This window comes from Bacillus cereus group sp. N31 (assembly GCF_016483245.1).
GTDB classification, from domain to species: Bacteria; Bacillota; Bacilli; order Bacillales; family Bacillaceae_G; genus Bacillus_A; species Bacillus_A toyonensis.
Map to the genome: position 1 here is coordinate 57,672 of NZ_JAEHCH010000021.1, position 50,633 is coordinate 108,304.

The window sequence follows — 50,633 nt, forward strand, 5'->3', positions numbered from 1 at the left end:
TTCCCACCTCAAAATTCGGCTGGAGCAAAGAAGTTAGGGGGGAGATCCACTGCTCGTAAACGCACGATTGGTGAGTGCTAATAATCAGTGGGGGATGAACCCCCCCACTGATTAAAGTTTCACTTTATCAATCATTATTATGTTTTGCGTTTTTATATAAATTAAACAAAAAATGTCGAAGAAAAGTATATGTTAAATAGAGAAACCGCTATTTAATTGGTATTTGTAAAAAAAGAAGATGAAAAAAATGTCTATTATTGCGAATGTATTTACAAAGATAGAATAATTTGTAATAATTCTCAAAGTGAGGGTAAAGATTTGTAAATTACAGGGAGAAAATGTTTAATTTTCTGATTCTTCAAATTTGAATATGATTAAGCAGGTAAAAGGTCAATAATGAAGTTGAGAGCATGGAAGAATAATAAGGGGGATATGGATGTTTACTGTAAAAAGGAAGTACACATTAGAAAAGCTTTCACGTGATATTCATATGAAGCGTGAAGAAATGATTCAACTAGGATTAACAAGCGGGTTAACTAGTAGGGAAACAATTCAAGTTAGTCAAGAATTGGACAAGCTTATTTTACAATACCAGCGCTATAAAGAAAAACAAACAACAAAATGGTTTTCCATTATAAAGGTACCTATTTTCCAAATCGGATATGAAGGAAAATCGAATAATTTTTGGCGAATGCTTGTGGCGGGTTTTATGAAATAAGTATAATTACCCTTTTGTGATAAGGATAATTATACTGTATGTAACGGTATCTCGATATGAACTGTCGTTCCTTCGTTTTCTTTACTGTCAATAAAAATATGCCCATCGTACATCTCTACAATTCGTTTACATATGACAAGTCCAAGACCTGTTCCAGTATCTTTATTAGTAAAGAACGGATGAAAGAGGTGTTTTTGAATATGTTTTGGAATACCTTTTCCAGTATCAATAATTTGCAATTGTGCGTGTGTTTCATTGTCTGTTACGACAATGGTTAGTGTGTCACTAGAAGTCATGGCTTCAATTGCATTTTTTGTAATGTTTAAAACCACTTGTTTCATATGGTCTTTTGAGCAACGGATATGAACAGGATGGTCTGGCAAATGTAGATGGAATACAATGTTATGTAGATTCGCCTCAGATTGAATAATCAATGCTACCTCATTTAGAATAGTTCTCACATCATATGTTTGTTCAATGATAGCAGTTGGCTTTCCAAGAATAAGGAATTCACTTACAATTTCATTAATTCTCTCTATTTCTTGTTCGATGATGGAAAAGTAAAACTGATCCTGTTCATCTTTATATTTTTCTTTTAATAGCGCAACGAGTCCTTTAATTCCCGTAAGAGGATTGCGGATTTCGTGGGCTGTACTCGCTGCAAAAGTTCCAACCAATTCAATTTTTTGCAGTTCATTTTGTTGTCTTTCCAGTTTTGTTTGCCGTTTTAATAACATATATTGAGCGAGTAAAAATAAGATAGACATTAAAAATAAAGTAGCTATACATTCTATTGCAACCCATTGGTATAAAGTTTGCTTGTGGATAGGTAATGGAGAAACAGAGACCTTCCAATTTAACCTTTGGAGTGGGGTAGTGAGCATATTAGAATGCGCATCGCTTGTTTCATTATTGTCATCAGTTAGAAAAACTACATCATGTTTATCAGTTACTTCGAAATGGTATTGTGGTTTAATAGCATTTAAAGAAGATGAAATGTAGTCAAAGCGTAAACTTGCTAACAATAAGCCTGAGAGTTCCTTCTGTTTGTTAAATATTGGGGAAGCGATTATAATAGCTTGATGTCCAAGGACGCGATCTGTAATGACGGATGATACAGTTGTTTTCTTAGTTTGTAATGCGTCTTGAATATACTTGCGGTCTGAGACGTCTACAGGTCTTGATTCGCTTTCTGATGCGATGGTAATGATTCCTTCTGGTGTAACGTAATATAGACCAGAAAAGCGCGCATCGTTTCCATCTGTATCATGCACAATTTGTTTAATCCCATTTATGTTACCAGTTTCGGTACCTACGACTTTTGCAAGCATTTCTAAGGCAGAAATTGCTTCACCAAGGTGATGATCTAAATAGTCTCTATATAAAAAGAGAACCGTATGAGCAGATGTTTTGTTTTCCTGCTTCATTTTATACGTATGATAGGAATAAAATGTAGCACCAATCACTATCGTTGGTAGGATAACAAGCAATATATATAAAACTATGCTTTGGAATTTGACTTTCAAATGTGGTACTCCTTCTTTTTTTATTATCATTATATATAAACTATGTTAAAATTGTCATGTTTTTATTCAAGAATCATTCGTAATATATTAGGGGAGAAGAAATGGATGAGTGAATGCTCATTCGGAACTCACATGAAGTATTAAGCTGTATTTTCTTTTTATTGCTGAGAATTTAAGTGAAGGGTTGAAAGTTGTATGACATCAAATAATGAACGAGAAGATATTTCTCAATCTTTAAAAGTATTTATTGCATTATCTCGTGTACACCGTTCTGTTATGGATACTACAAATAAATCTATACAAAGTAACGGGTTAAATCCAACTGAATTTGCTGTATTAGAACTGCTATATCATAAAGGTGGTCAACCACTTCAGCAAATTGGTGAGCGTATTTTAATAGCTAGTGGCAGCATTACATATGTTGTAGATAAGTTGGAAAAAAAGGGATTAGTAAAGAGAATCCCATGTCCGAATGACAGACGTGTTATTTATGCGCAATTAACGGAGTCTGGGGAGAGCTTCATTGCTTCTATTTTTCCAGGGCATGAGCAAGTTATACATCAGTCTTTTGAAATGTTAACGAAGGATGAAAAGGATGAATTACTTGATCTGTTGAAAAAAATTGGAAAGTATGAAAAGTGATACTATGTTCCAAAGGAGCTTTGGATAAAAAAATCCAAGGCTTTTTTGCATATAAGTAAGATGGCAGCTGCCGAATTTTGTTGAAAACTAAGAGGGAATTTGGGAATAAGTATTGAATTATAGTAAAGGTATACATAATGGAGAGGAGGCTCGTTCATGTCATTTAAAGACTATGAATATAAACGGCCAAATATTGAAGAATTAAAAGAGAAATTTACCGTTGCTTTAGAGAAATTTGATAACACAAAAACTGTAGAAGAACAAAAACAAGTTATCAATTCAATTAATGAAATTCGTAATAATTTTGGTACAATGGGGAATCTTTGTTACATTCGTCATTCTGTTGATACGACAGATGCTTTTTATAAGGAGGAGCAAGATTTCTTTGATGAATACTCTCCAGTTGTACAAGGATATGGAACAAAATATTATAAGGCGTTAATTAGTTCTCCATTTCGTGAAGAATTAGAAGCCTATTACGGAAAGCAATTATTCGCTCTAGCAGAATGTGATTTAAAAACATATTCAGATGAAATCGTGAAAGATTTACAATTAGAGAATAAATTGTCTTCACAATATACACAGTTGTTAGCATCTGCAAAAATTGACTTTGCAGGAGAAGAAAGAACATTGTCGCAACTGATTCCATTTATGCAAGGAAAAGAAAGAAGTGAACGTAAATCAGCAAGTGAAGCATACTACGGATTTTTAGCTGGAAATGAGGAAGAACTAGATCGTATTTATGATGAGCTTGTTAAAGTAAGAACGAAAATTGCGAAATCTTTAGGTTTCAAAAACTTTGTTGAACTAGGATATGCAAGAATGTATCGTACAGATTACAATGCGGAGATGGTTGCGAATTATCGTCAGCAAGTACTTGATTATATCGTTCCAGTTACAACGGAATTAAGAAAGAGACAAAAAGCACGTATCGGTGTAGAAAAGCTAGCATATTACGATGAAAACTTTGAATTTGCTACAGGTAATCCAACTCCAAAAGGAGATGCAGATTGGATTATTAATCATGGGAAAACGATGTATAAAGAGTTATCAGCTGAAACAGATGAATTTTTCAATTTCATGTTAGATAATGATTTATTAGACTTAGTTGCGAAAAAAGGAAAAGCTGGTGGCGGATATTGTACATATATCGAAAATTATAAAGCGCCATTTATTTTCTCAAACTTCAATGGAACATCTGGTGACATTGATGTATTAACACATGAAGCTGGTCATGCTTTCCAAGTATATGAAAGTCGTAAATTTGAAATTCCAGAATATAATTGGCCAACATATGAAGCGTGTGAGATTCATTCTATGAGTATGGAATTCTTTACATGGCCATGGATGAAACTATTCTTTGAAGAAGATGCAGATAAATATTATTTCTCACACTTAAGTTCAGCACTTCTATTTTTACCATATGGTGTATCTGTCGACGAATACCAACATTATGTATATGAAAATCCAGAAGCATCACCAGCAGAGCGTAAGACAGCATGGCGTAACATAGAGAAGAAATATTTACCGCATCGTGATTATGAAGATAATGATTATTTAGAGCGCGGTGGCTTCTGGCAACGTCAGGGACATATTTATAGCTCGCCGTTCTACTATATTGACTACACGTTAGCTCAAATTTGTGCACTGCAATTTTGGAAGCGTGCAAGAGATAATAGACAAGAGGCATGGGAAGATTATGTGAACCTTTGCCAACAAGGTGGAAGTAAATCATTCTTAGAATTAGTAGAAGTGGCAAATTTAACATCACCATTTGCTGAAGGTTGTGTGAAAAGTGTCATTACAGAAATTGAAGCATGGTTACATGCAATTGACGACACAAAATTGTAAAAAACATGCGCTTTTTTTCACATGTTTAACATCGACATAATGGGAAAATGATGAGATAATAAAAGAAAATTCAGAATACTAAAGAGGTGTTTCTAATAAGGAGCACCTCTTTTCACCAACAAAAAGGGGGGAAAGAAGTATGCTTCAATCTAATATGGATGTGAGTTTAGAAAGTTTGGTGAACTCATTGCAGTCTACCCGAAGCACGCTATTATCAGAAATTGAAATGTTAAATGATACAGAAGTGAATGTAAAGCCACGCCGTGATAAATGGAGTATTATTCAAATTTTACATCACTTACATTTAGTTGAACAATCTGTAACATCTGCCCTTGTATATGCTCTACACAAAAATGAAAGAAATGCGACTCCATTTAAAGACCTCCAACTTACGCTTGATCGCACACATAAAAGAGAAGCTCCTCAGCAAATGCAACCAACAGAAACTTTAATGAAAAAACAGCAAGGAATTCAATTGCTAGAACATTCACGACAAGAACTATTACATGCGCTTCATAGTATCATAGATGAAAAAGAATTAGTTGAAAATGGATTAAAGCATCCTGTTTTTAATGATTTGAATTTGTATCAGTGGGTTCAATTTCTTGATTTACATGAACAAAGACATCTTACACAGTTAAAAGAGGCGAAATACGCAATTTTGCAGCGATAAAGTGGAAGAAGTGGGAAACCACTTCTTTTTTGATACATGCATAGTTTTCTTTCTTACTTTGGAATACTACATGGAGAAAGAAAAGAAGGAGTTGAAAAGTATGTCCAAGAAAAAGAGAGAAGAAGAGCGTGCTTGGAAAGCACGTAAAGAGAATCAAAAACCACATGGAAAAGTGAAAGCTTTTGCTGAATTAGTTGAAGGAACAGAAAAAACGTGATGATTATTTCATCACGTTTTTTGTATGAGTGGAAAGGTTAATAAGAAGGTTGTACCGATTCCTTTTTCACTTATAATATCAATTTTTCCATTCATAGCTTGAACAACACTGAATACAACCATCATTCCAAGACCAGTCCCTTTTTCTTTCGTTGAATAGAAAGGAGAACCGAGGCGTTTCACCTGCTCTTGATCCATGCCAACTCCTGTATCTTTTATATATAGCTGGATATGCTTATGATCAGGAACTAATGTGAAATAAAGATCGCCGCCTTTTGGCATAGCTTCAATGCAGTTTTTTAAAATATTTAATAAGCATTGGTTTAGTTTTTGCTTCTCTCCAGCGATAAAGAAAGAAGTACTTTGCTTTATGTAATGAGTACGGACATTTGTTAAATTGGCAAGTGGTGTAATTAAAGATAGTGCATGCAGTAATTCTTCCTCGAGTTGTAGTGTTTGTTCTTTTTCAATACTCGGTTTTGCAAAGGTTAAATAGTCTGTGAGAACATGATTTGCTTGCTCGATACCATTAATGGCTATATCGATATATAATTTCCGTTCTTGCTCGGTACATGTATCAGACTGCAATAGTTGTAAAAATCCTTTCGTTGAAGTTAAAGGATTGCGAATTTCGTGCGAGATGGAAGCTGCCATTTCACCAATTAAATGAAATTTCTCAGCGTTCATAAGTTCATTTTGGAGACGAACTTGAGTTTGTAATATGTGTAGTAAATATAAAATAAGGATCGTACCAAGCATCGTACATAACTCATACACAATAATATGGGGTATATAATCTACCTTATTTGTAACTTCTGAAAGGAAGAAGGGTATCCAGCTAAATCCATATGTGAGACTGTAAATAATTGCAAGTGCTATTTTTATACGATTAGAAGTTCGATTGAAAAATTTGTACGTTAATAGTAGAACAATAAATAGAACAATAGAAGCGATAAGAGATGGGAAAACACCTATTCCTCCTAATAAGAAGCGATATATGTTTAATACAGCTAAAATAGAACCACCAGCAATAGGTCCTCCTGTCAATGTACCGACAATTAATACGATATGACGCATATCAAATTGAAAACCATTATTTGTTTTTGCTGCAAAAGTGATACATAGTATTGTAGCGAGGCAACACAGCACAATAAATATAGCTGAATTTAATTTAGGAGACCGTTTCCCTTTTTGATTCCAAAATAAGTGATAAATAAGCATTGTAACGAGAATAGATAAAATATTTAAAAAGAGGTAAATAATAAAGTGTTTCAGTGGGATGCCTCCTCTCTCCGAATAGTAAACTAATCATACTATAAAATGAAAGAAATGGAATATAAAATAGCGGAAAAATCAGAAATTTTTTCTGGTAGTATACAATATGTTACAATATGTTTTGTCAATGAAAGAAGAAATTCCATGCACCGCATGGGAGAGGTTCGCGAACTCCCTCTATAAAAAACTATGGAAACAACAATATCCTTAGGTATTGTTTTGTTTTTTTATTGTGACAGTTCAAGAACGTTCTTTCTTCTTATTCGTAGTAGAGAAGGAGAATGAGTGAAATGAAAAAAGAAAAAGCAGTTGTTGTTTTTAGTGGTGGACAAGATAGTACAACATGTTTATTTTGGGCAATAGAGCAGTTTGCAGAAGTAGAAGCTGTAACGTTTAATTACAATCAACGTCATAAATTAGAAATTGATTGTGCAGTGGAAATTGCGAAAGAGCTAGGAATTAAACATACGGTACTAGATATGAGTCTATTAAATCAACTTGCTCCAAATGCGTTAACGAGAACGGATATGGAGATTACACATGAAGAAGGTGAATTGCCATCGACATTTGTAGATGGACGAAATTTACTATTCTTATCATTTGCTGCTGTATTAGCAAAACAAGTTGAGGCACGTCATATTGTAACGGGTGTATGTGAAACTGATTTTAGTGGTTACCCAGATTGCCGTGACGTGTTTGTGAAATCGTTAAACGTTACATTAAATTTATCTATGGATTATCCATTTGTCATTCATACACCACTTATGTGGATTGATAAAGCAGACACGTGGAAATTATCTGATGAACTTGGCGCATTCGAGTTTGTTAGAGAAAAAACATTAACATGTTATAACGGAATCATTGGTGATGGTTGCGGTGAATGTCCAGCATGTCAACTTCGTAAAGCAGGATTAGATACGTACTTACAAGAACGCGAAGGAGCGAACAACTAATGGATAATTTCTTTGGATTTCGCATCGTAGAAAATTTGCAAAAAATGGACAAGGATATTCAACGTAAACAACTCAAATATCATAATAAAAGAGTAATGGTCAGCAAGGAATTTACATTTGATGCAGCACACCATTTACACTGTTATGAAGGGAAATGTAAAAACTTACATGGTCACACATATAAAGTTGTATTTGGGATTAGTGGATATGTAAATGAAATAGGCCTTGCAATTGATTTTGGAGATATAAAAGAAATTTGGAAAAACGAAATTGAAATATATTTAGATCATCGTTATTTAAACGAAACATTACCAGCGATGAATACGACTGCTGAGAATATGGTCGTTTGGATTTATGAAAAGATGGCAGAAGCATTAACGAAAGATAATCGTGTGAACGAATATAAAGGAGCTCGTGTTGAATTTGTTCGTCTATTTGAGACGCCAACTAGTTATGCGGAAGTAAGACGGGAGTGGATGCTCGATGAGTAAAATCCCTGTCTTAGAAATATTCGGTCCGACTATTCAAGGAGAAGGCATGGTTGTCGGGCAAAAGACTATGTTTATTCGAACTGCTGGCTGTGACTATAGCTGTTCTTGGTGTGATTCTGCTTTTACATGGGATGGATCGGCAAAAGATCAAATTAGACAAATGCCAGCGGAAGACATTTGGAATGAGCTTGTTGAAATTGGAGGAGAAAATTTCTCTCATGTTACGATTTCGGGTGGGAATCCTGTTTTATTGAAAAATATTGAGTCGCTTCTTTCTATATTAAAAGAGAATGGGATGCGAACGGCGATAGAAACACAAGGGAGTAAATGGCAAGATTGGTTACTTCAAATTGATGAGATAACCATTTCGCCAAAACCACCAAGTTCGGGAATGAAAACAGATTATCAAAAGTTAGATGCTGTAATTCAGAAACTAGCAGGAAAAGATATTAGCTTAAAAGTAGTAGTATTCGATGATCGCGACTTTGAATATGCAGTTAAGATGCACGAACGTTATCCATCTGTACCATTTTTCTTACAAGTAGGGAACGATGATACGAAAACAGTGGATGATGCAATGCTTATTAAAAAATTATTAGATAAGTATGAGTGGCTTATTGAAAAAGCTGTTAATTGTAAAGAAATGAATGATGCGAAAGTATTGCCGCAGCTTCATGCGTTAGTATGGGGAAATAAACGAGGCGTATAAAGAGAAGGGATGTTTAAAATGGCAGGAAGATTAGATGAAGATTTAAAAGATGTAACATTATTAGGAAATCAAAATACAAAATATTTATTTGAATATAGCCCAGAAATTTTAGAGGTATTTGATAATAACCATCCAAACCGTGATTACTTTGTAAAATTCAATTGTCCTGAATTTACAAGCTTATGTCCGAAAACAGGACAACCAGACTTTGCAACAATTTATATTAGCTACATTCCTGAACAAAGAATGGTAGAGAGTAAATCTTTAAAGTTATATTTATTTAGCTTCCGCAATCACGGTGACTTCCACGAAGATTGTATGAATGTAATTATGAATGATTTAATTAAATTAATGGATCCGCGTTACATTGAAGTATGGGGCAAATTCACACCACGTGGTGGTATTTCAATTGATCCATATTGCAACTACGGTCGACCAGGAACGAAGTATGAACAAATGGCAGATTACCGTATGATGAACCACGATCTATATCCGGAAACGATTGATAATCGTTAATAGAAAGAAAAGTCCTGTATAGTATACAGGACTTTTCTTTCTATTATATTATGCATTTTGATTAATGACAGTATAGTTTTTATGACTTACAACTGTAAGAGGTTCCATATCTAGTTCTCTAAAATTCTCCATAATTGTTATATCAACAATAACAGAGTTTTGATTTACCTTTTGAACACGGCCTTGCATTCCACCTTTAAATTCGATGATATCTCCAGTTTCTGCGATCTGCATAAGCAACTCTCCTTGTTACAGTTTTTCCAAAAAAGAATAATTTGGGATTTTTTATTTTCCTTTATTTTGAACTATGTTTCCTGTTTTGTAAATGTTTTCAAAGGAAAAAGTCGAAAAATATTCATATTTTGTAAGATAATATCCATATTTCATATGATGCTGGAGAAAAAGTGTTTATATCTTTATAATGAAAATGGATGTTGGTCTGTTTAATATGGGGAAATAGGAGCGGTAAAATAATGTTTGAAATTATGGGGATCTTTATAGCTTTGTTCTTCTATTTATTTTCTTATACACAGTTGAAGAAAATTCGTCAACATGAAACGAATACATATTTTGATGGAATAGATGCTTCAGTTACTCATAGTAGTGGCGGAGATATGTAACAATATGTAACTTTTATTTTCAGCATGTTATGATGAATGTAAGAAATAGTACATAATATAGTTCGTAAGTGATGAATGGAGAGTGAAAAGAATGTGGATATCTTTTATTCGTCATGGTCGCTTGAATAGTACTATAGAACCGATGACAATTACTTCATTTCATGAATGGCTGAAGAGATATGATGTAGATAGTATGAGTAGGGAATGTAACATACCGATTGAAACAATTGAGGCAGTAGAATCGGCAAATTTAATTGTATCGAGTGATCAAAGACGTGCTGTACAGTCAGCAGCGGAATTAATGAATTCTTTGTCCTTTGTGCAAAATTCTCTTTTTAGGGAAGTAGAAGTACCGTCGAGTTTTTTTGCACCAGAATGGTTTAAATGTAAGCCGGGGACTTGGTTTTTTATTGGACGTGCTTTATGGATGGTTGGGTATCATAAAGATGTTGAGTCGTATAAGGAAGCAAGGGGAAGAGCAAAAGAAGCTGCTAACATGTTACATCACTATGCAATGGTGCACGGGAAAATCGCGATAGTAGGACATAGCTATTTTAATGCCATGATTGGTGCGGAACTGAGGGCGATGGGATGGTCTGGACCTCCTATTTTTCATCGGAAGCCGTGGGGATATACAAAGTATACGTTCCATGAGGCGATGAGTGGAAGTGTATTAAATACAAAATTAACTTAAAAGCACACGATTTTATATAAAATCGTGTGCTTTTTTTTAAGATATAGAAACCAATGTACGTAATGGTTTTATTAGATGAGCATAAGGTTCGCCAACGAGCATTACGGTTTTATCTTTGTTGTAACCTAGTTTTTCATACAGTGAAAAAGCACGCTTGTTTTCTAAATTAACAAGTAAGGCGATTTTTTCATAACCTGTTTCAGCTGCATGAAGTTCAGCTGCATCGATTAACTTAGAGCCAATGCCACGTCCGCCGTACATATTTGAAACTGACAACGTGTCAATATAATACTCATCAAGTTCGGCTTCTTTTTCTAACGTAATGGATTCATCTTCATGTAGTTCTCTTAAGTGGCGTATGATTGGTGCATCAAGTTGTTCAACGTCACTACCGTGATAAGCGACAATAACCCCAACTACCTTTCCATCTTGTTCCGCCACTAAACAGTTTTCATAGCTCAACCGATTATTTTCTTTTACGAACCATTTTTCAAGTCCTAGTAATACATTTGCTTCAACTGTGCTACCAGTGATTTTTTCAGCAATTTCATGCAGAGCATTATACAATAAAGGAGATATTGCCTTTGCATCTGTCTTTGTTGCTTTCCGAATCATAGTATCCCTCCTAGTTCTATTTATATATTGTAACATAGTGGTATGGAACTTTGTATGATTGAATGCCAAAATGTTTGATATAGAGAAGTAGCTATGTTAGTATATGATATTTAGTGGACATATAATAAAGCAATACTGCTTGTAAAATAATGAAAATGAAATGAAGGCATAGCAACAGGAAAAATTTACAGTTGTTGACCGATAAAAGATACGATAAAATAAAATATTGCATAGAGGTGAAATACATGGATGAACAATTAGCAAATACAATTTTGGATCAGCTGAAAAATGGTGAGATAAAGGAGTATGTTGTAACGAAAGATGTATTTTATACGTTTAGGAAAGTTGTAGTAAGTCGAGAAGATTTTAAACATATTATTGGGAACGCACAACGCGGCGGACAGGTAATTTATACATATTCAAAAACGCCACGTTCATAAATAGAAGATAAAGGGGAGGAGAATTATGGGCGATTTTAAACAAGGCATTTTACCGCATTGGGATTATATGTGGAAAGATAGAGCCGGAAATAGATGTATGGGAATGGTTATGTATCCAGAGAAACGAAAATGTTCAACAAAAATGCTTCAGAAAATAAAAAGGGCGCATGAGCAAGCGGCAGAAATTAAAGTAACTGTACAAGTTCAACAGACATATGAGTACGTAGAAGGAATGATCGTATACTTTGATGAAGAAGCTCCTGTATGTACAATGCTTGATAAAGATGAGAATCCGCATCACATATTTGTAAAAGATATTTTGCGTATTGAGCACTCTGAATAAACTTTTCATACATAAATTGAAACGCCATAATAATAATCTTTTTCTATAATAGTTATCTTTTATTATGTAACGAGCAACGAAAGTATATGTATAATATTTAATAAAGTAAAATTGATAAATGTAATCGTTTGTTAGAACAGATTATCGTTTCATGTCTGTTCTTTTTTGCGTGATGCTGGAGAAATATATTCCTCCAGCATTTGCCGTTTTATGACAAAATATATTGTTAACTTTTTTTAAAATGAGGTTAAATTCGTTGACAACTTTTTTGAAAAGCACTTTATTGACATGAGTTTTAGAATGTTGTTTCATAGTCATTGTATTGAAAAAAATCGGCGGTCTTGTCGAAAAGTAAAAGTTAAAAAAAGAAAGAATTTATACATATATCTTGTGTCTTGTTTTGAAACGTAATACAATATATAGAGAAATCAAGAAACGACATACAAAGAGTATAGATTGGAGAGGGAGGGTCGGAAATGTTAGTTGCATATGATTCTATGACAGGAAACGTGAAGCGTTTCATTCACAAATTAAATATGCCGGCCGTTCAAATTGGTGAAGATCTAGTAATAGATGAAGACTTTATTCTTATTACGTATACAACAGGTTTTGGCAATGTACCAGAACGTGTTTTAGAATTTTTAGAGCGCAATAATGACAAATTAAAAGGCGTATCTGCAAGCGGCAATCGTAACTGGGGAGACATGTTCGGTGCAAGTGCTGACAAAATTTCTGCTAAATATGAAGTGCCTATTGTATCAAAATTTGAGTTATCAGGAACAAATAACGATGTAGAATATTTTAAGGAAAGGGTGCGGGAGATTGCGACACATTGAACTGAATAATGAAATCACGCAAATGCAGGACGGTTTTTATCAGCTTCATAAAGATAAAGAGGCATTAGAAGTCTTTATGGAAGAAGCTAGAGAGAATACCGTTCCTTTTAATAGCGTGGCAGAGCGAATGGAGTATATGAAAGAACATGATTACTATTACAACGTTCTGGACGAGTATAGCTTGGAGGAAGTAGAAGAAGTATATAACATCGCTTATGGTGAAAACTTCGAATTCCAATCTTATATGGCAGCATCTAAGTTCTACAAAGATTATGCGTTAAAAACGAATGATCAAAAACAATACTTAGAAAGCTATGAAGATCGTGTAGCAATTGTGTCATTATACTTAGGACGCGGTGATGTTGCGAAGGCAAAACAATTCGCAAGCATGATTGTAAAACAAAACTACCAACCAGCGACACCAACCTTTTTAAATGCGGGAAGAAGCAGAAGAGGAGAAATGGTGTCTTGTTTCTTGTTAGAGATGGACGATAGCTTAAATTCAATCGGCTTTAACATTAATACTGCAATGCAATTATCAAAAATTGGCGGGGGAGTAGCTTTAAACTTATCTAAGCTACGTGCACGTGGTGAGCAAATTAAAGGTATTGATAACGCTGCAAGTGGTGTAGTACCTGTTATGAAATTGCTTGAAGATTCGTTTTCATATGCGAATCAACTTGGCCAACGAAAAGGTGCTGGTGCAGTATACTTAAACATCTTCCATTGGGATATTATCGAATTCCTTGATACAAAGAAAATAAATGCCGACGAGAAGAGCCGTATTCAGTCTCTATCAATCGGAATTATCGTTCCAAGTAAGTTCTTTGAGCTTGCTGAGAAAAACGAACCTTTCCATGTTTTCGCGCCTTATACGGTGTTTAAAGAATATGGCAAGCATTTAGATGATATTGACATTGATGAAATGTACGATGAATTAATGAGCAATCCGAAAGTGAAGAAGAAGCCGCTAGATATTAGTGCACGTGATATGCTTATTAAAATCGCAATGATTCAGCTTGAGTCTGGTTACCCATACTTAATGTTTAAATCAAATGCAAATAACCAGCATCCACTGAAGGATATTGGAACTGTGAAGATGTCGAACTTGTGTTAAATATGTAGCACCTTCTAGTAGAAATGCTAGTCGAAAACTCCGTTAAACGGGGAAAGCCTCAAGTTTGAGGTAACCTACCGTGCTAAATCTTATCTTAGAATGAGCATAGAAAAGTTCAGAATGTATCTTATTATTTTGTATAGCAGAGTGATCAGACAACATAAAGTAATAAGAGACTTTCTGAAAGATTAAGATAAGTAAAAGCCTAACGACTATCCCTTATGGGAGTAGAGCGCAAGTGATTGGCGTTCGAAAAGCGGAGCACCTAATCAGGTAATGCTGTAGGTGATGATATAGTCTGTCCTGTATGGTGACATACAGCAGTTGCATGAGCAACGGACTGAGGAGTAGCGAACTCGGTTGAACATTCGAGACAGAAATCTTCCAGCTACAAGAAACTTCTGAAATAAATGATTACGGTACAGATGACATTATCCGCCGCGATATTAACTGTAACTTAGGATCACTAAATATCGTAAATGTAATGGAAAATAAAGAAATTCGTGAAGCAGTTCATGCAGGAATGGAAGCTTTAACAGCTGTTTCTGATATGACAATCATTCCGAATGCACCAACTGTGAAAAAAGCAAATGATGAGCTTCATTCAGTTGGACTTGGAGCAATGAACTTACATGGATATTTAGCAAAAAATAAAATCGGTTATGAAAGTGCAGAAGCGAAAGAGTTCGCTCGTACATTCTTTATGATGTTAAATTACTACTCTATTGAGAAAAGTATGGAAATCGCTAAAGAAAAAGGCGAAACATTTAAAGACTTCGATAAGTCTGATTATGCGAACGGCACATACTTTGAGAAGTATGAAACGACAGATTACAGCCCAGTAACTGAAAAAGTTCAGCAACTATTTGAAGGAATTCATATTCCAACAAAAGAAGATTGGACAAGTTTAAAAGAGCAAGTGCAGAAGAATGGATTATATAATTCATACCGTCTTGCTATCGCTCCAACACAATCTATCAGTTACGTTCAAAATGCAACTTCAAGCGTAATGCCGATCGTAAGTCAAATCGAATCAAGAACGTATGCGAATGCGACAACATATTATCCAATGCCGTATTTATCAAAAGATACGTTCTGGTACTATAAATCTTCTTACGATATGAATCAGTTTAAATTAATTGATTTAATTGCAGAAATTCAAGAGCATATTGACCAAGGAATTAGTACAATTCTTTACGTTAATAGTGATATTTCAACACGTGAGTTAGCACGTTACTACATCTATGCACATAAAAAAGGCTTAAAGAGTCTGTATTATACGAGAACACGTAAATTAAGCGTGGAAGAGTGCGTAGCTTGTACCGTTTAATATAAAAAAGTGAGACATTATGAGCAGGGTTTTCTGAACCCTGCTCATGCTTAGTTATCAATTTTTCATGTTTATTTAGAGAAGGGGCGATTGAATGCGTGCGGTAAACTGGAACAAAAAGGAAGACGATTTTAGTTTAATGTTTTGGAAGCAAAACATCGCTCAGTTTTGGACAGAAGAAGAAATCGCGGTGTCTTCTGACAAAAATACTTGGGCACAATTATCAAAAGAAGAGCAAATTGCTTATAAGCGTGTATTAGGTGGTTTAACACTTTTAGATACGAAACAAGGTGGCGAAGGGATGCCACTTGTACTTGTTCATCTTGAAAATTTACAAGCAAAAAGTGTATTAGCTTTCATGGGAGCTATGGAAGAAGTACATGCGAAGAGTTACAGTCATATTTTTACAACGTTAGCTACGGAAGAAGAAATTGATGATATTTTTGAATGGGTAGACAATCATCCATTACTTGAGAAAAAGGCTGGTATTATTACTCGTTACTATCGTCGTTTATTAAAGCCTCAAGTAACGAAAAAAGAGTTATACATGGCAATGGTAGCAAGTGTGTTCTTAGAAAGTTACTTATTCTATAGTGGATTCTTCTATCCACTTTACTTAGCAGGTCAAGGTAAATTGACGGCAAGTGGTGAAATTATTAACCTAATCATTCGTGATGAGTCCATTCACGGCGTATTCGTCGGTATTTTAGCACAACAACTTTTCGCAGAGCTTTCTGCAGAAGATCAACAAGAAGTGCAAAAAGAAACGCAAGAGTTATTAATGGAACTATATGAAATTGAAATGGCATACACAGAAGAAATTTACACTTCTATCGGTCTTGTAGATGATGTAAATCGTTTCGTTCGCTACAATGCGAATAAAGGACTTATGAATTTAGGACTTGAGCCGAAGTTTGAAGAAGAAGAAATTAACCCAATCGTTTTAAATGGTCTACGTACAGATACGAAAAACCATGATTTCTTCTCTGTAAAAGGAAATGGTTACGTAAAAGCAACGAACGTTGAAAAGTTATCTGACGATGACTTCGCATTCAATTTTTAATATCGTGTCATAGAAAAAGCTGTCTTTATAGAAAAGACAGCTTTTTTCTATGGATAGTTTACATAATGTTATTATTTCATGGAAATATTCCTATCTCATAAAAGCCAAATTTGTAAGGGAGTGAAAATAAAAAACACGAATTAAAGTTTTATTTTTTATATTTAGCAGTATGAGAGATTGAATAACTTATGTCAAAATGAATAAAAAATGAGAAGAAGTGAGGCCTCATTCCACCTATATGTTTTCTTTCGAATTGAATTTTTTAATTACATACATTTTGGCTCGAAAATTGCATGATATTTAAAAACAAAAGGGAACTGTAATAGTTGGTGTGATGTATACAGCTATTTGAAAGCGTTTCCTTTTCGCTGTCAATTTTCAAATGAAAATGAGATAGAGAAAGTAGGGGGAATGATAGGTGGGAAAAGTAGTTGGTTTAAAACGTTCATTAGGACTTTGGTCAATTGTTATGCTAGGGGTCGGGTATATGACACCGATGGTTGGATTTGATACGTTTGGAATCGTTTCGGAAAAAACGGGTGGACATGTTCCAGGAGCTTATTTGATTGCATTAGCAGGGATGTTGTTTACCGCTGCAAGCTACGGCAAAATGGTAAAGGTTTTTCCTACCGCAGGATCAGCTTATACGTATACACAGAAAACAATTAGTGCAAGACTTGGGTTTCTTGTTGGATGGTCCGCATTATTGGATTATTTGTTTCTGCCGATGGTGAACGCACTATTAACGAGAATTTATTTGTCAGCGTTTTTTCCAAGTGTTCCTAATTGGATATGGGTCATTGGTTTTATTCTACTGATTACACTTATAAATGTTATTAGCGTAAATGTTACTGCTAACTTCAATACGTTTTTAGTAATATTTCAAGTGCTAGTAATGGCCGTGTTTGTTTTTCTAGTTATAAAAGGTTTATTAGCGGGAGAGGGAACAGGAGAAGTTTTTTCCATTCAGCCGTTTTTTCAATCAGATATACAAATATCACCGTTAGTTGCAGGTGCAACAATTCTTTGTTTTTCATTTTTAGGTTTTGATGCAGTAACTACATTTTCGGAAGAGACACCAAACGCGAGGAAGACAATACCTCGGGCTATTTTTCTTACTGCTTTAATCGGTGGAGTTTTATTCATTACAACTACGTATTTTACACAATCTTTCTTTCCAGATACATCTGTATTTAAAGATAAAGAATCAGCGTCTCCAGAAATTGCGCTATATGTTGGTGGAAAACTATTTCAAGCTTTCTTTTTAGTAGGAACGCTTATGGGGACACTCGCGTCTGGTTTAGCTTCTCATACAAGTGTGTCTAGATTATTGTACGTAATGGGGCGAGATAATGTCATTCCGAAAAAAATATTCGGATACATTCATCCTCGTTGGCGAACGCCAGTATATAACATTATTATTGTAGGAGTTATTTCACTCTCTGCGATATTCATTGATTTAGAAACGGCAGCATCACTTATTAATTTTGGAGCGCTTATTGCATTTACATTTGTTAATTTATCTGTAATTTCCTACTATGTAATTAAGAAAAAAAGATATAAAACGATAAAAGACTGTTTAAATTTTTTAGTGATGCCTATTTTAGGTGCTGGTACTGTAGCAGTACTATGGTTTAATCTCAATGTTCATTCACTTATTCTCGGTATTTGCTGGGCTGCTATTGGAATGGGATACCTTTTATATATTACAAATATGTTCCGCTTAGCTCCTCCGCAAATGCATTTTGAAGAAGTGCAGGAAATGTAAAAAGCAAAAGACATCGGATAAATCCCGATGTCTTTTGCTTTTTATATTTAATAATCATGCAGTATTGCATAAGTCATTCAAAGCGTCATAAGTAGGAGGGTGACACAATATGATTATCGTAGCATTTTCACTTGGCACGATTATTGCTTTGTATAATTAGTAAAAATAAAAAGCGGGGTGTTATCGTGCCGATTCAGTCAGAAAAACATACAGGTGAGGTTGAAAATCCTTTAGAGGAATTTCAAGCTATATTAAAAGAGGCGCTTCATTTTTTACATTATCCAGACGAAGTATTTGAATTTCTGAAAAAACCAATGCGTTTTTTAGAAGTAAGTATTCCTGTTCGTATGGATGATGGAACAACAAAGGTATTTCAAGGGTATCGTGCTCAGCATAATGACGCAGCTGGGCCAACGAAAGGTGGTATTAGATTCCATCCAGATGTTACGGCAGAAGAAGTAAAAGCACTTGCTGGCTGGATGAGCTTGAAATGTGGAGTGACAGGACTGCCATATGGAGGCGCAAAGGGCGGGATTATTTGTAATCCACAGGAGATGAGTTTTAGAGAATTAGAGTTATTGAGTCGTGGGTATGTAAGGGCAGTAAGTCAAATTGTGGGACCGACGAAAGATATTCCGGCTCCTGATATGTACACAAATGCGCAAATTATGGCTTGGATGCTAGATGAATATGACCATATTAGGGAGTTTGACTCTCCAGGCTTTATAACCGGGAAGCCATTAATGCTAGGAGGATCACAAGGACGGGAAACAGCAACTTCTAAAGGTGTATTGTATACGCTTCAGTTAGTAAGTGAGTTAAAACAAATTCCACTACAAAATATGAGAGTTATTATTCAAGGATTTGGGAATGTTGGAGGGTATTTGGCGAAATATTTATATGATATTGGTGTGAAAGTAGTTGGGGTATCAGATGCTATAGGAGGAATTTATAATCCAGACGGCTTAGATGTTCCTTATTTATTAGAAAACAGAGATTCTTTCGGTGTAGTATCGAATCTCTTTAGTAAAACAATTTCTAATCAGGAGTTGTTAGAAAAAGAATGTGATGTACTCATTCCAGCGGCAATTGGGGGAGTCATTACGAAACATAATGCAGGAAAGCTTGGATGTAAGATTATCATTGAGGCTGCAAATGGTCCAACAACAAAAGAGGCGATAACGATGTTAGAAGAAAAGGGAGTTTTGGTTGTTCCAGATATTTTAGCAAACTCGGGTGGTGTTATTGTTTCTTATTTTGAATGGTGTCAAAATAATCAAGGATATTATTGGACAGAGCAATATGTTGATCAATGTTTAAAGGAGAAAATTACATCTAGTTTTTCTAACGTACTTGACACTTCAAAACACTTTGGAGTAAATATGAAAATTGCTGCTTATATTGAAGGAGTTCGTAAGATTGTAGAAGCATCGCGCCTAAGAGGTTGGTTGCATTTTTAACCTAAAGGAGGGCTCAAATGAAACTGGATATTTTATTAGAAGAAGTGGAGAGACAACCAATCGGTTATTATTGTGTTTTGTCGAAAAGTCATCGTTACGATATAGCTGTTACGTATTCGCAACAGTTTCTTGGAAAAGCAATGGTTACCTCTATTCAAAATGGGAGAATGATTTTGTTAAGTCAAGAAGATATTGTAGAGGAACAATATTGGGCACCGAGGTTAGGAATTGAGATTGAAGACATAGAAGAGTTTCAAAGCTTTTTTTATATGATTCTTCAGTCACAAAGGTTAGAAGAGCAATATTAATAGAATAAAAGAAGGGGATGATTGATTATGTACTATGATATTATTACGAGTCCATGCTATGGAACAATTGAAAAAGTTTCTATTGTTAAGGATTCTCGAGTTTATGAATGGGAGCCATTATTTTCGATTAAAGATATGAATGGTAAACTGGAAGTAATTAAGATGGGATGTAGCGGAGAAGTTCACTCTTTAGAAGTAGAGGCAGGAGATAAAGTAATTCCAGGTATGGTATTAGCTTATATTCAAGAAGACCTTTTCGTTAGTGGTAGTGATTAATGATAGAACAATGAGGAAGATGGAGGTGCTCATCTTCCTTTTTTTATTAAGTAAAGGAAAGAATGTTTTATTTTCAGATTAATTAAAAAAATCTGTATTTAATGATACAATACAAATTAAGTAGCCCAAAGGAGGAATAGCAGAATGTTTTCCATTGCTCGTAATAAAATTAGACCTATTGTTTCTCTACCTATCGATCAATCCGAAAAGGAATGGAATATAGACGTTGAAAATATAAAAGAACCTTTTCTATTTTTAAAAAGGGGAGAGAAATTATTTGCATACGTTCATGTCAAGGATCTGCTATCAAACAGTAAGGACTTACATTCCAAGGCATTGCTTGCAAATGCAGTTTCGCTAGATACAATATGTTATCTTAGTAAAAATATTTCTTTAACAGCTCTGTTTCAAATTATTGGAGCGCCGATTGCGATAGTGAAAAATGAAATGGATGAGTTAATAGGATATATAAGAAGAGAAGATGTTTTTGCAGAACTATTTAAACAAGAAAATCAGAGTGTTGATATATTAAAAATTATTTTAACGTCTATTCCAATGGGGATTTTTGTAGTGGATCGTGAAAAGAAAATTGTAAATTGCAATGAATCTGGTTTGAAGATGATTAAATCTACACCTGAAAGAGTAATGAATGTACCAGCAGAACAAATTTTTAACGAAGGACATATTAATAACGTATTTGCAACGGGAAAGACAATTTTGAATCAATTACAAATCACAAATGAGATGGGTGTATTAGTTGACTACAGTCCCATTCCAAACTTTGATGGAAATATTGAAGGAATGGTTATTATCGTACAAGATTTGCCGATGGTTGAGGACATGGCAATGGAAATTGAATATATAAAGGATTTAAACAAAGATTTGCATGCAATTTTGTCTAGTATTTATGATGAAATATTAGTTGTTAATCATAAAGGGGAATTAATTCGTTACAGTGAAACCGTTATTAATGATTTTTGGGGGAGTAATTTGAAGGATCTTTTAGGTAAAAACCTTTTAGACTTAGAACAGAAAGGGTTATTTAGTCCATCTGTTACGCGATTAGTATTGGAGCAACAAAAAAAGGTATCAGTTGTACAAGAAACAAAAAGTGGAAGGAAAATATTGGCAGTTGGAAATCCTGTATTTGATGAAAACGGAGAGCTTCATCGTATTATTATTGCTTCAAGAGATATTACAGAAGCTACGAGATTAAAGACGGAATTACATGAAATAAAGAGAATATCAGAGCAATATAAGAAGGAATTAGATGATTTTAAAAATAAAGATCGTTTTCTTAAGAAACTTATTTACTGTAGTCCGAAAATGGAGCAAATTATAAACCAAGCTAAAAAAATAGCAGATTTCTCTTCCAATGTTCTTATTTCCGGAGAATCGGGCGTCGGGAAGGAAGTAATTGCTCAAGCAATTCATCAACTTGGAAAGCGATCTGCAAAGCCATTTTTAAAATTAAATTGTGGTGCAATTCCAGAAACTTTGTTAGAAAGTGAACTATTTGGTTATACAAAAGGTGCTTTTACAGGAGCAGATAAAAATGGAAAAGAAGGATATTTCAAGCGAGCTGATCAAGGTATTTTATTTTTAGATGAAATTGGAGAAATGCCTCTACATTTGCAGGTGAAATTGCTTAGGGTCCTGCAGGAACAAGAAGTAATTCCTATTGGAAGTACAATACCTACGAAAATAAATGTACAAATTATTGCCGCTACAAATAAAAGTCTGGAAAAGATGGTAGAGGCAGGAACGTTCCGTGAAGATTTATTTTATCGCTTAAATGTAATTCCATTGCAAGTGCCTCCTCTACGAGAACGAATGGAAGATGTCCCAGTACTCGCTTTTCATTTTTTACAACAGTTAAATGAAAAATATAATAAAAACTATCATTTAACTCCGGATGCACTTAACTTACTAGAGTTTTATTCATGGCCAGGAAATGTACGTGAATTACAAAATATGATTGAACGTTTAGTAGTATCAGCAGACGATCCAGTAATTGAAGCTGAGTTTGTTAGTAAGTTTTTAACCCCCGGTTATGACTTTAAAAAATCAAAACCAGTTATTACGAGAGTATTACCGTTACAAGAAGCACTACATTCTGTAGAAGAACAATTGATTTTACTTGCAATGAAGCAGTATAAAACAACGACTAAGGCAGCAAAAGCTCTTGGCATTAGCCAATCTTCAGTAAGTCGAAAATATCAAAGGATTGTCAGTGAAAAAGGAATGCCAACTGATATAATCTCGTATTCCTAAAAAAGGAGAAGGTCACATAGACCTCTCCTTTTTTGTAAGTTTAGCGAGTTTTCCACTATTCGTGGGTGGCAAGTACTATCATCTCACATTTCAGCAAAATGAAAGATGGTAATGGTACTGATATACGTTTTATTTTATGCAAAATGGAATAGTGTATGCAACAACGCATACTTCTTTTTTATTACACGTAAGAATATAGTTAGTTTTTATAGGATTCCTTTGTGTTTTAAATGTTGGCATGAAACTTGCTTATAAATATATAAACGATCAATAAAGGAGGATTCAATATAGTGCTAGATTTAAAAATGTATGTAAACGGTGAATGGAGAGAGTCTAGTAATCAAGAAAAAAGAACAATAATTAACCCTGCGAATGGCAAGGGTATAGCATATGCACCTGAGGGAACAATTGAGGATACAAAATACGCAATCGAAGTGGCAAGAGCGACTTTCGATAGTGGAATTTGGTCAGAAACATCCACTGCTGAAAGGGCGTCATATTTATTTAAAATAGCAGATGAAATTGATAAAAATATGGAAGAGTTAGTGTATCTTGAAACAATGGATAATGGAAAAACATACCGTGAGGCAGAAGGAGATATTGGAGATGCAGCGGCTTGTTTTCGCTATTATGCTGGATTGATTACAAAGCCAGATGGGCAAACATATCATGTAGCCGATCCAATGCAAGCAATGGTTGTAAGAGAGCCAGTTGGTGTTTGTGGATTAATTGTTCCATGGAATTATCCGCTATTGATGAGTGTATGGAAAATTGCACCTGCTTTAGCAGCTGGAAATACAATTGTGTTTAAACCTTCTGAAGTGACACCAATTACTGCGACAAAGCTATTTGAAATCCTTCAAAAAGTAGGGCTACCAAAAGGTGTTGCTAATATGGTAATGGGGGCCGGCCCAATAGTAGGGAATGAAATTGCAGCGAGTAGTAAGGTGGATATGATTTCCTTTACAGGTGGAACAAAAACAGGTAAGCACATTATGAGAACGGCAGCAGATAATATGAAAAAGATTTCGCTAGAACTTGGAGGAAAATCACCGAATATTATTTTTGCAGATGCAGATTTTGAAACAGCTATTGATTATGCACTATTTGGTATTTATGCAGGTAGCGGACAAGTATGTTCAGCAGGATCGAGAATCCTTGTTGAAGAAAGCGTTTACGATAAATTTATTAATAGTTTTGTGGAGCGAGCGCAGCAAATTAACGTTGGGCCTGGTGATAATCCTGAATCAGAAATGGGACCACTTGTAAGTCAAGAACATATGGAAAAAGTATTACGCTACATTGAAATTGGGAAAGACGAAGGCGCAGACATCGCTTGTGGAGGTAAGCGAATACTGACTGATGGAAAAGGTGAAGGTTTCTTTATTGAACCAACGGTCTTTGTCAATGTAAAACCCGATATGCGCATTGTACAGGAAGAAATTTTCGGTCCTGTTGTAGTAATTCAAAAGTTTAAAAATGAACAGGAAGCAATTGAGTTAGCAAATGGTACAGATTATGGCTTAGCTGGAGGGGTATTTACAGTTGATGGTGCGAAAGCAATGCGTGTAATTCGCAAGCTTCGCGCAGGAATTACGTGGATTAACAGCTATCATCCAACATACAATGAGGCACCTTGGGGTGGATATAAGCAAAGTGGTATAGGTCGTAGTCTAGGAACGTTTGGTTTAGAGGAATTTCAAGAAATTAAGCAGATTAATATAAATCTAGAAGTAGAACCTATTGGTTGGTTTGCAAATAAAAAGAATATAGGAGTGAAATAAATGGGAACGAACGTGGAAAATAAATTGAATGAACAAGATGTAAAAGGTTCAAATGTAAATGAGTATATTACGAAAGTACTACAGTTAATTGAAAAAGAAAAAGTTTCTGAAGAAGAAGCAAACTGGATTCAAAAAGAAACAGTAGATGGATTTAGAGAGCATGTGAATCCTGGTTTTCTAGCATATAGAAAAACAGTAACAAAGGATGGACAATTTGCGGCAGTAGAATGGTCTGATGAAGGATCTTGTTTTATGGATATTAATGGTAAAAAATACATTGACTGTTTAGGTGGATTCGGAATTTACAATGTTGGTCACCGTAATCCGAAAGTAGTAAAAGCTGTGACAGATCAACTAAAGCGTCAAGCATTACACAGTCAAGATTTACTAGATCCACTTCGAGCGATTCTTGCAAAGATTTTAGCGGATATTACACCTGGTGATTTGAAATATGCCTTCTTCACAAATAGTGGAACTGAAAGTGTAGAGGCAGCATTAAAACTAGCAAAAATGTATAGTGAACGAACAACTTTCATTTCTACAACTCGTGCTTTCCATGGTAAGAGCCTTGGTGCTTTATCTGGGACGGCAAAAGGAATGTTCCGCAAGCCATTTTTACCATTAATTCCGGGTTTCCGTCATGTCCCATTTGGCGATATTGATATGATGAGAAAAACATTTGAGACATGCGCATTAGTGGGAGAAGATGTTGCAGCAGTTATTTTAGAACCAATTCAAGGAGAGGGCGGTATTATTTTACCTCCAGAAAATTATTTGAAACAAGTACGAGAGCTTTGTGATGAGTTTGGATCACTCCTTATTTTCGATGAAGTACAAACTGGAATGGGACGTACAGGGAAAATGTTTGCAGCGGAATTATATGATGTTGTGCCGGATATTATTTGTCTGGCGAAGGCATTTGGTGGAGGCGTCATGCCAGCAGGAGCTATCGTTGCGAAAGAAAAAGTATTCCAAAGTTGGTTTGAAAATCCATTTATGCATACAACAACATTTGGAGGGAATCCGCTGGCATGTGCGGCTGCAATTGCAACAATCCATGTATTATTGGAAGAGAAATTACCAGAACGTGCTGCTGAAGTTGGGGCGTATTTCTTAAATGGATTGAAACAAGCAGCAGAAGGGCACGAGGATAAAATCTTTGAAATTCGTGGTCAAGGTTTAATGATTGGTATTGAATTCCATAAAGACGAGATTGGTTACGAAGTGTCAAAGGCAATGTTTGATCAAGGTATTCTCGTTGCTGGAACGTTAATTAACTCAAAAACAATTCGTATCGAACCATCTCTTACAATTAGTTATGAAGAGGTAGATACAGTTATTAATACGTTTAAATCTGTACTAGCGCAAGTAAAAGGAAAGTAATTTTTGTATAAAATTATATACGGATTCAAACTAGTAAAACTATCATATTGTTTACTGTACTAGTTTTGATTGCAAGGAGGCAGTGTAACGAAAGTTGCACTGCCTTTTTATTACATTTTATTTGTAAGTATTTACATATACTCTGTCTTAGTGTACTATTTAACTAGTACACTAAGACAGAAGGAGGGAAGAAATGAAAATAGAATTTTCTCCAAATACACCCATTTACATTCAGGTAATGGAATACATAAAAAAAGAAATTGTAGTTGGGCATTTATCGCCTGGTGATAAAATTCCCTCTGTACGTGAATTAGCGAGTGAATTACAAGTAAATCCAAATACAATTCAACGAACATTTCAAGAATTGGAACGGGATGGTGTTGTTGTAACGCGTAGAGGAATGGGACGATATGTAACGAATGAAGGGGAGAAAATTATGGAGCTGCGCAAAGATATGGCGAAAGAATTACTTCATTCTTTTATAGATGGAATGGATAACTTAGGGTTTTCAGAAGACGAAATCCTTTCAATTCTTCGTTCTTCCTTACATGAGAAGAGGGAGGAGAGCAAATGACAGAACTATTAAAAATAGAAAACTTATGGAAGAGATACGGGTTAAAAGCAGTGATTCGTGAATTGAACATAGAGATTACGGAAGGGAAAATTATAGGGCTTGTTGGAGATAATGGGAGCGGGAAAACGACGTTATTGAAAATGATTGCAGGTTTGCAGCACCCTTCTGAAGGTAGCATTACAATTAACGGTAAAAAAGTTGGGTTAGAGACGAAAGAAATTGTTTCATTTATGTCCGATAAGCCAGTCTTTGATGATTGGATGACTGTAAAAGATGCTTTATTTTTCTATCGAGATTTTTATAAAGACTTCGATATTCAAAAAGCGGTAGATACGATTGCGGAATTTAAAATACCGTTAGAAGAAAAAATTAAAGCATTTTCAAAAGGGATGATTGAGAAGCTACAAATCATTTTAACATTTTCTCGAAAAGCGAAGTTATACGTACTGGATGAACCGCTTGGCGGGATAGATCTCGTTTCTAGGGAACATGTACTTGAGCTAATCCTTAAATTTTATCGTGAAGATTGTACGTTGCTTATATCGACTCATTTAATAAGAGAAATCGAAAATATATTTGATGAAGTAATCTTTTTGAAAGATGGAGAAATAATATTGCATGAAAATGTGGAAGAACTACGATTTCAAAAAGGGAAAGCAGTACATGAGCTGTTTAAGGAGGCCTATGAGAAATGAATCAGCTTTTTCGTTATTTGTATAATTGTAATAAGAGAAAGATAGCCATTATTTACTTCGGATTTATTACAGTTTCATTAATTCTTTTATTTAATATGAAAGGAGTTTCAGGAGCTAGAATTTCAGGTAGGCAAGATATAATCATTATTATATTTTTTATCGTACTAGGTATAAATGGATTTGCAATTTTTCTAACAGGTATATCGTCTTTTCGAAAAATGCTAAAAAACTCTATGCTACGTTGTACTTCTATTTCAGCACAAAAGTATATATGTGCAAATGTTTTATTTTCTGTACTACTCTTTATGATTTTACTAGGAATAGGAATCATTTTTCTATACTATTTTTCTTTAAATATTTACAATGGAAAAACAAATTTAGGTGTTCAGCAAGCGATCCACAGTTTATATGATTATGGAATATTCCATCATATGTTATCTATTCTCTTATGGGGACTAGATTTTGTTAATATGCTAGTTTCAGTTTATTTAATTATAGTAATTGTGAAGCTATTCAATGTGAAATCATCGATGAGTAAGATTGTTTGCGTAGTCTTATTCTTCATTTTTATCGCATTTAATGGGGGAATAACGTATATCTTTCATCAAATAGAAAAGTATGTGTTTGCCATAAATAATATTGGATTTATAGATCAAAATGGCTTTTTAAATACATCATTCTATTCTGGCACAGATATTACAGTTTTAAATCTATGTTTTAATTGTTTATTAACAATTATATTACTAGTCATTACAGGTCGCATAATCGACAAAAAACTAGAAGTCTAAAGGAGGAATCGGCATTGGGAAATGTAGTAGTAAAATTAGAAAATGTTCGAAAAAAGATTGGTAGAACAGAAATTATTCGAGGTTTATCATTTGAGGTACGAGAAGGGGAAGTGTACGGATTCCTTGGACCGAACGGTAGTGGTAAGACGACGACAATTCGTATGATGACAGGTCTTATTTCTATGACAGAAGGCGATATTACAATTTGTGGTCATAGCATTCGCACGGAACGTGAAAAGGCGTTAGAGCAAATTGGAGCGATTGTAGAAAATCCGGAACTATATGATTATATGACTGGTATGCAAAACTTAAAGCATTTTGCGAACATGGCAATTACACCTATTAATAAAGAGCGCATCGCTGAAATTGTAAAGCTTGTTGAATTAGAGCATGCAATTCATAAAAAGGTAAAAACATACTCACTTGGTATGAAACAACGTTTAGGAATTGCGCAGGCGTTACTTCATCAGCCGAAAATATTAATTTTAGATGAACCGACAAATGGATTAGATCCAGCTGGTATTCGCCAAATTCGTGATTATTTACAACGACTAGCGAAAGAAGAGAATATCGCGGTAATCGTATCGAGTCACTTATTAAGTGAAATTGAATTAATGTGTGATCGCGTCGTAATTATTAAACAAGGTGAGTTTGTACAAGAGTACAACTTACATGAACAGGCGAAACATGATGAGACAGTAGTAGTAGCGTTTGAAGTAGATGAAGTTCAGAAAGCGAATGAAATTATTAAAGGTAAAGCACAGGAGAATGTAATTGTGGCATCTGTAACAAAAGAGAGAATTCCACAGCTTGTAAAAAAACTTGTGCATGCTGATGTGCTTGTATATGGTGTTACCGTTCAAAATAAAACGTTAGAGGATGAATTCTTAGCGATTACTGGGGGAGTGAAAGCGTAATGTTTAAATTAATTCAAAATGAATTTTTAAAGTTACATGCGAAAAAAGGTATGTATATTTTAATCGGTGTCATTGCGGCACTCGAAATTTTAGGAAATTTAGCAATGATGAAGTGGGGAAAAGGTGATGAGTTTAAGGGGTCGTATTTAGATTATGCAAACTCAGAGATTGGTTTAATCGTTTTATTCGCAACAATTTTTGGGATCACACTTGCAGCCCGTACTCTTACTGATGAGTTCCAAAAAGGTACAATTAAACAATTATTAATTCGTCCAAGAAAACGACTTACAGTTTTATTTTCTAAATATATTACTGTGTTATTAGCGATGCTATTTATCATATTTGCTGGTATGTTCATTGCAACGATTATTGGTGGTATTGTAATGGATGGTAGTAAAACAGATTTAACGTTAGGAATTGTTTTAAAAACGATGTTATATCAGCTTGTATCACCATTTTTCTTTGCAACACTTGCCTTTTTCTTAGCAAATGTATTTAGAAAATCCGTATTGCCATTAATTATTACGTTGTTCTTATATTTCTTGCAAGGAGCAATTACTATTGCACTAATGATGTTTGCAAAAGGTGTAGCGAAGTTTGTAGTATTCTTCCATTTAGATTTAAGAGCTTACGACAGTAATAAATTGGTAAGCGGTGGAATGGAGCCACCATTTGCAGAATTTACGTTTACAACTTCATTATTACTTTTAGCTGCATATTTTGCTGTATTACTTGTAGCATCAAGTGCATTATTCCAAAAACGTGACGTATTATAATAATAAAAATCCCCGTTTGTAAAAACGGGGATTTTTATTACATAGTTTTTTACATTTCTAGTATTCTGTATTGTTAATTTGAGATGCTGTTAGCGATAGAATACCGGATCTTCTCCAGCTATTTAAGTACAGCAAATGTAAGTTGTAACGAAGTTGAAGAACTGTGATATGGTATATCCAATAAATTCGTTATTATATATGTTAAGAGATGCGTTGCTCGAAAGTATTTGAGAAAAATAGGAAGATTTTCAACTATATTCATATTATAATATAGTTATCCTGCTATTTGTAGGAGAAGGATTCCCTATAAAGCACGGATTAAAGTTTTACTTTAACAATCTTTGGAGGTGTGCAATATTGCAATATGCATTTTCACGTATAAGACTACGTAGCTTTTTTGGATGGATGATGATAGGGTTGTTTCTTACGATGATTCCATTAGGTTTATCAAATGTTTCTGATAGCACGTTAGAGGTTATTTCACAAATAACTGTATTTTTTGTATTTCCGTTATTTTGGTTGTACGTAAAAGCAAATAAAAATAATGTTGTTTTTAAAAGTTTCTTTGATAAGCCAGGACGTTTACCGTGGGGACTCATTTTATTAGCAACGATAATGGGAATGATTTTTTCAGTCGGTATATCTCATATTCAATTTTACATATTAGCACATACGTTACCGAATTTCTTAGTTACCATGTTAGAAGATGGAACTGCTATTAATACGAGTAACATATATATGACGATATTTACTTTCATTTCAGCATGTGTATTAGCACCTATTATGGAAGAGATTATTTTTAGGGGATTCTTTTTACAGCGAATGGCTTATAAATGGGGAATTAAAAAAGCTGTAATTATATCTTCACTTATTTTTGGTTTAGGGCACTTTGATGTTATTGGTGCTTTCATGTTTGGTGTTGTTATGTGCCTTTTATACATAAAAACGAAAAATATATGGACGAATATTGCTGTGCATGCTCTTAATAATTTAATTGCGACAAGTATGCAATTTGTCGGTGGAGAAGAAGGTACTGCAATCTCAATTCCTGAATTACAAGCACAAAGTAATTTATGGATTGGTATCGGTCTTACAGTTGTTGGGTTACTTTGGTTAATTCCTTATGTTTGGAAACAATGGCGTACAGTAAAAGAAGTGGGTGTGCCACCAGTGCGCTTCATAAATGAAGAAAAGGTAGTGAATGCATCACAAGAAAATGAATTGTATAGTCAGGTGATCATAACAGATAGATTGATGGCTGTAGAACTACCAGATGAAGCGGTAAATAAGCTTCGGTTAGAAGAAAATGATTATGTAACAGTTTCTGTAGAAGAAGATAAAATCGTTATAAAAAAAGCACATGATAGATAATTAAAAAACATCTCTCCTGTATAAAAGGAGAGATATTTTTTAATTCGTAATAATTTCTACACGAAAATTATTACCGTTCTTTACATATTTAATATCTGTAACAGTGCGGACAGTTTTTAAAAGCTCCACTTTTTCACCAATTCGAGGGATCGTCGGAACATTGTCCCAAATACCAAGCAAGTCATCTAATTGTGCTGTTTTTTCATAAAACCAGATTTTCAATGTAAAGCCCCTTTCTCGAACTTTATGTATTTTAATACATAATATATTATTTTTATTCTTTTTGTAAGGGGTTTTTAGATTTTTTGTGAATAAAGTGAAACTTTAATGAGTTGGAGTTTTATTCATCCTCACCGATTATTAACCTTCACCAATTGGGCGTTTACGGGTAGCCAGACTCCCTATTAACTTTTTGGCTGCAACTGAATTTTGAGGTGGGAGTTTTACTGCCAACAAATAGCGTGATAAAAATAAATTAATTTTCTGGGAAGATATGCTCAATGTCTGGAGTAAGAGATACTTCTGATAATACGATATGAGAAACTGTCGTTGCATATGAAGAAACATCATTGATAAATTCTTCAAGTTCAACGAGTGAAGGAACAGAAATTTTTACAATGTAGCATAAGCTTCCTGTTACTCGGTAACAAAAACTTGCAGATGGATAAGATTGGATAAACTGTTGCATACGTGTTGTATCACCATTTTTTAAAGTGATTTCTAAAATACAATCTAAAACAAGTCCTGCTTTTTTATAATCAATATCGATTGTGTATTTTTGAATAATTCCTTCACTTTCAAGTTTACGAACACGTTCTGTAGTAGACGGAGCGGATAAGTTTACTCGCTTTGCTAATTCGCGCATGGAAAGGCGACTATCATTATATAATTCATTTAAAATCTTTCGATCAACACGGTCTAGTTGCATTTGTAAATATACCTCCAGCAAAATGATAATTTTTGTAAAGAAAAAATATGAATTAAGATTCATATGAAATGTAAAGTGAACTTCATTTATTTTACAATAAAATAGAAGGAAATAGGAGGGGAAATGATGGAGAGAATTTCATTATCAAATGTAGGAGATACAAAGTTTCAAAAGTTATTAGGCCATAATCCAGATATATTACATTCGTGGAGTACGTTAGAGGATACACTGTACAATAAAGGAACACTTTCAGCAGAGTTGAAGGAGCAAGTGAGAAGAACATTAGCGTATGGGAATGAATGTCCGTATTGCATGGCAAAGGGAAGACCTGATGATGTGCAAAAGGCAGAGGAGATTAGTGTAGCCGTTACTTTTGCGCATACATTTGTTCATGATCGAAAGGCGATAGATGATAATATGTTTCATGTATTAAAACAATATTGGACGGAAAAAGAAATTGTAGAACTTTGTGCTTATATTTGTTTTATTACTGCGTCGCAGCAATTTGGTTTTGTATTTCAACTACAACCAAATTAAGGAGAAAATGATGATTAATCAAATAGCACTTATCATAATTGATGTACAAAAGGCGTTTCAATTACCATACTGGGGGGAGAGAAATAATCTTTTTGCTGAAGAAAATATGAATAGTTTATTAGAAGAATGGAGAAGAAGGAAGCGACCAGTTTTTCATATTCAACATATAAATAAAGAAAATGTTCAGTCAATGTTTTATCAACAAGCAGAAACAGTAAACTTTAAAGAAGAAGTGAAACCACTGCGAGATGAAATAATTATCCAGAAATCCGTTAATAGCGCGTTCATTGGGACAAATTTAGAAGAACAATTAAGAGAGAAAAAATGTAATACGGTAGTGATTGTAGGATTAACAACAAATCATTGTGTGGAGACTACAACACGGATGGCAGGTAATTTAGGATTTACAACGTATTTAGTGAGCGATGCGACGGCTACATTCAATCGGAAAGGTCTGGACGGGGCAGAGTATAGTGCAGAGGACATTCACAATATGACACTTGTAAACTTACATGATGAATTTGCTAAAATCGTTACGACTGAAGATATCTTAAAATTATTTTAAGAAAATAATTACGGAATTATGTAGAAAAAAATAAGAATATTTCGTATAATCTAAGTATAATCATTTTGAAAATAGGGGTGGCATCATATGGAGCAAATTTCAGTAAAGAAAATAGAAAAAGTACTCGCTTTAGCAGGTGAGGATAAACAAAAGCAAAAGGAATTTTATGAATTGCTCTTATCAACGGAGTTTTATGTTGCTGGTTCACTTGAAGCAGAAGACGGGGCAACGGAAGGAACACTTCGTTTGCGTCATTTCCAAGGAGAGGGTAGATGGATCGTTCCGTTCTTTACACAATTGAAATTTGTAAAAGATGTGTTGCCAGAAGGTACACCCCTTATTACGATACGTGGAAAAGAATTATTTGGTGGCATTGAGAAGGATGCAACAGCTGTATTAAATGTTGGTACTGATATAAGTAAAACATTTATTCCGGAAGAAATTGCAGATATCGCATCTGGACGAATTTTTAATTATTATAAGTAAAAGGAAAAGCTTAATCGCTTTTCCTTTTTAATTTAAACATGGAGTGTTACGCCTGAAGAAATAGAGAGTGTTTTATTATTTGTATTTATTGTTGCTGTAGCTCCAAGGGGAATACCGATATTTGGATTTATATGTCCAATCGGTAAACCGAATAGGACAGGTATATCATATGGCATGAAATATTCATATAATATTGTTTGCAATGATTGAGATGGTTTAGAAGGGGTGCAATCATGACAACTTGAAAAAATAACGCCATTGCATTCATTAAACTTTCCAGATAAAAGTAGTTGATTTAACATACGATCGATGCGGTACGGTTCTTCCCCGATATCTTCAAGCAATAAAAGTGTATTGGCTGTACTTATTTCATAGGGTGAACCAATTACACTCGTTAAAACAGCTAAATTCCCTCCAACTAATGTACCGGTAGCTGTACAGGCTGAGCTAGGTACGATACATTCTGATGCAGATAAGATAGAAGAATACGGGTGGAAGAGCTGATTGAAAGAAGATAAAGAGAGAGAATCTATACCTTTGCCTACTTCTTCAATCATCGGACCATGAAACGTAACAAGCTTTGCATAACGTGAAAAAGCAGTATGTAAAGCTGTAATATCGCTGTATCCCCAAAAAATTTTTGGATTTTGTTGAATGATTTCATATTGAATGTGAGGGAGAAGACGAGCGCTTCCGTAACCACCTCGTGCACAGAAAATTGCTTTTACTTCATTATTTGTAAAGGCTTCATGTATATCATCAAGACGAACTTGGTCACTTCCAGCTAAATACCCATACTTTTCATAAATACTCTTCCCAATTATTACGGATAATCCCATCTCTTGTAATACATTTACACCTTTTAATACACTTTCAATTGTAGGTGGACCAGACGGTGCAATAATCATTACTGTATCACCATGTTTTAACGCATTTGGATAAATCATTGTTTTCAGCCTCCTTCTCTTTCAATATATTCGCTTCATATGAAGTTCAAACCTTGTAAAAGAAGGGGAAAGCTTGTCAAATAAAGAAGATATAAGGGGGATAGGAGGGGAAATGATGTTCACAAGTCGAGTAATAGACATATTGCAAATTAAGTATCCCATCATTCAAGCAGGTATGGCGGGTGCTATTACAACGCCAGAACTTGTTGCAGCTGTAAGTAATAGCGGAGGATTAGGAACGCTTGGAGCAGGCTATATGAGCCCAGAACAAATTCGTAAAGCGATTTATAAAATAAGGGAACTAACAAATAAGCCTTTCGGTGTTAATTTACTGTTAACGAAAGAGGTGCAGATAGAAAAAGAGAAGATAAATGAGGCGAAAGTCTTACTTAATGGAGTGAATAGAGAGTTAGGTATTGAGGAAGAGGATGTAGTAAATCTTCCAAAAAGTTATAAAGAACAATTACAAGTGTTAGTAGAAGAAAAGGTACCGGTCGTTAGCTTTGCATTCCAAACGTTAGAACAAGAAGAAATAGATGAATTAAAAAGAAGAGGAATAAAAGTCATCGGAACAGCGACTCATGTAGCAGAAGCGAGAGCACTTGCCGAGCTAGGAGTAGATATTATCGCCGGGCAAGGTAGCGAAGCAGGAGGTCATAGAGGAACGTTTATTGGGAAAGAACAAGATGCAATGATTGGTACGTTTGCGTTAATTCCGCAGTTAGTAGTGGCAGTTCCGCATATCCCAATTGTTGCAGCAGGTGGTGTAATGAACGGACAAGGGCTTGTTGCGGCATTTGCGTTAGGGGCAGAAGCTGTTCAAATGGGATCAGCTTTTTTAACGAGTGAAGAAAGTATTACACATGACGTATATAAAGAGGCTGTATTAAAAAGTACAGATACGAGTACAATTGTAACTCGTGCGTTTTCCGGGAAATATGCACGGGGTATTCGTAATGAATTTATAGAGAGACACGAAGGAAAAGAAGAAGGGCTTCCGATGTATCCAGTGCAAAACGTATTAACTTCTAAAATACGCCAAGAAGCAGCGACGCAAAACAAGGGAGAATATATGTCACTTTGGGCGGGACAAGCATCGGCATTAGCAAGAATTGAGCCAGCTCAGCACGTAGTGGAGCGGGTCGTGAAAGAAGCAGAGGATGTAATGGAACAATTACAAAATGTATATAGAAAAAGACCACTTGAATAGTTCAAGCGGTCTTTTCATTAGTTTGCTTTATAAAATTGTTGGATGGCTTCGTCGATGTAAACCCAGCCTTTCCAACCTAAGTGCATATGATCTTTTAAGAAGTATTTATCATATTCATGGTTTGAGAAGTCGGCAATTGGATAACCAGCTTTCTCAATTTGCTCATGAACTTTCTTATAGTACGCTTCGCGGCGTTCTTTCGGGAATCCAGCGTAATCGTACCAAGGACCTTTTACAGGAACAGAAATGAAGAGTGGTTTTGCACCAGATTGTTTTAATAAATCAAGTACAAGTTGTAAGTCTTCATACTCTGGTGATTGGTCATAAGCATCATTTTTTAAGTAGCCTTCACGCTGCTTTAATTTCTTCTTAATTTTGCTATTGAAGTAATCGTCTTCAATACCGTATTCATTAGACCCTGATTCTGCTGCACCTGTTTGATCCGCATGTTTACGAGCTTCATCCCAGTTCATTTGTTTTAATGAAGGGTCAAGTTTTTCTTTATGCGGTTTAATATCAAACATTGCTGTAAATAAATCTTTACGATCTAAAATGTTACGATACACATAAGCGAAAGGCTTAGCAGCAAGTGCTTTTACTTTATGCTTTGTATCATCATAAGCGATACCTTCAAGCGAAACTTTAAGTAAAGTTTCTTTCTTAACGATCTCAAAGTTTAATAAACGCTTTGCAATTTGTTTTTTCATTTCAGGCTTTAAGTCATCATTGAAAAGGAAATGATAGCCTTGTTGTTTTGAAAAGTTAGGTGCAAAGTGTGTTTCATCAATACCTTGTGGCACAAACCATTGCGGAGAAAGAACGAATATCATTTTCTTGTCTTTCAATTGATCCATTGTAGATGCAAAGTTTAATACGTGTACAAGGTCTTGTGTTCCTCCGCGTCCAAGAAGGAATGGTGTGAACCCTTCAGGCTTTACTTTGAAATAATTTGATGGATGGAAAGCATCCATACGTGCGAATTCCGATGAACCGTACATCGGAAGATATTTCGGATCTGCTAACATCTTTTGCTGTAAAATCATACTTTGAATCTTTTCTTCTTTCAAAGAAGTTGCAGCTTGTTCTACTTTTTCATCACTTAAAAATGGAAGTAGGAAGCGCGTCGGAATAAGTAAGAATACAGCAAAAAGGGCCAATGCTAAAAGCATCGGACCAAATTTTGCTTTGTTCATCGGATTTCTTCCAACTTCTTAATAACCATGTTTGGTGTAGCCCACTCGTCACGGTCAAAATCAGAAATAGAAACTTCAATATCTAAACGCTCTTGGAATTCAACTAATAAAGATACTACAGCGAAAGAATCAAGAATACCTTCTTCAAATAATTGAACATCTAAGTTTTCTTTCACAATATCGTTCTCACATACTTCTTCTAAAATATCTAATACTTGCTCTTTGAATTCTGCCATTTTTAAAATCTCCTTTATATCCGAATATATTATATGTGCAACTTCTTAATAGAATAAGAAGGGTGCATTAAAAGTATCTGTTAAGGTGTCCAGAGAAAATAAGGAAACCGAAACATACAACGTGGAACGTAATTACAATCGCAAGGACGTGTGTAAATTTATTGTTGGGCCAAAACTTATGCTTCTTGTTTTTTCGTTCGAAAATATCGAATAGAATAAACAGTGCGGCATGATATAGACCATAAATAACATACTGCGCAACAGCGCTTCCTTGGATGTGCCAAATTCCCATAATGAAGAAGTTTAAAAATGCACCGATATACGAAATAGTGTAACGGTTCTTAATTAACTTTTTCTTCGTTGCAAAAAAGACGAAACGCATGTAAATAAAGTCACGGAACCAGAATGATAAACTCATGTGCCAGCGGTTCCAGAAGTCTTTAATGTTACGACTAAGGAATGGCTTATTAAAGTTTTCTGGCGTTTTAATTCCCATCATGTAACTGATACCAATTACGAACGCACTATAACCTGCAAAGTCAAAGAATAATTGCATGCTAGTAGCGTACATGAAAATCGCATTAGATAAAAGTGTATCTTGATTGGCGAATACTGCCTTTACAAGATATGTTGTTATCAAGTGCGCGATTATAAATTTATACAGAAAACCTTGGAAAATACGGTTAAGCCCTGTATATAGTAACTTTTGATATTCCTCAGCACTAGGTGGCTTTTGGATATCTTTTTGGAATCTACGGTAACGATCGATAGGTCCACTTGAAATCGCAGGGAAGAATAAAACAAACTCCCAGAAATTAAAGAAGGAAAGTTCTTTAATTAAATTATCACGAACTTCAAAGACCATTTGTACAGCTCTAAATGTTACGTAAGACATACCTGCGAAAACAATAAAATGTAATTCAGGTACAAATGGTGCGATTTTTGCCAAAATAAGTGGCAAAATCGATAAAATAACAGCTATACAAAACATGAATGTACTATTATTTTGTTTTCTTAAAATTAAATAGCCTTTAATAAGGGCATATTGCCAAATAATAAATGCGGCTAACATAATCGCTTGCTTCGGTTTATCCGAGAAGATAATAGCAATCATGACTAATGTTAAAACGGCATTATATTTACGCAACATTTTACCTTTTAATCCAGCTATGATAGTAGGTATTAATAAAATGCCCACTATAGCGAAAAAATAAAATGATCCATATGCGGTCATGCTGTAACCTCACTCAATAATTTTTTGCGATCTACCTTTCCATTTGGTGTCATTGGAATAGAAGATTGATACATGAATTTACGTGGAATCATGTAGTTTGGTAATCGCTCATTGAGTTCTTTTTTAATTGCAGATGTTAATTTGAATTCTTTTTCAAACGAATGTTCTCCAGGAACAACAACCGCTAATAAATAATCGTATTTCTCACCTTTTTTAATCGGAACAATAACTGCTCCTTCTACGTAAGAACACGCACGAAGATGATGCTCAATTTCTTCTAATTCCATTCGATAACCATGAAGCTTAATTTGGAAATCAAGACGACCATTATAGAATAGAAGACCATTTTCTACATAGCCAGCATCGCCTGTTTTATAGGCGCGCTCACCGTCAATCATAGTAAATGCTTTTTCTGTTAATTCAGGGCTTCCTAAATATCCAACGCTTACACTTGGACCGACAATTACGATTTCACCTTTTTCACCATCAGGTGCAATTGTACCATCTTCTTTCATAATAAGAAGGCGACAGTCTGATTTACAGTAGCCAACTGGAAGTGATTTGTATTGATCAAGCACTTCTTCTGTAACGTGAATACCTGTTACAGCAACAGTAGCTTCTGTTGGACCGTACGTATTCATAATCGTTGCTTTCGGGAAACGCTCAATTAGTTTTCTAGCCACTTCATTTGGTAACACTTCACCGCAGAATAAGAATGTTTTCATGTTTGGTAGCATACTCTCAGAGAAAGATGCTTCCATTAAACACATTTCAGCGAAAGATGGTGTTGAAGTCCATACTTGAGTATCCGATTGCTCTAAAGAAGCAAACAAGTCTTTTGGACGTGCAATCATATCTTTATCGATTGCCCAAAGTGTACCGCCTGTTACTAATGATGGGTAAATATCCATTACAGATAAATCGAATGAGAAAGGTGCTTGGTTTAAGAATACTTGCCCTGTTTGTAAGTTGAAATCTTCTACAGCCCATTTTGTAAAGCTAACAAGGCAGTTATAAGTAATCTGAACCCCTTTCGGATTACCTGTACTTCCTGATGTGTAAATAATGTAGAAGTTCTCATCACCTTTTACCGCATGTTCAGGATTTGGAATGTTCCCTTTATGAGTAAAGAAAATATCTTTTAAGTTGTCTTCACTTACGATGCGAACTGGTAAATCAGTTACAGTTACTTCTGCAGCTGATAAAAGTAATTTCGCACCAGAATTTTCAGCGATACGTTGTACGCGATCAGCTGGGATAGATAAATCTACAGGAATGTAAGCATGTCCAGCTTTTACACACCCTAAAAAGTTTATAATCATTTCAGGTTGCATATGGCCATACACCATAATTGGTGAACGATCATCTGGATATTCAGAAGAAATCCAATGTGCTAACGCATCAGAATCTTCCTTTAATTGTTTGTACGTAATTTTCGCATCTCGCCAAACAAAAGCGGTTTGATCAGGCGTTTCTGCAGCCCACTTTTCAATTTGTTCTAATAACTTCATAACGTTCCCACCCTAGAATTCATTGTAAATAAATGTACTTGTGTTTGTATCATGGAATCCATACAACCAAAGTAATGCAAATAAAATTGCAAGATAATAAACCGTCTTTGCAACCCATTGTGTGAGTGGTCGAGACCATATCTCTTTTAATCTTTCCATGTCTTTCCCTCTCTTAATGAAATAATAGCTCTTTGTAGGTATCATGTCCTACATTATTGTGAAAAAAACAAAATTCCACATTTTAGGTAAAAATAAGACAAAAGGCTCTTTTCTGATATTAGCACTAAATACTAAAAAAGAAAATCCCTAACTTAGCAATTATATTACATTCGGCATGAATTTGTAATGGGTTTGACATGTAAATAGAAAGTGGATTGTATGAATACATAAAAGTGGATTGTGAGAAGGCGTGAAAAATATAATATTTGTTTTTTCATGCAATCAACAAAGGCTGAGTAAACTTTAAATTTCTAGCTCTTTTTTAAAAGGAGGAAATTATCATGAATAGAGTGTGGAAGAGTCTTATTTCAGAAGAAAATATTATGAAATGGAGACGGCATTTTCATAAGTATCCGGAATTATCGTTTCATGAAAAAGAAACTTCGCAATTTATATATGATACGTTATGTTCATTTTCTTCTTTTGAAGTAACAAGGCCAACGAAATACAGTGTTTTAGCAATTAAAAGGGGTGTGGAACAAGGTAAAGTAGTTGCGATTCGAGCTGATATTGATGCTTTACCAATTCAAGAGGAGACGAGTAAATCTTATACATCTGTTCATAAAGGAAGGATGCATGCGTGTGGGCATGATGCACATGCGGCTATTTTGTTAAGTACAGCAGAGGCGCTGTCAAATATGAAGGAAGAATTTGTAGGGGAAATTCGTCTATTCTTTCAGCATGCAGAAGAGGTATATCCTGGTGGTGCTAGGGAAATGGTTGAGGCGGGTGTGATGGACGGTGTTGATTATGTAATAGGTTTACATGTTATGTCTGGATTGGAAAGCGGGAAGATAGGAATTGTATATGGGCCGATGATGGCAGCGCCAGACGTATTTACAGTTGAAATTCACGGTAAAGGAGGGCATGCAGCGCGGCCAGAAGAAACGATAGACCCTATTGCTATTGGAGCGCAGATTATTACAAATTTACAACATATCGTATCAAGAAATACAAGTGCTTTTATGCAGAGGGTAGTTTCAGTTACGCAATTTCATGGGGGAAAGGCTGACAATATTATTCCCAATACGGCAACTTTAATGGGAACTGTGCGTTCTTTTAATCAAACGTTAAGATTGGAAGCAGAAGAGAAAATTGAACAAATCGTGAAAGGAATTACAAAAGCACATGGAGGGGATTACACATATACGTATCGTTACGGATATGATCCTGTTATTAATAATGAATATATTACAAAAGTGGTAGAAGAAAGCGCACTACATTTGTTCGGGAATGAGCGTGTTGTGAAGCTTGAACCTTCTATGGGGGGAGAAGATTTTTCAGCATATTTAAGAAAAGCACCGGGTTGCTTCATTAAATTGGGGACGAGGAATCAAGAGGATAATACTTGTTATCCGCACCATCATCCAAAATTTGATGTAGATGAATCAGCTTTAATTTATGGAGTGGAATTATTTTTAGAGGCGGCCATAAGACTACTAAAATCATAGGTGCATATAAAAAAAGGCAACTGCGCTCTATCGCAGTTGCTTTTATTTCTTTCCGTCAGAGAGGGCTGAGAAAGAACTATGCTCATTTATAGTATATGAATAGCTAACGGACAAGCTTGTACATTTTAATCATTTTTTTTAAAATAGTTATTGACTTTGATAATCAATTTCAATTAATCTAATGTTACAGTTGAAATTGATAATTATTATCAATAGAATGGATGCGACATGTTAATGAGAAAAAAATATCACCTTCTGCGAAGGGGATTAAAAAATAAAAATAAAGATGTTGATCAGCATATGGAATGGCAACGAAATGTAATTCGTTCTGAATATGTAGATGAGAAGAATAAAATGCAAACAGAAAAAGCGATACATAGTAAAGGGAGAGATTCAGTTGAGTAAGCTAGTAATGATTTATGCAAGTATGAGTGGAAATACAGAGGAAATGGCAGATCATATTGCAGGCGCCATTCGTGAAACAGAGAATGAGATTGAAGTTATTGATATTATGGATTCACCAGAAGCTTCTATATTAGAACAGTATGATGGTATTATTTTAGGCGCTTACACTTGGGGAGACGGGGATCTTCCAGACGACTTCTTAGATTTTTATGATGCAATGGATTCTATTGATTTAACTGGTAAAAAAGCAGCGGTATTCGGTTCTTGTGATTCGGCTTATCCAAAATACGGAGTAGCGGTTGATATTTTAATAGAAAAGCTGCAGGAACGCGGAGCAGCAGTTGTGTTAGAAGGACTAAAAGTAGAATTAACGCCAGAAGATGAAGATGTAGAAAAATGTTTACAGTTTGGAGCTGAATTCGTAAAACACCTTTCTTAATGGCAGAAGGGAGATGAAGAGCAATTGCATGAGAAAATCGCAATAAAAACGATGACAGATTATCATTTGTATGATTTTATGCGTTGTCCACATAAATTTTATTTCCGTCATATAAAAAGAAGAGAACCTTCTTCATTTGAATGGCAACAAATAGCACAAATGATTGTGAATCAAATTATTAATGAGTATTACACGCTACCTGCGAGCCAACAAACGAAAATTGTACTTTTAATATTAATAGAAAAGTATTGGAAAAAGGTAAGGATTAGTATGTTTGCTTCGAAGACGGAGTACTATGTTGTATTAGCAAAGCTAACTGATCACTTATTACAGTTTGTTGAAAGAGATGATAGTCAGACGCCACCATTGTTTTTGTATGAGAAGTTTCAAACATATATGGAAGAGTTAGGTGTCCACATGTCATTGACATTTGAAGTTGGTGAGTGGAGTACAGAGTCATTTGTAATTAAAAAATATGTTATTGATGCGGATGAGGAAATGCTAGCTCTTTGTCAGAAGTTAATGACAGTATTCAGTTATAAAGCTTTCGGCATTCTTCCAGGGAAAATTGAAATTATTAATTTAATAGAAGGAACTAAGTATGAATACATTCCGAAACAGGAAGATATTATAACTGGAATGGATGATTTATTTAGAATGAAAGAAATGTTACAGCAACCTGAGCACTATACAGAGCGTCATTTTCGTTCAGAGTGTACGAGTTGTGCTTTTCGTAGTGAATGCCAGGGGGAAGAAGTAAAGGAAGAAGCGAAGCAGAAGGAAAATATCGTACATTAAAGGATGCAAATTTGCATCCTTTTTGTTATTGACATGAAAAGCTTTTCATCATTTACGGTATATTTGTAGCAGATTTTAATGCGGGCTAATAATCAGTGGGGGATGCCCCCGCTGATTAAAGTTTCACTTTATAAGAGGAGGAATAATCAATGAAAGATGAAACGAAAGTATTTCAATGGTTAAAAGAACAAAATGCTCCTTTTGGAATTCAACTGCAAATTTTACAGGCATTTCAATTGTACAAAGTTATTGTTGAAATGGATAAAAAGTTAATGATGTATGAGGAGAAAGAATATAGGGAGAGAATTTAATCTCGTCCCTGTAATATCGCTTTTGGTTTGTTTTGGTCATATAAAGAGGCGGTTTTCGCTACCTTTAAATCGATAGATCAGTACGAGTTAAATAAGGAATTAAAGAATAAAAGTATAGAAACTTTAACTCATAAAGAAATGAAACAAGTAGGAGAGCACTTTGTGACAGCGCAATTATCAGTGTTTGAGTTTCATAATAAAGAAGATGTGAAGCGAAAAGGCGAAGAGATATTTGTAAGTAGGGGATATGAACAATTAATACAAAATTATTATCCAAATCGTTTTCGAGATTTAGAGTATAAATTTACAAACGAGGAGATACGTGAAGTGACGGATGAGAGTTTTCTCTATCATGCTGTAGCGTATGTTGCGGGTACTGAAAATGGTAAGAGAAGTGAAATGAAAGTAAATTATGACGTGAAAGTTGTAAAGGTTAATAATATATTTAGGGTGCTCGAACAAAAGCAGTACGTACAATAAAGTGAAACTTTAATCAGTAAGGTGTTCACTCTTACTGTCCACAAATAGCGGGATAAAAAGCCCCCTCGAGGAGTAGAGGGGGTTAAAGATTTTCATTTTGTTGACCAAGTTCTTTTTGAGCAATGTATACATTTCCTTGCTCCACTTGTTTCTGTGTATAAACAGAATCGCCTGCATATCCTTTTTCCGTTTTCACAGTTCTTTTTGAGTGATTTGAATCTTGTTTCTTCATATAATATGTCACCTTTCCTTAAAAATAGACGAAAATAATGAGTACGAGTAATACAGCAGCGAAAATGGTAATGCCCATTAAAAACGAAGCGTTTTTATATTTAGGTGGTTTATGTATATCTTGCTGGTATCCAGGTGAGATTTCAGGGGCGAATTCTTCATCGAATGATTGATCTTTTTCTTTTTCGTCCATATGTATCCACCTTTCTTTTTCATTATGTTATACGTTACAAGAAAAAATATGCATAAAGAAAACAGCCGCTCTAGCGTTAGCGGCTGTTTTGTGTTGTATATTTTCTTTGAACTTGGAAGAGACGGATTAGAAGGAAGCTAGCACCAAATGCTAGACCGATAATAAGACCAATCCAATATCCTTTTGCTGCCCAGTCGGTATATGTTGCTAATATGTAACCGAGAGGGAGACCTATTACCCAATAAGCGACTAATGTCATAATTAAGGCAACATTTACGTCTTTGTAACCACGTAGTGCTCCTTGTACAGGAGTTGCAATTGCATCTGAAATTTGAAATAAAATCGCAAATATAAGGAACTCTTTTGCTAAATGGTGAACATTTGCATCTGTCGTATAAATAGATGCAATTCCATCATCAAAGAAATAAAGAAGAATCGAATAGAAAAGAGCGAAAGCAAGGGCTAATCCAATGCCGATAAATCCATATTGTTTTGCGTTATCATATCGTTTTGCTCCAACTTCAAATCCAACTGCTATCGTCATTGCCATTGCTAAACTTAAAGGAGTCATATATAACAAGGAAGCGAAGTTCATAGCTGCTTGATGCGCTGCAATTGTTGTCGTACTAAAGTTACTCATCATTAGTGTAACTGCAGCGAAAATACTCGTTTCAAAAAAGATAGCAAATCCGATAGGAACACCAAGTTTTAAAAATGATTTCCAACTCGAAAGAGAAGGACGATATAACTGTTTAAAAATATTAAAAGATGCGAATGGCTCTTTCGTACGAATAATAATGACGGTAATAATTAAAATGCACCAATAGGTTGCTGCAGAAGCAATTGCTGCACCGACACCACCGAGTTTAGGGAAACCAAAGTTCCCAAAAATTAATACATAATTTAATACTACGTTAATCGGTAATGATAGTAATGTAATGATCATCGTTGTTCGAGTTTTTCCTAATGCATCAATAAATCCACGCAAAACAGTATAAGTAAATAATGGGATAACTCCAATCGCGATAATACTTAAAAATTGTGCTGCAATACGTTCAACAGGTTCTTCTAATCGCATGCCATTTAAAATAGGTGGAACAACGAAGAAGCCAATAAGGATAACAACGAAACTAGCGCAAACTGCTAAATAAACTGCTTGTATGACAACGTGAGGAACATCCTCTTTTTTCTTGGATCCAATGAGTTGGGCAACAATAGGAGTAGTAGCCATTAAAACCCCTGTTAATCCTGTACTAACTGGGAGCCATATACTCGTTCCGATAGCCACACCTGCTAAATCAATTGGACTGGCATGTCCGGACATTGTCGTATCAAAAAAGCTCATTGCAAATAATGACATTTGGGTTACGAAAATCGGGAAGAATAGTAATACAAAGTGTTTTAGCTTTTGTGAGAATGAAGTAGTTTCTTTCATAAAATCCCCTTTCCGATAAAAAAACAATCCTTCCTATCATACAATTTAATCAAAAAATAAAAAAGAAATACGCACCAGTATATATATAAGCAATAAAAAAAGGATGCACATTGAAAAGGGATAAGGTATTATGATAAGGTGTGAAAAAATTACATATTCGTTATTAAGGAGGCACTACTCGTGGCTGATTGGTTAATTGGAATAATCATGGGTGCTGTTGAAGGTTTAACAGAATTTTTACCAGTTTCATCAACAGGACATATGATTTTAACAGGTCATTTACTTGGATTTGACGACGAGAGAGCGAAAGTTTTCGAAGTTGTTATTCAATTGGGATCGATTTTAGCAGTTGTTGTTATATTTTGGAAGCGTTTATGGTCTTTAGTTGGCATAGGTAAAGTAACAGACGGACCGTCGTTGAATTTATTACATATTATTATTGGGATGATTCCTGCTGGCATACTTGGCGTATTATTCCATAGTACAATTAAAAAAGTTTTATTTGGTCCAGGACCAGTTGTCATTAGTTTAATAGCTGGTGGTATTTTAATGATTGTTGCTGAGAAGTTTTCAAAACCAAGTACAGCAAGAACGTTAGATGAAATCACATATAAACAAGCATTTACAATTGGAATGTTCCAATGTTTAGCGCTTTGGCCAGGGTTCTCTCGTTCTGGATCAACAATAAGTGGTGGTTTATTAGCTCGCGTGTCTCATACAGCGGCAGCTGAATATACGTTCATTTTAGCAGTTCCAATGATGGTAGCTGCAAGTGGTTTAGATTTAATTAAAAGCTGGGATATATTAAGTACAGCTGATATACCGTTATTTGCAACAGGATTTATTACAGCATTTGTTGTTGCGATGCTTGCAATTGTTTCATTCTTAAAATTATTAGCACGTGTAAAACTAACACCGTTTGCTTACTATCGTTTCATTTTAGCTGCGGTATTCTATTTCTTCTTCATTATGTAAGAAGAAATCACCAGAAATACTCTATAGATTAGACGCTTGAAAAAGTCTACTCTATAGGGTATTTCTTTTATAGCAGGAGAAAATAAAGTTTTTACTCTCATTTACTTGTATTTCACTATGTAAAATATGACATAATGATTTTGTTACATTAATATAGAGAAAATTTATAGGGTATTTGAGAGGAGCAGTTTAGTGAGTTTTGTAATAGAGATAGTAATTCCGGCACCAATTGATGTTGTGTTTGATTATGTACATAATGACGAGAAAATACTAGAATGGAGTACCTTTATGGTAGAAAATAGGTATCCTTCAAATATAGATGTTGAAAAACCTCGTGAAGGTGATAAATATATATCTGTGCAAAAAATGGGGAAGAAAATATATGAATTTGAGGCGGAAATTTTAGAGTATGATGAACCGTATATCGTATCAGTTGGATGTGAAATGAAACAAGGTTATACTGCTGCAACTTATATGTTAGAAGAGGATGAAGAAGGTACATCGCTTACTTTAATCGTAGAATTTGAACCGAAGAACTTTATATATAAGATTATGTACAAGTTGACTGGATGGATGACGCGTGCGGTATATATGGGTGAGATGGAGCGTTTAGCAGAGTGCGTAGATGTTGCATATTCTCAGAAAAAAAGATTATGATTTTGCAAAAAAACTGCCGATTTCGGCAGTTTTTTTATTTTACTATTTTTTCAATCATACTTTCCATTACATGTTCCCAAAGAGAAGTATCATCAGCTAATGTAGCACGGAAATTAGCATACATTTCTTTCTGTTTTTCTTCGAATGTTGGATCTTCTTTTTCAGGCAATGTAGCGCGCATTGAAGTTACTAATTCTTGTACTTTTGGAGCGCGTGGTCCAAAGACAGCTTGTTCATTTCCGTCTTTATCAATGAAAATAAAGATTGGAATTGCACGTGCTGTTCCATTTGTTAAGTATTGATCCATTAATTCTAAGTTTTCATCACGAATTAATAAGCTCATATCAATATTTGCAACTTCAGAAATTCGTTTCATAACAGGTACGCATAAAAGAGCGTCTCCGCACCAGTCGGCTGTTAATACGATAACACGCCAGCCATCATTTTGGCGTTCTTCTAAAACTGGGAGTAATTCATTTGGAATTAAAAAGTTATTGTAAATATGTAATAGCGCATATTGGTTTACTTTCATTTCATTTACATATGTATCAAAGGACATACCTTTATCAGCCCATTGTTGTAAGTTCATAATTAACACCTCTTTAGTATGATTTGCTTTTATTGTACCAATTTTTATATAGAAAAGCTTGTATTCTTACTCTTTCTTATCACTAAATAATATATTTAGTGTGTAAAGGAATAGTGCGACACATAGTTCAGCTATGTTGGACATTTGTACGCTCTCTATCCAGTCGTCGGCAGTATGAATGACGAACCAATCTAGTGTAATTTCAATAATGGAGAGAAGAGCAATTGAGAGCCAATTTGGCATACTTGTCATCATTGGCTGTAGGAGCGATTTAAAGAAAATGAATATAAAATATGTAATACCATCTAATAAAAGAATAAGTAAAAAAAAGAGTAGTATAGCTGTTCGTGATGAGTATTCTATACCCGTAATTTGAAAGATTCCTACATATACAAAAAATATAAATGTAAAAAATGTAATGAGAATAAAAACAACAAAACTAATAACGATAGTCCTATCTTTTAGACTGAGATTAGAAAATTTGTCTTCCTCACTCACTACCTCAACTCCTTTTTCTGGAAAATCAAGTTCATTGTATCACGAAATGCATATTAAAAAACTACGAATTATGGGAAAATAAGGTGACAAAAAGTAAGATTTCATGTAAAATTATTAATAAGGTTTTTATTTAACTAAATGAAATAAAAGGGGCTGTCAAAGTTGTCTCAAAATAGAGAACAATTAATGGAAGAACTATCGACAAATGTTTTTGCGATGTTTCGCACGTTGCGTAATGACATTGGAAAAATATTTGGTGGTTACATACCGTGGAATGAGTTCATCGTCCTTAGAATATTGAATCGTACAAATAAAGAAATGGTATCACGTGTCGCTAATGAGTTAAATGTGTCGAATAGTCATATTACAGCTGTTACAGAAAAATTAATTAATAAAGGTTTCGTAACCCGTTCACGTTCTACATCAGATCGCCGAGTTGTATATTTAGAGATTACAGAACAAGGGAAAGATTTAGTTGCGAAAATGGAAGAGGCGAAAAAACGATACTTACAAGAAAGATTTTCCGCACTTTCAGAAGATGAAATGAATGTAATGATTTCTATTTCCCAAAAACTTATTTAATTAATTACAAACGAGAAAACGTTTACCTAGTGGAAAAGAAGACCTTCCTTATATGTGGAAGGTCTTCTTTCTTGTGTAATAGCTTATAAAAATAAAATGTGTATGAAAAAAGATAGATCGCCATACTACTAATAATGGAAGGAGGGAGAAATATGACGAATCGTAATGGTAGTAAAGGAAGCGCGAATCAAGGTTCACCAAAATCAGGAAAGTTTAATCAGGAATTTAGTACTGAATTTGAAACTGGTAACGATAATAAAGGGAAAGAATATCGTTCAAAAAAAGGAAGTAAATCAAAAAAGGAGTGAATCATTTCACTCCTTTTTTGATTTAAGATGCTGCCGATTGATCTGTATTATATTTTTCTTCTGATTTTGCGACAATCATTGCGCAAATTGCATCACCGGAAATATTTACAGCTGTTCTAGACATATCTAGGATGCGATCAATACCGATAATTAAAGCAATACCTTCTACTGGTCCGAAATGTTTAAAGAAACGAATAATACTTTCTTTTGCTAATATCTTTAATAAGCCGCCATATATGAAGACACCGTGAATAATGAGTACTAACATAACGACTATCATATACTTGAACATCGCAGCGACGCCTGCAAGCCCCATTTTACCAACGGATGAAGCAAGCAAACCAAATGTTCCAATTGGGGCTAATTTCATAACGAGATTAACAAGATACATCATTAATTCGTTGCCCTGTTCAAGTAATGAATGGATACCTTGAACTCGTTTTCCTAAAACAGCTAAACCGAGTCCGATTAATGCAGCAAAGGCAATAATTTGTAACATGTTACCATCAGCCATCGCTTTAGCTGGATTATCTGGCACAATATTCAGCAATGTATCGACGAAAGATGTTTCAGTTTTTGCACCTTCATACGTAAGCCCGTCTGTTTTAAAGTTACCGCCAGTTCCTGGTTTGATGATAAGTGCAAATGTCACTGCAATAGAGATAGCAACTGCTGTTGTTACGAGAAAGAATGAAATTGATTTTAAACCGATTCTTCCAAGTTGTTTCGGATCTCCAAGACCAGCAGCCCCTAGTACGATGGAAATGAATACAACAGGAACAACTAGCATTTTAATGAGTCGAATAAACAGTTGGCCAATTGGGTTAAACACATATTGATTTAAAAGTTCAAAAATAGATGGTGCAGCTAAATTTAAAGTGAGTCCAACAATTAGACCAAGAAACAATGCAAGTAAGATCGCTTTTGTTTGCTTCAATAAAATCCCCCCTTGTTTTTGTACAATTACTTCCTAAATGAATTGTACCGAAAAAATCCCTGTTTTGACAATATTTTCTGAATATTTCGCAAGGCTTTATTTGTTTTTATATGAATAGTCTGATTTTCCTGTAGTTTATAGAAAGAATAAATTTTAGAAAATAAAATAGACCATCACATAGGATGGTCAAAGGAAGGGAACAATTTATGTCAATTTAATTAGGGATGGAAGCTATTCAAAGACACTGGGGAATGTCTTAAATTAGGGAGGAACAGC

Annotated in this window: 61 protein-coding genes, 1 pseudogene and 1 riboswitch; of the genes and pseudogenes, 44 read left to right on the plus strand and 18 right to left on the minus strand. The window is 34.8% G+C overall.

The genetic code is table 11. The features are described 5' to 3' along the window. Nucleotides 1-436 precede the first annotated feature (436 nt). On the plus strand, nt 437-718 hold the full coding sequence (locus JDS81_RS22035; RefSeq protein WP_097954207.1) for an aspartyl-phosphate phosphatase Spo0E family protein: 282 nt from the start codon (nt 437-439) through the stop codon (nt 716-718). 29 nt (nt 719-747) lie between these two features. Here the strand turns inward: JDS81_RS22035 and JDS81_RS22040 are convergent, their stop codons facing one another. After that, a complete protein-coding gene (locus JDS81_RS22040; RefSeq protein WP_087949129.1) occupies nt 748-2,244 on the minus strand; it encodes a DUF3149 domain-containing protein in 1,497 nt (498 codons plus the stop codon). 195 nt (nt 2,245-2,439) lie between these two features. Between JDS81_RS22040 and JDS81_RS22045 the strand changes: the two genes are divergently transcribed. The 4 genes from JDS81_RS22045 to JDS81_RS30550 all read left to right on the plus strand — a co-directional run bounded on the left by JDS81_RS22045 (nt 2,440) and on the right by JDS81_RS30550 (nt 5,627). After that, on the plus strand, nt 2,440-2,886 hold the full coding sequence (locus JDS81_RS22045) for a MarR family winged helix-turn-helix transcriptional regulator (protein WP_000203343.1): 447 nt from the start codon (nt 2,440-2,442) through the stop codon (nt 2,884-2,886). A 156-nt stretch (nt 2,887-3,042) separates the two neighbouring features. Continuing rightward, nucleotides 3,043-4,737: a M3 family oligoendopeptidase gene (locus JDS81_RS22050; RefSeq protein WP_097954206.1), complete on the plus strand. Its 1,695-nt coding sequence runs from the start codon at nt 3,043-3,045 to the stop codon at nt 4,735-4,737. 139 nt (nt 4,738-4,876) lie between these two features. Then, a complete protein-coding gene (locus JDS81_RS22055; protein WP_000941967.1) occupies nt 4,877-5,410 on the plus strand; it encodes a DinB family protein in 534 nt (177 codons plus the stop codon). Nucleotides 5,411-5,510: 100 nt separating this feature from the next. Beyond that, nucleotides 5,511-5,627: a DUF6254 family protein gene (locus tag JDS81_RS30550; RefSeq protein ID WP_000038354.1), complete on the plus strand. Its 117-nt coding sequence runs from the start codon at nt 5,511-5,513 to the stop codon at nt 5,625-5,627. A gap of 11 nt (nt 5,628-5,638) precedes the next feature. On the opposite strand, the gene kinB is transcribed toward JDS81_RS30550, so the two are convergent. Then, nucleotides 5,639-6,847, minus strand: coding sequence for a sporulation sensor histidine kinase KinB (gene kinB / locus JDS81_RS22060; protein WP_002038243.1), 1,209 nt, complete (start codon nt 6,845-6,847; stop codon nt 5,639-5,641). Nucleotides 6,848-7,054: 207 nt separating this feature from the next. Continuing rightward, a riboswitch (PreQ1 riboswitch) is annotated at nt 7,055-7,098 on the plus strand. A gap of 93 nt (nt 7,099-7,191) precedes the next feature. Between kinB and queC the strand changes: the two genes are divergently transcribed. From queC to queF, 4 genes are read left to right on the plus strand one after another with little or no spacing between them, the layout of a single operon-like run. Further along, complete coding sequence (gene queC, locus JDS81_RS22065) at nt 7,192-7,854, plus strand: 7-cyano-7-deazaguanine synthase QueC (protein WP_000711602.1); 663 nt, start codon at nt 7,192-7,194, stop codon at nt 7,852-7,854. Further along, a complete protein-coding gene (gene queD, locus JDS81_RS22070; RefSeq protein WP_000368413.1) occupies nt 7,854-8,345 on the plus strand; it encodes a 6-carboxytetrahydropterin synthase QueD in 492 nt (163 codons plus the stop codon). Before queC ends, queD begins: the two co-directional genes overlap by 1 nt. Continuing rightward, the gene (gene queE, locus JDS81_RS22075; protein ID WP_000036309.1) at nt 8,338-9,054 is read left to right on the plus strand and encodes a 7-carboxy-7-deazaguanine synthase QueE; all 717 of its coding nucleotides are present in this window, start codon (nt 8,338-8,340) and stop codon (nt 9,052-9,054) included. The genes queD and queE overlap by 8 nt, the downstream gene beginning before the upstream one ends. Nucleotides 9,055-9,072: 18 nt before the next feature. After that, nucleotides 9,073-9,570, plus strand: coding sequence for a preQ(1) synthase (gene queF, locus JDS81_RS22080; RefSeq protein ID WP_000918895.1), 498 nt, complete (start codon nt 9,073-9,075; stop codon nt 9,568-9,570). A gap of 48 nt (nt 9,571-9,618) precedes the next feature. On the opposite strand, the gene JDS81_RS22085 is transcribed toward queF, so the two are convergent. Further along, entirely contained in the window at nt 9,619-9,804 is a 186-nt protein-coding gene (locus JDS81_RS22085) for a YkvS family protein (RefSeq protein WP_001165081.1), read from the minus strand. Between the two features lie 239 nt (nt 9,805-10,043). On the opposite strand from JDS81_RS22085, the gene JDS81_RS22090 reads away from it, so the two are divergent. Beyond that, entirely contained in the window at nt 10,044-10,190 is a 147-nt protein-coding gene (locus tag JDS81_RS22090) for a hypothetical protein (RefSeq protein WP_000461686.1), read from the plus strand. 91 nt (nt 10,191-10,281) lie between these two features. Further along, nucleotides 10,282-10,884, plus strand: coding sequence for a histidine phosphatase family protein (locus JDS81_RS22095; protein ID WP_000264990.1), 603 nt, complete (start codon nt 10,282-10,284; stop codon nt 10,882-10,884). Nucleotides 10,885-10,920: 36 nt separating this feature from the next. On the opposite strand, the gene JDS81_RS22100 is transcribed toward JDS81_RS22095, so the two are convergent. Beyond that, the gene (locus JDS81_RS22100; protein WP_000619578.1) at nt 10,921-11,499 is read right to left on the minus strand and encodes a GNAT family N-acetyltransferase; all 579 of its coding nucleotides are present in this window, start codon (nt 11,497-11,499) and stop codon (nt 10,921-10,923) included. Nucleotides 11,500-11,744: 245 nt separating this feature from the next. Between JDS81_RS22100 and JDS81_RS22105 the strand changes: the two genes are divergently transcribed. The 19 genes and pseudogenes from JDS81_RS22105 (at nt 11,745) to JDS81_RS22195 (ending at nt 31,002) form a co-directional block, all read left to right on the plus strand. Then, the gene (locus tag JDS81_RS22105; RefSeq protein WP_000344286.1) at nt 11,745-11,939 is read left to right on the plus strand and encodes a hypothetical protein; all 195 of its coding nucleotides are present in this window, start codon (nt 11,745-11,747) and stop codon (nt 11,937-11,939) included. Nucleotides 11,940-11,964: 25 nt separating this feature from the next. Beyond that, on the plus strand, nt 11,965-12,282 hold the full coding sequence (locus JDS81_RS22110; protein ID WP_000502191.1) for a hypothetical protein: 318 nt from the start codon (nt 11,965-11,967) through the stop codon (nt 12,280-12,282). 476 nt (nt 12,283-12,758) lie between these two features. Beyond that, complete coding sequence (gene nrdI / locus JDS81_RS22115; RefSeq protein ID WP_000959449.1) at nt 12,759-13,118, plus strand: class Ib ribonucleoside-diphosphate reductase assembly flavoprotein NrdI; 360 nt, start codon at nt 12,759-12,761, stop codon at nt 13,116-13,118. Continuing rightward, a pseudogene (locus JDS81_RS22120) lies at nt 13,105-14,232 on the plus strand (ribonucleotide reductase N-terminal alpha domain-containing protein); the annotation flags it as partial. The gene nrdI and the pseudogene JDS81_RS22120, both read left to right, overlap by 14 nt. Nucleotides 14,233-14,614: 382 nt before the next feature. Further along, nucleotides 14,615-15,565 carry a ribonucleotide reductase large subunit gene (locus JDS81_RS22125; RefSeq protein WP_073990709.1) on the plus strand — a complete coding sequence of 317 codons (951 nt, stop codon included), beginning with the start codon at nt 14,615-14,617 and terminating at the stop codon, nt 15,563-15,565. 94 nt (nt 15,566-15,659) lie between these two features. Then, nucleotides 15,660-16,628, plus strand: a complete 969-nt coding sequence (gene nrdF / locus JDS81_RS22130) for a class 1b ribonucleoside-diphosphate reductase subunit beta (protein ID WP_001203010.1) — start codon at nt 15,660-15,662, stop codon at nt 16,626-16,628. A 418-nt stretch (nt 16,629-17,046) separates the two neighbouring features. Next, nucleotides 17,047-18,396, plus strand: coding sequence for an APC family permease (locus JDS81_RS22135; RefSeq protein WP_000521244.1), 1,350 nt, complete (start codon nt 17,047-17,049; stop codon nt 18,394-18,396). A gap of 185 nt (nt 18,397-18,581) precedes the next feature. Then, nucleotides 18,582-19,856, plus strand: coding sequence for a Glu/Leu/Phe/Val family dehydrogenase (locus tag JDS81_RS22140; RefSeq protein ID WP_015000270.1), 1,275 nt, complete (start codon nt 18,582-18,584; stop codon nt 19,854-19,856). 17 nt (nt 19,857-19,873) lie between these two features. Then, nucleotides 19,874-20,164 (plus strand): SAV0927 family protein, encoded by a 291-nt coding sequence (locus tag JDS81_RS22145; protein ID WP_000762558.1) that lies wholly within the window; start codon nt 19,874-19,876, stop codon nt 20,162-20,164. Between the two features lie 27 nt (nt 20,165-20,191). Further along, the gene (locus JDS81_RS22150) at nt 20,192-20,440 is read left to right on the plus strand and encodes a biotin/lipoyl attachment domain-containing protein (protein WP_000291046.1); all 249 of its coding nucleotides are present in this window, start codon (nt 20,192-20,194) and stop codon (nt 20,438-20,440) included. A 144-nt stretch (nt 20,441-20,584) separates the two neighbouring features. Beyond that, nucleotides 20,585-22,714 carry a sigma 54-interacting transcriptional regulator gene (locus JDS81_RS22155; protein ID WP_000491359.1) on the plus strand — a complete coding sequence of 710 codons (2,130 nt, stop codon included), beginning with the start codon at nt 20,585-20,587 and terminating at the stop codon, nt 22,712-22,714. Between the two features lie 290 nt (nt 22,715-23,004). Next, nucleotides 23,005-24,498, plus strand: a complete 1,494-nt coding sequence (locus JDS81_RS22160; RefSeq protein WP_097954204.1) for an aldehyde dehydrogenase family protein — start codon at nt 23,005-23,007, stop codon at nt 24,496-24,498. Further along, nucleotides 24,499-25,881: a putrescine aminotransferase gene (locus JDS81_RS22165; RefSeq protein WP_000537092.1), complete on the plus strand. Its 1,383-nt coding sequence runs from the start codon at nt 24,499-24,501 to the stop codon at nt 25,879-25,881. A 193-nt stretch (nt 25,882-26,074) separates the two neighbouring features. Continuing rightward, on the plus strand, nt 26,075-26,455 hold the full coding sequence (locus JDS81_RS22170) for a GntR family transcriptional regulator (protein ID WP_000687521.1): 381 nt from the start codon (nt 26,075-26,077) through the stop codon (nt 26,453-26,455). After that, a complete protein-coding gene (locus JDS81_RS22175; RefSeq protein ID WP_097954203.1) occupies nt 26,452-27,150 on the plus strand; it encodes an ABC transporter ATP-binding protein in 699 nt (232 codons plus the stop codon). Before JDS81_RS22170 ends, JDS81_RS22175 begins: the two co-directional genes overlap by 4 nt. Beyond that, the gene (locus tag JDS81_RS22180) at nt 27,147-27,938 is read left to right on the plus strand and encodes an ABC transporter permease (protein WP_097954202.1); all 792 of its coding nucleotides are present in this window, start codon (nt 27,147-27,149) and stop codon (nt 27,936-27,938) included. The genes JDS81_RS22175 and JDS81_RS22180 overlap by 4 nt, the downstream gene beginning before the upstream one ends. Before the next feature lie 14 nt (nt 27,939-27,952). Continuing rightward, nucleotides 27,953-28,855, plus strand: a complete 903-nt coding sequence (locus JDS81_RS22185) for an ABC transporter ATP-binding protein (protein WP_000528809.1) — start codon at nt 27,953-27,955, stop codon at nt 28,853-28,855. Continuing rightward, the gene (locus JDS81_RS22190) at nt 28,855-29,631 is read left to right on the plus strand and encodes an ABC transporter permease (protein ID WP_000475420.1); all 777 of its coding nucleotides are present in this window, start codon (nt 28,855-28,857) and stop codon (nt 29,629-29,631) included. Before JDS81_RS22185 ends, JDS81_RS22190 begins: the two co-directional genes overlap by 1 nt. Before the next feature lie 357 nt (nt 29,632-29,988). Further along, entirely contained in the window at nt 29,989-31,002 is a 1,014-nt protein-coding gene (locus JDS81_RS22195; protein ID WP_097954201.1) for a CPBP family intramembrane glutamic endopeptidase, read from the plus strand. A gap of 39 nt (nt 31,003-31,041) precedes the next feature. On the opposite strand, the gene JDS81_RS22200 is transcribed toward JDS81_RS22195, so the two are convergent. Next, nucleotides 31,042-31,224 carry a DUF3913 family protein gene (locus JDS81_RS22200; RefSeq protein ID WP_000707110.1) on the minus strand — a complete coding sequence of 61 codons (183 nt, stop codon included), beginning with the start codon at nt 31,222-31,224 and terminating at the stop codon, nt 31,042-31,044. Nucleotides 31,225-31,477: 253 nt separating this feature from the next. Beyond that, nucleotides 31,478-31,930: an Lrp/AsnC family transcriptional regulator gene (locus tag JDS81_RS22205; protein WP_001175506.1), complete on the minus strand. Its 453-nt coding sequence runs from the start codon at nt 31,928-31,930 to the stop codon at nt 31,478-31,480. A gap of 126 nt (nt 31,931-32,056) precedes the next feature. On the opposite strand from JDS81_RS22205, the gene JDS81_RS22210 reads away from it, so the two are divergent. From JDS81_RS22210 to JDS81_RS22220, 3 genes are all read left to right on the plus strand, one after another. Beyond that, nucleotides 32,057-32,467 carry a carboxymuconolactone decarboxylase family protein gene (locus JDS81_RS22210; protein ID WP_000439731.1) on the plus strand — a complete coding sequence of 137 codons (411 nt, stop codon included), beginning with the start codon at nt 32,057-32,059 and terminating at the stop codon, nt 32,465-32,467. Between the two features lie 10 nt (nt 32,468-32,477). Next, nucleotides 32,478-33,032, plus strand: a complete 555-nt coding sequence (locus tag JDS81_RS22215) for a cysteine hydrolase family protein (RefSeq protein ID WP_142312453.1) — start codon at nt 32,478-32,480, stop codon at nt 33,030-33,032. 87 nt (nt 33,033-33,119) lie between these two features. Beyond that, nucleotides 33,120-33,518, plus strand: a complete 399-nt coding sequence (locus JDS81_RS22220; RefSeq protein WP_000435258.1) for an SseB family protein — start codon at nt 33,120-33,122, stop codon at nt 33,516-33,518. A 32-nt stretch (nt 33,519-33,550) separates the two neighbouring features. Here the strand turns inward: JDS81_RS22220 and JDS81_RS22225 are convergent, their stop codons facing one another. Continuing rightward, the gene (locus tag JDS81_RS22225; RefSeq protein ID WP_002042940.1) at nt 33,551-34,465 is read right to left on the minus strand and encodes a S66 peptidase family protein; all 915 of its coding nucleotides are present in this window, start codon (nt 34,463-34,465) and stop codon (nt 33,551-33,553) included. Nucleotides 34,466-34,580: 115 nt separating this feature from the next. Between JDS81_RS22225 and JDS81_RS22230 the strand changes: the two genes are divergently transcribed. Continuing rightward, entirely contained in the window at nt 34,581-35,675 is a 1,095-nt protein-coding gene (locus JDS81_RS22230; RefSeq protein ID WP_097954199.1) for an NAD(P)H-dependent flavin oxidoreductase, read from the plus strand. Nucleotides 35,676-35,692: 17 nt separating this feature from the next. Here JDS81_RS22230 and dltD read toward each other — a convergent pair whose 3' ends face one another. The 5 genes from dltD to JDS81_RS22255 all read right to left on the minus strand — a co-directional run bounded on the left by dltD (nt 35,693) and on the right by JDS81_RS22255 (nt 40,008). Beyond that, entirely contained in the window at nt 35,693-36,868 is a 1,176-nt protein-coding gene (dltD, locus tag JDS81_RS22235) for a D-alanyl-lipoteichoic acid biosynthesis protein DltD (RefSeq protein ID WP_097954198.1), read from the minus strand. Continuing rightward, nucleotides 36,865-37,104 carry a D-alanine--poly(phosphoribitol) ligase subunit DltC gene (gene dltC / locus JDS81_RS22240; protein ID WP_000807310.1) on the minus strand — a complete coding sequence of 80 codons (240 nt, stop codon included), beginning with the start codon at nt 37,102-37,104 and terminating at the stop codon, nt 36,865-36,867. The genes dltD and dltC overlap by 4 nt, the downstream gene beginning before the upstream one ends. 67 nt (nt 37,105-37,171) lie before the next feature. After that, nucleotides 37,172-38,338, minus strand: a complete 1,167-nt coding sequence (gene dltB / locus JDS81_RS22245) for a D-alanyl-lipoteichoic acid biosynthesis protein DltB (RefSeq protein ID WP_000127922.1) — start codon at nt 38,336-38,338, stop codon at nt 37,172-37,174. Next, nucleotides 38,335-39,849, minus strand: a complete 1,515-nt coding sequence (dltA, locus tag JDS81_RS22250; RefSeq protein WP_000770500.1) for a D-alanine--poly(phosphoribitol) ligase subunit DltA — start codon at nt 39,847-39,849, stop codon at nt 38,335-38,337. Before dltA ends, dltB begins: the two co-directional genes overlap by 4 nt. A 12-nt stretch (nt 39,850-39,861) precedes the next feature. Further along, entirely contained in the window at nt 39,862-40,008 is a 147-nt protein-coding gene (locus JDS81_RS22255; protein WP_000440293.1) for a teichoic acid D-Ala incorporation-associated protein DltX, read from the minus strand. Nucleotides 40,009-40,349: 341 nt separating this feature from the next. Here JDS81_RS22255 and JDS81_RS22260 point away from each other — a divergent pair, with 341 nt between their 5' ends. From JDS81_RS22260 to JDS81_RS22285, 6 genes are all read left to right on the plus strand, one after another. Beyond that, on the plus strand, nt 40,350-41,519 hold the full coding sequence (locus JDS81_RS22260; protein ID WP_001082805.1) for a M20 metallopeptidase family protein: 1,170 nt from the start codon (nt 40,350-40,352) through the stop codon (nt 41,517-41,519). Between the two features lie 234 nt (nt 41,520-41,753). Further along, nucleotides 41,754-41,924: a hypothetical protein gene (locus JDS81_RS22265; protein ID WP_001228174.1), complete on the plus strand. Its 171-nt coding sequence runs from the start codon at nt 41,754-41,756 to the stop codon at nt 41,922-41,924. Continuing rightward, nucleotides 41,917-42,363: a flavodoxin gene (locus JDS81_RS22270; protein WP_000041162.1), complete on the plus strand. Its 447-nt coding sequence runs from the start codon at nt 41,917-41,919 to the stop codon at nt 42,361-42,363. Before JDS81_RS22265 ends, JDS81_RS22270 begins: the two co-directional genes overlap by 8 nt. 24 nt (nt 42,364-42,387) lie before the next feature. Continuing rightward, entirely contained in the window at nt 42,388-43,161 is a 774-nt protein-coding gene (locus tag JDS81_RS22275; protein ID WP_097954197.1) for a hypothetical protein, read from the plus strand. Between the two features lie 149 nt (nt 43,162-43,310). Beyond that, nucleotides 43,311-43,472, plus strand: coding sequence for a hypothetical protein (locus JDS81_RS22280; RefSeq protein WP_000651091.1), 162 nt, complete (start codon nt 43,311-43,313; stop codon nt 43,470-43,472). A 15-nt stretch (nt 43,473-43,487) separates the two neighbouring features. Then, complete coding sequence (locus JDS81_RS22285) at nt 43,488-43,952, plus strand: biotin transporter BioY (RefSeq protein WP_097954196.1); 465 nt, start codon at nt 43,488-43,490, stop codon at nt 43,950-43,952. 82 nt (nt 43,953-44,034) lie between these two features. On the opposite strand, the gene JDS81_RS22290 is transcribed toward JDS81_RS22285, so the two are convergent. From JDS81_RS22290 to JDS81_RS22300, 3 genes are all read right to left on the minus strand, one after another. Further along, nucleotides 44,035-44,184 carry a hypothetical protein gene (locus JDS81_RS22290; protein WP_000743729.1) on the minus strand — a complete coding sequence of 50 codons (150 nt, stop codon included), beginning with the start codon at nt 44,182-44,184 and terminating at the stop codon, nt 44,035-44,037. Nucleotides 44,185-44,202: 18 nt separating this feature from the next. Further along, on the minus strand, nt 44,203-44,376 hold the full coding sequence (locus tag JDS81_RS22295; RefSeq protein WP_000343554.1) for a hypothetical protein: 174 nt from the start codon (nt 44,374-44,376) through the stop codon (nt 44,203-44,205). Between the two features lie 76 nt (nt 44,377-44,452). Then, the gene (locus tag JDS81_RS22300; protein ID WP_087949122.1) at nt 44,453-45,811 is read right to left on the minus strand and encodes an MATE family efflux transporter; all 1,359 of its coding nucleotides are present in this window, start codon (nt 45,809-45,811) and stop codon (nt 44,453-44,455) included. 180 nt (nt 45,812-45,991) lie between these two features. On the opposite strand from JDS81_RS22300, the gene uppP reads away from it, so the two are divergent. Further along, on the plus strand, nt 45,992-46,786 hold the full coding sequence (gene uppP, locus JDS81_RS22305) for a bacitracin resistance undecaprenyl-diphosphatase (RefSeq protein ID WP_000796244.1): 795 nt from the start codon (nt 45,992-45,994) through the stop codon (nt 46,784-46,786). Between the two features lie 192 nt (nt 46,787-46,978). After that, on the plus strand, nt 46,979-47,443 hold the full coding sequence (locus JDS81_RS22310; RefSeq protein WP_097954195.1) for an SRPBCC family protein: 465 nt from the start codon (nt 46,979-46,981) through the stop codon (nt 47,441-47,443). Between the two features lie 34 nt (nt 47,444-47,477). Here the strand turns inward: JDS81_RS22310 and JDS81_RS22315 are convergent, their stop codons facing one another. Together JDS81_RS22315 and JDS81_RS22320 are read right to left on the minus strand one after the other, a co-directional pair. Then, nucleotides 47,478-48,065, minus strand: a complete 588-nt coding sequence (locus JDS81_RS22315; protein ID WP_142316334.1) for a thioredoxin family protein — start codon at nt 48,063-48,065, stop codon at nt 47,478-47,480. A gap of 33 nt (nt 48,066-48,098) precedes the next feature. Then, nucleotides 48,099-48,530 carry a regulatory YrvL family protein gene (locus tag JDS81_RS22320; protein WP_001287956.1) on the minus strand — a complete coding sequence of 144 codons (432 nt, stop codon included), beginning with the start codon at nt 48,528-48,530 and terminating at the stop codon, nt 48,099-48,101. Between the two features lie 162 nt (nt 48,531-48,692). Between JDS81_RS22320 and JDS81_RS22325 the strand changes: the two genes are divergently transcribed. Together JDS81_RS22325 and JDS81_RS22330 are read left to right on the plus strand one after the other, a co-directional pair. Then, nucleotides 48,693-49,112: a MarR family winged helix-turn-helix transcriptional regulator gene (locus JDS81_RS22325; protein WP_000081437.1), complete on the plus strand. Its 420-nt coding sequence runs from the start codon at nt 48,693-48,695 to the stop codon at nt 49,110-49,112. A 152-nt stretch (nt 49,113-49,264) separates the two neighbouring features. Then, on the plus strand, nt 49,265-49,420 hold the full coding sequence (locus tag JDS81_RS22330) for a hypothetical protein (protein WP_000184925.1): 156 nt from the start codon (nt 49,265-49,267) through the stop codon (nt 49,418-49,420). A 22-nt stretch (nt 49,421-49,442) separates the two neighbouring features. Here the strand turns inward: JDS81_RS22330 and JDS81_RS22335 are convergent, their stop codons facing one another. Further along, entirely contained in the window at nt 49,443-50,357 is a 915-nt protein-coding gene (locus tag JDS81_RS22335; protein WP_097954193.1) for a dicarboxylate/amino acid:cation symporter, read from the minus strand. Nucleotides 50,358-50,633: the final 276 nt, after the last annotated feature.

What these genes read in the sequence shown, in the direction of transcription:
- queC (WP_000711602.1), top strand. Translation starts at nt 7,192, where the DNA reads ATGAAAAAAGAAAAAGCAGTTGTTGTTTTTAGTGGTGGACAAGATAGT.
- JDS81_RS22180 (WP_097954202.1), top strand. Translation starts at nt 27,147, where the DNA reads ATGAATCAGCTTTTTCGTTATTTGTATAATTGTAATAAGAGAAAGATA.
- JDS81_RS22035 (WP_097954207.1), top strand. Translation starts at nt 437, where the DNA reads ATGTTTACTGTAAAAAGGAAGTACACATTAGAAAAGCTTTCACGTGAT.
- JDS81_RS22095 (WP_000264990.1), top strand. Translation starts at nt 10,282, where the DNA reads ATGTGGATATCTTTTATTCGTCATGGTCGCTTGAATAGTACTATAGAA.
- JDS81_RS22230 (WP_097954199.1), top strand. Translation starts at nt 34,581, where the DNA reads ATGTTCACAAGTCGAGTAATAGACATATTGCAAATTAAGTATCCCATC.
- JDS81_RS22175 (WP_097954203.1), top strand. Translation starts at nt 26,452, where the DNA reads ATGACAGAACTATTAAAAATAGAAAACTTATGGAAGAGATACGGGTTA.
- dltB (WP_000127922.1), bottom strand. Translation starts at nt 38,338, where the DNA reads ATGACCGCATATGGATCATTTTATTTTTTCGCTATAGTGGGCATTTTA.
- queD (WP_000368413.1), top strand. Translation starts at nt 7,854, where the DNA reads ATGGATAATTTCTTTGGATTTCGCATCGTAGAAAATTTGCAAAAAATG.
- JDS81_RS22150 (WP_000291046.1), top strand. Translation starts at nt 20,192, where the DNA reads ATGTACTATGATATTATTACGAGTCCATGCTATGGAACAATTGAAAAA.
- JDS81_RS30550 (WP_000038354.1), top strand. Translation starts at nt 5,511, where the DNA reads ATGTCCAAGAAAAAGAGAGAAGAAGAGCGTGCTTGGAAAGCACGTAAA.
- nrdF (WP_001203010.1), top strand. Translation starts at nt 15,660, where the DNA reads ATGCGTGCGGTAAACTGGAACAAAAAGGAAGACGATTTTAGTTTAATG.
- JDS81_RS22105 (WP_000344286.1), top strand. Translation starts at nt 11,745, where the DNA reads ATGGATGAACAATTAGCAAATACAATTTTGGATCAGCTGAAAAATGGT.
- JDS81_RS22055 (WP_000941967.1), top strand. Translation starts at nt 4,877, where the DNA reads ATGCTTCAATCTAATATGGATGTGAGTTTAGAAAGTTTGGTGAACTCA.
- JDS81_RS22225 (WP_002042940.1), bottom strand. Translation starts at nt 34,465, where the DNA reads ATGATTTATCCAAATGCGTTAAAACATGGTGATACAGTAATGATTATT.
- queF (WP_000918895.1), top strand. Translation starts at nt 9,073, where the DNA reads ATGGCAGGAAGATTAGATGAAGATTTAAAAGATGTAACATTATTAGGA.
- dltA (WP_000770500.1), bottom strand. Translation starts at nt 39,849, where the DNA reads ATGAAGTTATTAGAACAAATTGAAAAGTGGGCTGCAGAAACGCCTGAT.
- JDS81_RS22045 (WP_000203343.1), top strand. Translation starts at nt 2,440, where the DNA reads ATGACATCAAATAATGAACGAGAAGATATTTCTCAATCTTTAAAAGTA.
- JDS81_RS22085 (WP_001165081.1), bottom strand. Translation starts at nt 9,804, where the DNA reads ATGCAGATCGCAGAAACTGGAGATATCATCGAATTTAAAGGTGGAATG.
- JDS81_RS22215 (WP_142312453.1), top strand. Translation starts at nt 32,478, where the DNA reads ATGATTAATCAAATAGCACTTATCATAATTGATGTACAAAAGGCGTTT.
- JDS81_RS22260 (WP_001082805.1), top strand. Translation starts at nt 40,350, where the DNA reads ATGAATAGAGTGTGGAAGAGTCTTATTTCAGAAGAAAATATTATGAAA.
- JDS81_RS22255 (WP_000440293.1), bottom strand. Translation starts at nt 40,008, where the DNA reads ATGGAAAGATTAAAAGAGATATGGTCTCGACCACTCACACAATGGGTT.
- dltD (WP_097954198.1), bottom strand. Translation starts at nt 36,868, where the DNA reads ATGAACAAAGCAAAATTTGGTCCGATGCTTTTAGCATTGGCCCTTTTT.
- JDS81_RS22190 (WP_000475420.1), top strand. Translation starts at nt 28,855, where the DNA reads ATGTTTAAATTAATTCAAAATGAATTTTTAAAGTTACATGCGAAAAAA.
- queE (WP_000036309.1), top strand. Translation starts at nt 8,338, where the DNA reads ATGAGTAAAATCCCTGTCTTAGAAATATTCGGTCCGACTATTCAAGGA.
- JDS81_RS22220 (WP_000435258.1), top strand. Translation starts at nt 33,120, where the DNA reads ATGGAGCAAATTTCAGTAAAGAAAATAGAAAAAGTACTCGCTTTAGCA.
- dltC (WP_000807310.1), bottom strand. Translation starts at nt 37,104, where the DNA reads ATGGCAGAATTCAAAGAGCAAGTATTAGATATTTTAGAAGAAGTATGT.
- JDS81_RS22205 (WP_001175506.1), bottom strand. Translation starts at nt 31,930, where the DNA reads ATGCAACTAGACCGTGTTGATCGAAAGATTTTAAATGAATTATATAAT.
- JDS81_RS22100 (WP_000619578.1), bottom strand. Translation starts at nt 11,499, where the DNA reads ATGATTCGGAAAGCAACAAAGACAGATGCAAAGGCAATATCTCCTTTA.
- JDS81_RS22265 (WP_001228174.1), top strand. Translation starts at nt 41,754, where the DNA reads ATGAGAAAAAAATATCACCTTCTGCGAAGGGGATTAAAAAATAAAAAT.
- JDS81_RS22110 (WP_000502191.1), top strand. Translation starts at nt 11,965, where the DNA reads ATGGGCGATTTTAAACAAGGCATTTTACCGCATTGGGATTATATGTGG.
- JDS81_RS22280 (WP_000651091.1), top strand. Translation starts at nt 43,311, where the DNA reads ATGAAAGATGAAACGAAAGTATTTCAATGGTTAAAAGAACAAAATGCT.
- kinB (WP_002038243.1), bottom strand. Translation starts at nt 6,847, where the DNA reads ATGCTTATTTATCACTTATTTTGGAATCAAAAAGGGAAACGGTCTCCT.
- JDS81_RS22295 (WP_000343554.1), bottom strand. Translation starts at nt 44,376, where the DNA reads ATGGACGAAAAAGAAAAAGATCAATCATTCGATGAAGAATTCGCCCCT.
- JDS81_RS22090 (WP_000461686.1), top strand. Translation starts at nt 10,044, where the DNA reads ATGTTTGAAATTATGGGGATCTTTATAGCTTTGTTCTTCTATTTATTT.
- JDS81_RS22210 (WP_000439731.1), top strand. Translation starts at nt 32,057, where the DNA reads ATGGAGAGAATTTCATTATCAAATGTAGGAGATACAAAGTTTCAAAAG.
- JDS81_RS22155 (WP_000491359.1), top strand. Translation starts at nt 20,585, where the DNA reads ATGTTTTCCATTGCTCGTAATAAAATTAGACCTATTGTTTCTCTACCT.
- JDS81_RS22165 (WP_000537092.1), top strand. Translation starts at nt 24,499, where the DNA reads ATGGGAACGAACGTGGAAAATAAATTGAATGAACAAGATGTAAAAGGT.
- nrdI (WP_000959449.1), top strand. Translation starts at nt 12,759, where the DNA reads ATGTTAGTTGCATATGATTCTATGACAGGAAACGTGAAGCGTTTCATT.
- JDS81_RS22145 (WP_000762558.1), top strand. Translation starts at nt 19,874, where the DNA reads ATGAAACTGGATATTTTATTAGAAGAAGTGGAGAGACAACCAATCGGT.
- JDS81_RS22050 (WP_097954206.1), top strand. Translation starts at nt 3,043, where the DNA reads ATGTCATTTAAAGACTATGAATATAAACGGCCAAATATTGAAGAATTA.
- JDS81_RS22300 (WP_087949122.1), bottom strand. Translation starts at nt 45,811, where the DNA reads ATGAAAGAAACTACTTCATTCTCACAAAAGCTAAAACACTTTGTATTA.
- JDS81_RS22290 (WP_000743729.1), bottom strand. Translation starts at nt 44,184, where the DNA reads ATGAAGAAACAAGATTCAAATCACTCAAAAAGAACTGTGAAAACGGAA.
- JDS81_RS22170 (WP_000687521.1), top strand. Translation starts at nt 26,075, where the DNA reads ATGAAAATAGAATTTTCTCCAAATACACCCATTTACATTCAGGTAATG.
- JDS81_RS22330 (WP_000184925.1), top strand. Translation starts at nt 49,265, where the DNA reads ATGACGAATCGTAATGGTAGTAAAGGAAGCGCGAATCAAGGTTCACCA.